The organism is Streptomyces venezuelae (assembly GCF_008642375.1).
Lineage (GTDB): Bacteria > Actinomycetota > Actinomycetes > Streptomycetales > Streptomycetaceae > Streptomyces > Streptomyces venezuelae_G.
This window is the reverse complement of sequence record NZ_CP029194.1, coordinates 5,440,344-5,494,911: the sequence shown is the minus strand read 5'-3', so window position 1 is coordinate 5,494,911 and position 54,568 is coordinate 5,440,344. Positions and strand designations below refer to the sequence as shown.

Below are 54,568 nucleotides of genomic sequence, written 5' to 3'. Positions count from 1 at the left end.
TCGGCGTGGGCGTCGGATCCGTCGGCGTCGGCGTCGGATCCGTCGGCGTGGGCGTGGGATCGGTCGGCGTGGGCGTCGGATCCGTCGGCGTCGGCGTGGGGTCCGTGCAGGACGGCAGGTCGCCGTTGAACGGGTAGGCGTGGATCTCCTGGCCACCGCCGCCCGTCGGCTCCGAGGCGTGCGTCAGGTTCCCGGTGGTGAAGAAGCGGCCGTTCATGCCCGGCATGGTGATCGTCGTCGTGCTGGCCTGGTTGCCGATGAGCACGCTGCCCGCGAACTGGGCCGTTCCCTCGAACTTGACCGTCGTCGCGTCCGGGAAGTTCCACAGGACGCGGTCGCGCAGGCCGTCCGGCAGTCCGTTGATGAAGGTGTCGACGGTACGGCTCGCGCCGAGGACGTTGACCAGGACGGTCGCGCCGGCCGGAATCTTCCGGAAGACGATGTTCTGCTGACCGTCGTTCGCCGACTCCAGGTCGAAGTCGATGGTGAAGACCTGGAGGGCCGAGGTGCCGTCACCGGTGAAGACGGTCTCGGCGCTGCTGTGGACGGCGGTCCCCGTGGGGGTGCGGGAAGCACCGTTCACGTAGGCGTAGCACTGGCTCGCGTCGGTGAGCTGTGCCCGGAGGGCGGTGTAAGGGTCGGCGGCCGCCGTGTCGTGGACCGGGGTGGGGCTCACCGTCCCGGAAAGCAGGCCCCCGTACTCGACGATCCCCTTGACCGTCCCTTCCTCGGCGAGCAGTCGCTGCCCGGAGGCCACCGTCAGGTCCTTGCCGACGGTGAGGAATTCGGTGTCGTCGACCGGCGGGACGCGCGAGCCGACGCCCACGATGCCGACGTTGTAGACGCTGGAGACGCCGGCGCGCTTGTTCTGGTCGAAGCCGCCGAGGACGACGACCTTGCCCTCGGCCTCGGCCGCGGCCTCGCGGACGAGGAAGTCGCCGCCGACGAAGATGTTGATGTTGTTGTCGCGGAATTCGACGGTGCCGTTGTTGATGCCGGGATAGCCGGACGGCGGGCACTTGCCCGGCTTGCAGGGGCCGAGGCCGCCCGGCAGGGGATCGGCGAAGCCGTTGACGGCCAGCGCGCCGACCAGAGCGGTGGCCCCGACGGTGGCCGCGGCGATGGCGGCGAGGCGGCCCCGCGCGGACCGCCCGTCCTTCATGTTTCGTTCCATAAGGGGCAATATGCAAAAAACACTATGAGAATGGCGACGCCCCACGCGGGGGCGCCGCCGATTTCACGTGAGCACCGCGCCCAGGGGATCAGGCGCCTTTGAGCTCCTGCCGCTGCCGGCCGAGCCCGTCGACCTCCAGCTCGACGACGTCACCGGGGCGCAGGTAGGGCTTGGGCTCCGGCTGCCCCATGGCGACACCGGCGGGCGTGCCGGTGTTGATGATGTCGCCCGGGTAGAGGGTCATGAACCGGCTGACGTACCGCACGACCTCCGCGACCGGGAAGATCTGGTCGGAGGTGTGACCGTCCTGCTTGAGCTCGCCGTTGACCCAGAGGCGGAGGCCGAGGGCCTGCGGGTCCGGCACCTCGTCGGCGGTGACGAGCCAGGGGCCGAGCGGGTTGAAGGTCTCGCAGTTCTTGCCCTTGTCCCAGGTGCCGCCGCGCTCGATCTGGAACTCGCGCTCGGAGACGTCGTGGGCGACCGCGTAGCCCGCGACGTGCGCGAGGGCCTGCTCGTCGGTCTCCAGGTAGCGGGCGGTGCGGCCGATGACGATGGCGAGCTCCACCTCCCAGTCCGTCTTGACCGAGCCGCGCGGTACGAGCACGGTGTCGTCCGGACCGACGACGGTGTCGGCGGCTTTGAGGAAGACGACGGGCTCGGCCGGGGTGGCCTGGCCGGTCTCGGCGGCGTGACCGTGGTAGTTCAGCCCGATGCACACGACCTTGCCGATGCGGGCGACCGGCGGGCCGATGCGCAGCCCGGTCGCGTCGAGCGCGGGCAGCACACCGGCCGCGGCCGCACCCCGGACGCGGTCGAGCGTGGCGGCGTCGGCGAGGAGGGCGCCGTCGATGTCGTCGACCAGGGCGGACAGGTCGCGGAGGGTGCCGTCCTGGTCGAGCAGGGCAGGACGCTCGGCTCCCGGCGGGCCTACACGCAGCAGCTTCATGGTCTTCTCCCGGTGGTCGAGGTGGGCCCGGGAAGGGCCCTGAGGGTGCCCCGGCCGATGGAGTGCGGCCATCGGAGGATTGGTCGATCCTCCAAGACATCGGGTCAGTCTGCAAGACCCCGTTCACGCACTGGACCCTTACGCGCGAGTAGCAACGGCGCCGGAGGCCTTCTTCCTGCCCGTCGGCTCCCCCTTCCCGCCGGCCGATTCCTTCTTCCCGCCCGTCGATTCCTTCTTCCCGTCGGCCGGTTCCTTCTTCCCGCCGGCCGATTCCTTCCCCTCCCGGAAGAGGAAGGCCCGCTCGGCAGCGCTCCAGGCGGTGCTGGTGACGACGTAGAGGGCGGCGGCGAGGGGGACGACGGCGACCGTGATCAGGGTGGCGAAGGAGAGCAGCGGCATCACCTTTCCGATCGCGCCCGCGCCGGGCGTGGGCTGCCCCAGGTCGAGGGGCTGAGCGGCGAGCTGCCGCTTCGTCCGGCGGTAGGTGAAGACGGCCACGGCGGTGACGATCGCGAACAGGACGAGGTAGACCCGTCCCGCCGGGCCGAACACGCCGCCGTGGGAGAGCGCGTCGGCCCAGTGGTCGCCGAGCGGGGCGGCGAACAGCGTGTGCCCGGCCATCCGGTCGCCGGAGAAGAGGTGGTACATCAGGAAGAACGCGGGCGCCTGGAGGAGGCTGGGCAGTATCCCGGCGAAGGGCGAGACCTTCTCCTTGGCGTGGAGCTCCAGCATCGCCTTCTTGAGGCGCTCGGGGTTCTTGGCGTACTTCTTGCGGAGGGCGGCGAGCTGCGGGGCGATCCGGGTGCGGGCCTTCTGCCCGCGGGCCGCGGCGCGGGAGAGCGGGTGGACCGCGAGGCGTACGAGCATCGTGAAGAGGACGATCGCGGCGGCCGTGGCGGTGGTGGCGAAGAGCGGCTGGAGCAGGTCGGCGAGCCGCTCGACCAGGGAAGCGAAAACGGACAAGGGAGCCCTCCGTGGGGTCTCGTCGTGCCGGGAGAGATGCGGGTCTCGGCATGACGGATCCGCGTGAGGACCGTCCGGTGTTCGTGTGCGGAGGCTCCTACGCGGCCGTCGGGAGGGGACGGCCGGGAGCTCGGGGTCTGCGGCGGCCTGCGGCGTCGGGATCGCGCTGGGGCAGGAAGGCGGTGCGCCGCTCACGGTCGCGTATCGCCGTGCGGACGCGGGTGGCCGGGACGGCGGGAGCCGCCGGGGCGCCGATCAGGGCACAGACGACGGTGGTCGCGGCGAGGACGACGCCGGCGAGGCCCGCGCCGTCGGAGAGGAGCAGGCCGGCGAGGGCGAGAAGGAGGAAGACGGGCGTGAGCACGCGCAGGAGCTGCCCCCTGACCGTCATCTCACCACCCCTTGCTCTCGCGGTTCCCTGACCTTTCCCACCCTGAAGACGCCCGGGCCGGATCAGGAGTTCCCACCCTCGGACACGTCTTCGCGCCCGACGGGGACGAGGAGCCGCCGGGGCGCGAGCAGGGCGCGCCCGACGGGATCGCCGGGGTCCGGGTCGAGGCCCGCGCCGGGCCGCATCTCGACGTCGGCGGGCGGCACGGGGACGCGGCAGGCGGGGCATTCGCCGTACGACCCGAGTTCGGTGCCGCAGTCGGCGTGGTGGAAGCGGCGCACCGGTACGGCTCCGGGGACTTCGGCCCGCCCCCAGGCGCCGAGCGCGCGCAGGACGGGCCAGAGGGCGAGGCCGCGCTCGGTGAGCACGTACTCGTCGCGCGGGGGCGACTCCCGGTAGCGCCGCCGTTCGAGGACGCCGGCCTCGACGAGGGCCTGGAGGCGGGCGGCGAGGACGGCGCGGGGGACGCCGAGGTGAACGAGGAAGTCGTTGTAGCGGCGGACGCCGTAGAAGGCGTCGCGGACGACGAGGAGGGTCCAGCGCTCGCCGACGACCTCGAGGGCGCGGGCGATGGAGCACTGCTGGTGGGCGTAGTCCTTGCCGAGAGCCATGACCCCATCGTACCCATCGAGGGTTCATTGAATGAACCGACCTGCTAGCTTGGGTTCATTCACCGAACCGACAGGTGGAGGTCCCTGCCATGCCCCAGCCCGCCACCGCCCTCCTCTCCCCGGCGCTGAAGCCGCCGGCCCGCCCCTCCGCGACGCTCGCCGTCACCGGCGCGGCCACGGCCGTGGCGCTGATGAACTACACGGCCCCGATGCTCACCCTCCCCGACACGGCCGCCGCCTTCGGGACGCCGGACTCGGCCCGGGCCTGGCTGCTCAACGGCACCCCGCTCGGTCTCGCCGTCCTCCTCCTGGTGGCCGGCAGCCTCGCAGACACGCACGGGCGGCGCCGGGTCTTCCTCCTCGGCACCCTCGCCCTGGGCGCCGCCACCGGCCTGGGCGCCTTCGCGGGCTCCACGCTCACCTTCACCCTCGCCCGGATCGCCCAGGGCGCGGCGAGCGCGGCGGTCCTCGCGGGCAGCCTGGGCCTGCTGGCCGACGCGTACCCCTCGGGCCGCGACCGGATCAGGGCGACCGGCATCTGGGGCGCGTCGGTCAGCGGCGGCATCGCGCTCGGCCCGCTGCTCGCGGGCGCGCTGAGCCTGGTGGACTGGCGCCTGGCGTACGGGGTGCTGGGCCTCGGCGCCCTGGTGATCGCGGCGGCGGGCACCCGCACCCTCGGCCCGGAGACGGCGAAGCCGGTGCAGCGGACGCGCCCCGACCTCCCGGGCGCCCTCACCCTCGGCCTGGCCCTGGCGGCCCTGCTCACAGCGCTCACGCTCGGCCGGGACGGCTGGCTGCGGGCGCCGGTGGCCCTCCTGCTCGTCACCTCCGCCGCCCTGACGGCGGCCTTCGTGACGATCGAGCACCGGAGCCGTACGCCCATGGTCGACCTGACGCTCCTGCGCCGCCCGGCCTTCCTGGCGTCGACGCTCGGGGCGCTGTTCACGGGCCTGGCGGTGATCGGCCTGTTCAGCGTGGTGCCCGCGCTGCTCCAGAGCGGGGCGGGGATGTCACCGCTGGGGGCGGCGTGGCTGTTCGTCCTCTGGTCGGGCACGGCGTTCGTGGTGGCGCTCCAGGCGCGCCACCTCGCGGGCCGGCTGTCCGCCGCGTACCAACTGACCGTGGGTTTCGCCTTGTCGGCGGCAGGAGTACTGGCTCTCCTCGGCGCTCTGGAAGGCCCCTGGCCACGCCTCCTCCCGGGCCTCCTCGTGGCGGGCGCGGGCAGCGGCCTCCTGAACGCGGCACTGCCCCGGCTCGCCGTGGACTCCGTACCGCCGGAGCGGGCGGCGATGGGCTCGGGCGCCAACAACACCGCCCGCTACATCGGTTCCGCGGCGGGCGTGGCCCTGACCCTGGCCCTGACACCGGCGGGCCCGGACACGGCGCTCCTGGTCTCGGCGGGACTGGCACTGACGGGCGCGGCGCTCACGCTCCTCCTGGGCCGACGAGCTTCGCCCACACCACGAGCCGATAGGCACTGCTGAACTCGGGCGTGCAGGTGGTGAGGGTGAGATAGGACCCGGCGGCCGAGTACCCGTAGGACGGCTTGACGAGGGACCGGGGGACGGCCCGGACGACCCCGACGTCACGGGGGGCGGTCTGCGGGAGGACCTGGTCGACGCGGTAGGTGTACGTCCGCGCACGGGTCCGCACGCTGATGACGTCCCCGGGTACGAGCCGGTTGATGTACCGGAAAGGCTCGCCATGGGTGTTCCGGTGCCCGGCGAGAGCGAAGTTCCCGGTCCGGCCGGGCCCGGAGGTGCCGGGGTAGTGCCCGACGTACCCCTTGTCGAGGACGGAACGCTTGGAGATGCCGCGGGCGACGGGGACGGTGAGGCCGAGCCGGGGGATACGGAGGATGGCGAAGGCGCGGGAGTCGGGGGCGGCCTGCCGGGTCCGGTCGCGGCCGGACGATGGAGCCGGACGAACGGAGGCGACCTCGGGGAGATCCCCCGCCGCGGGCGTCTCGGCCTCACCGGGCAGCTCGGACTCCACGCTCCGGACCGGGGGGTCCCCGTCCCCGCCCCCCTCCCCTTCCCCCTCCACGGGAGGAGAGATCGCCCACTCCCGCTCCAGGACGCTCACCTGCTCGCGGGCCTCGGCACGGGCCTGCTGGTTGGTCCACCAGAGCTGATGGACGACAAGAAGAAGGACGACAACCCCGCAGGTGACGACGGCCTCGGCCGCCGCCCACAGCACGCGGGCACCGGTACGGCGCCGCCCCCGCCCCTGGACGACGACCGGCACTCGCTCCCGCCGCTCCCGCACCCTGTCCCGCACGCGGGGCACGATAAGCGCTGAGGCGCCAACTCTCCAGGCCCGTACAGCAGTACGGTGGAAGGCATGCGCCCCGACACTCCTGCCGCTCACACCACCGAAGCCGAGCGCCTGCTGCGCACGGCAGCGCAGTACCCGGGAGACCGGGAACCCCTACTGCTCCAGGCCGCGGCCCACCGCGAACTGGCGGGCGACCGCCCAGGAGCGACGGCCCTCTACGACGCCCTCCTCTCCGGTGAGCCGGCGAACCCGCACCTGATCAGGGCGCTGAAGGCGGCGAACCTCTGGGAGTACGGCCACGAGGCCGAGGCGCGGGCGATCATCGAGGGAGTCCGGGCCGCCAAGCCCGCGGACGCGGCGCCCTGGGAGATCACGGCGGAGACCCTGGAGGCCCACGACGAACTGGAAGCGGCGGAGTCGACCCTCACCGAAGCCGCCGCACTCCTGGCCACGCCCGCGGAACTCCCCCACGCCACGGTGTCCCTGATCACGACACGCCACCGGATCCGCCGCATGCTGGCACGGGAACACGACGACTGGGACGACCGAGCGGACCGGCTCCACACGGCACCGGTCCCGCTGGACGAACTCCACGACCCGAAGCGCCTCTGGTCCCTGGGCTCCTCGGACCCGGCAGAACTCCAAGCGGAAATCACGAGGCTCCGCTCGGAACTGGGCACGTACCGCACGGCCCTCTCCCGCCCGTTCCCGGTGGCGGTCCTGCACTGGCCGGAGCCGGAACTCGACGAACTCCTGGCGGCCTACCCGGAACTGGAAGCCGAATACCCCACGTACCGCGCGCACCTCACGGACATCGAGGCGTCCCTCCGCGAACTGGCCCAGGCGGGCACCCCGAACCTGGGCATCGTCCGCGCCACGGTCCCCTCCTACGAAGCCTTCGCCGCCTCAGAATCCACCCACCCGTCGAACGCAGCCCTGCTCCCCCAGTACGCCACCACCCTGGCGGCCCGGGGCCGCGCGACGCCTTGGCCGCCGGCACAGGGCGAGGAGTGCTGGTGCGGCGTGGAAAGGACGTATGCGGAGTGCCACGGGGGCGCCCCAGAGTGAAATCCTGTCTGCGACAGGTCTGAGCCGTCAGTTTTCCACATCCTTGAAGAACGGAACCATTGAGTGGCACGCCTTTCCCTCCTTCAGCCTGGCGGCATCTGCGGAAACACCGGGATTGAGAGTCATGCGCTAGAAGCCCCTGAATCGGACTCACAGATGCAGCTGGTCAAGGATTGGATCCACGAACGCCCAGTAGCCGACCTGTATACGGACTCCATCCGCAATGCCATCGACTATGTACTCGATGGCGCCAGAACCGGCCGTTTCGATCTCCTTTCCCCAGAAGTCCATCCCGGTGAGCGCGCATCCGTGGGCGCAAAGCTCGAATATGAGGTCCTACGGAATTTTGAACTACCGAAGACCAAACCCCTTGACACCCACATCGCTGACGTTCCGGTCGACATCAAGGCAACTGTCGGCAGCAACTGGTCGATACCAACGGAAGCTCATTGCCAACTCTGCCTCTGCACGCAAATTCAACTGAAGAACAATCGCCATCGAACATGGCTCGTCCGGGCACACACTTCTTGGCTTTACCGCGGAAAGGGAAACAAGGACGGGAAGCGAGGGCTTGCCGTCGACGCTCGGGATAACTGGAGCATCCCGCTCTACGACTGGACTCCCCTGCCAGTCAACCCACTCCGATACTTGTCCGAAGAAGCAGCCAGTAGAATCTTTGCAAAGAAGCCCGGACAGACCAAGCGTCTCCTCATGATGTTCCACGAACTCGAAGGGCACATTATTCCCCGAAATGCAATTCTTACCGTGGGGGCAGGAAACGACGATCCCATGCGGCGCGCCAGGCAAGCAAGAGACCTGGCCGAGAAGGAAGGCCTACTGGTGCTGTGCGGTGACTGGCTCGAATCCCGCGACATAGCTGCAGCGCGAGGCATCCATCTGCGTTCAGGAGAATGGATCGCCCTGAAAGGCGAGGGAGAAGCAGGACCGCCCCAACAACTCACCCTCGCAGAGAATCATTAAAGGAGTTGCATTCCGTGTCGGAATACGACGACTGGAGCCCCCCAGAAGGGTCATGGGCATCATCCGCCGAACGCCGCCGCAACATGCAAGCGATCCGCAGTCGGGATACGAAGCCAGAGCAGCTGGTCAGGCGGCTACTGCACGCTCAAGGATTGCGCTACCGAGTGGCGGCCAGACCCTTGGCCGACCTCCGCCGGACGGCAGACATTGTTTTCCGGCCGGTGAAGGTTGCGGTATTTATCGATGGCTGCTACTGGCACGGGTGTCCCGAGCACTACGTACCACCGAAGACGAATCCCGGATATTGGTCGGACAAAGTCGCCCGCAACATGGCTCGCGACCGTGACACGGACCAGCGGCTCCAGGAAGCAGGGTGGACCGTGCTGCGCTTCTGGGAGCACGAGCCGTCGGCAGAGTGTGCCGTTCGAATCGCAGCCGAAGTAGAGGAGCGTCGTGCCCGTGCGCGGAGCACAGGCACGGGCACGACGTAATCAGGACTTCTTCGCGTCACGCTCGCGGGCGGCCTTCAGGACGTCCATGATCGACCGGCCGACGGCTTCGGCAACCGGCGGCGGGAAGGCATTGCCCACCTGCCGGTACTGAGCCGTCTTACCGCCGTCGAAGATCCAGTCCCCCGGGAAGCCCTGGATGATCGCCGCCTGCTCCACGGTCAGCATCGGCCCGCCGACACCGAACAGGTCGCGGTCCTCAGACCCCTTCTTCTTGCAGGTCTCGGCGTCATTGGCCACACCTAGGCCGGAGACACCGAGCTGCTTCCAGGCCGCCTTGGCTCGGCTGGGGCCGAGGTCGGCCCCACCGTGCTTCTTCGACCCCCCAACCAACGTGGGCGCGATTCCGGCGCCGCCCTTGGCCTCTAGCTCTTCATGCCGCTCCGTCGCCATGGTGTGCCATCGCGCATAAGCAGCACGCGCCTCCTGGTCGCGCGGGCCGTCGTAGTACGCCTCGTAGCGCGTCGCCATCGACGCCTCGAGCTTCTCGACAACGCTCACCGGGCGCTCGTGTGTGGGGGTCGGCCACTCGTACTTCACGTCCTTGAGAACGTCTTTGCGGATGGCGACGAGAATCGCGCGGGGCCGGAGCTGCGGCACACCGAAGTCGCTGGCCTCCAGGATCCCCCAGTGACACACCTCGTACCCAAGCCCGTCATCAGTCACGAGGGAGCCGTCGTCGGCACGATAGGTGCCGCTCTGCAGCCTGGCCGTGATGTAGTCCCGGTAGTCCGAGAACTTCGGGTCCAGGATGCCTCGCACGTTTTCGATCATTACAGCTCGCGGCCTCAGCTGCTCGACGAGGTAGAGCATCCGCGGAAAGAGATCCCGCTCGTCATCCTTCCCGAGCTGCTTTCCCGCGTGAGAGAAAGGCGGGCACGGTACGCCGCCAGCAAGGAGGTCCAGCTCCTCGGGCCCGAGCAGCTTCCCGTCCCTCTTCACGCCCTCCAGCGGCTCGAATGTCCCGACATCCGCATGGCTGAGGTCACAGTGCTGCTCTTCCCAGGCCCAGTCTGAGCGCGCTTCGATGTTCCGGCGCAGCGTTTCCCTCGCATGCTTGTCGATCTCTACGAGAGCAAGGTGCCTGAACCCGGCAGCGTGCAGCCCAATGGCTTGCCCACCGGCTCCAGCACAGATCTCGATTGAAGTGAACTCCGCCTCAGTGCCGGTCATGCACCCTCCTTCGACCACATACCTCGCTGGCGCCTTGTCCGCCAGACATCACAGAGAGTGACAGACCCCACTGACAACGCCCTCCAACCGACAAACGCCTTCCCAGTGTGCGCCATCCCGCAGCCTCCTCCGACACCCCACAGACGGGTGGAACACTTGTACGATCACCGCATGGCTCAAATCTCTTGGGTGCGAGACGAACTGCTGCTCGCGTGCGCACTTGTCGTCGAGAACGGCTGGCAAGAGCTTCGTCAGACCGATCAGCGCGTGCACGAGCTGTCCGGCCTGCTGCGTTCGCTCCCCCTCCACGGGGACGCCGTGGCTGACCCACGGTTCCGGTCGGCCAACAGTGTGAGCCGCAAGACAACGGACATTGCCACTGCCCACCCGGCCCACACGGGTGGCTCGACCAAGGGTGGCAAGCCCACTCAGGAGATCGTGGCCGACTTCGTCGAGCACGAAGCGGACATGATGGCGACCGCCAAGGCCCTTCGGGTCGGCATCGAGAACGGCGAGCTGTGCCGTAGCCCGCACTCGGCCAACGAGACCACCCCAGACGGGGACACCAGCGCGCTGGAGGGCCGCCTGCTGGTCCGCTGGGCGCTCTACCGCGAGCGCGACCGCGGCCTGCGCCGACGCAAGATCAAGCACGCCCAGAGGCTGAGGCAGTCGCTCCAGTGCGAAGTCTGTTCCTTCGACTTCGGCCAGACATACGGCCCTCTCGGCGTCGGCTACGTCGAGGTCCATCACCGGCTACCCCTCCACATCTCCGGGCCTCGTGAAACCAAGCTCGAAGACCTCGCATTCCTCTGCGCGAACTGCCATCGCATGTGCCACAGAAACCACGAAGGGGAGTCGTGGCGCACACCTGACGCCCTGCGCGCGGAACTGCACGGGGACGCCGGTCACGCGGCGGCCTCTCCAGCCTCATAGAGCTGCTGCGCACAAGCCAGGGCGTCATCCGGGTCGCTCCCGTGCGACGCGAGCCAAGCCATCAAGTCGGTAATGAGTGCGGTCGCAGCCTCCCGATCCACCCTAGACCGCACACGACAGGTTGAGCCCCGAATCCCCGCGAGCTCGCGGTACCCGTCCAGAACGGCGGATGCCCTGCTCGCGCGAGCGCGCAAGGCGTCAGTCACCAGCGGAAGCTCGCACCAGACCACCTTGCCGGGACCGGTCACGAACGCGCCCCAGTCGGCCGACATCGATACCAGGAGGCGGAGGCCGCGACCACACTCCGCGTCGCATGCTCTCGGTCGGCCGACCTCACTCACGGGCACCACGGGACTTTTGTCGTGCAGCTCCACACGGAGTCGGCTGCCACTCCATTCCAAGACAAGCGTGGCAGGCGCTCCCTCACCCACATGCTTGATGACATTCGTCGCAAGCTCGGTCACGACGAGCTCCGCCTCGTCCACAGCCTGCAGCGCACCCCACTGCCCCAGCTTGCTACGAACGGCCTCTCGCAGCAGCCGCACCTCCCCCGGCACCGCCTCGAAGGGCAGAACAGACCGGAGCCCAGACTCACTGCGTTCGCTGAAAGTCACAACGCCACTCCCTCCCTGACCAACGCAGTGCTGCACCCACCGCATCCGTACGGCGACGCTGCGCGATCCCGGTGAGTCGAGTATGGCAGCGAGAATTCTCACCATGTAACTTCTCACCAGACTCGATCGGGTGAATCGACCCACTCCAACTGCGGTGCTGCATAGCCTGATCGGGCCGGTGGACGGCCCACGCAGCGACATGAAGGACTGCCCCTTGCAATCAAGAACCACCACCCGGCGTCGTCATCTGGGCGCGACGCTGCGGAAGCTTCGGGAGAAGTCGGGTCTCACCCTGGAAGAAGCCGGGGGCCGCGTCGGAGTGTCCAAGGCGACCGTGAGTCGCTATGAGACTCAAGCCGGCCCAGTGAAGTGGCCCATCGTGGATGCCTTGTGCCGGGAGTACGGCGCAACCGCCGCCGAGCGGAATGCGGTCGTCAGCCTCGCCAAGGATGCCAAACAGCAAGGTTGGTGGAGCTCGTTCGCCGACAGCATCCCGGAGGGCATGAATCTGCTGCTCACTCTGGAGCACGAAGCTGCACGCGAGGACCACTTCTCCTGCGTCTACGTCCCCGGGCTCCTCCAGACGCGTGACTACAGCAACGCAGTCCAGCAGGCCAACGAGCTGCGTCTCGGGCAGCAGGAGATCGACCGGCTCGTCGACATCCGCATGAAGAGGCAGGAGATCCTCACCCGCGCCCAGCCTCCACACTTGTGGGCGATCCTCGACGAGTCGGTTCTCCGCCGGGTCGTCGGATCTCCCGAGGTCATGAGGGCTCAGCTGGAACGACTTCTCGTCGAGAACGAGTCACCTCACGTCACCCTGCAAGTGCTGCCCTTCTCCAAGGGAGCACACGCCGCAGCGCTGGGAAGCTTCGTCATCCTGGGCGGCACAGAGCCTTCGCTCGACGTCGTGTACGTCGACCTGCACACCGGTTCACTGTTCATGGAGACGGAAGCGGAACTCGACAGATACAGACTTGCGTTCGAGTATCTGCGGGCGCAAGCGTTGGACATCGAGGCTTCGTCGTCCCTGATCCGCCGCATCAGCAAGGAGCTGTAGTGCCCTCGCCCCGTTCGTTCATCGCCGTCAACACATGGTTCAAGTCGTCCTACAGCGGCGGCAATACGACTGAGTGCGTGGAATGTTCACGCACTGAAACTGGCGCACTCGTGCGGGATTCGAAGCGACCAAAAGGGCCTGTACTCACCGTACAGGCAGATGCCTGGAGCGTCTTCATCGAAGGAATCTCTTCGACTCAGGCCTGTTCACCCAGCGCTATGAGGTGCTGATCAAAGCTCTGCTGCAGACTCTCCAGGACGGCTTTCCCCTTGACTGCGGTTGCATAGGAGGGGAATCCGATCACACCCGTCTGCGTGTATGGCGCCATGCCATGGACGAGAAGATGCGACCTGCTGCCACCCTCGTGGTCGGCGTTGGCGTACCCCTCACCAACCAGCTCAGGAGCGGCATGGAGCAGGATCGAGGTCTCGATCTCGCCGGCGTGCATGTCCGCGTGCCGGTCGGAGACCAGACCACCGCGCTCGCGGGCACGGTCCCAGTCGGGGCCAAGAGGGAAGAGGGAGACCGCCGGGCCGTCGACGTTGGCTTCCTGGACCACGTTCGACAGGACGTAGTTTCCGCCGTGGCCATTGACGATCACCAGCTTGTGGATGCCCGAGCGGGCGAGTGAGGCGCGGATGTCGTCGATCACGGCGTACAGGGTCCTGGCGCTGATGCTGACGGTGCCTGGGAAGGCCGCGTGCTCGTGGCTGCACGAGACGGTGATGGGCGGGAGGAGATGGACGGGGTAGGCGTCGGCGATCTCCTGGGCGATGACGCACGCGATCGCTGTATCGGTGATCAATGGGAGGTACTTGCCGTGCTGCTCGAAGGAGCCGACTGGGAGCACGGCGACGCGGGGCTGCAGCTCCTGGACATCAGTGCTCGTGGCGGTCGGCAGCAAGTTCACGGCTCTCCCTCGGTCGGCTAGGGGGTGACCTGCTTGGTCAGGTCTAACTCCCTGTTGAGTTCTGAAACTTCCACCAGTTTGCGCCAGCGCGCAAGACGCGGTTGAAGCCGGTACAACTCGCCGAGGATCCGTGTGGAGCCCGTCCGGTGCGCGATACCGAAGGCTTGTTCTGCGGCCTGGTGCGCGCCTTCCACGTCCTCCAGGATCGCGTTGGCCGTAGCGAGCCGGGCGAGACACAGCCCTCGATCCCGCTCCTGCACGGCAGGCCAGTGCCGCAGACTCTTCTCGTACGTCACGACGGCTTGCTCGGGGCGCTCCAGGCGTACCTGGCAGTTGGCCGCCTCCATCTCGATGTACGAGACCGTGCAGTAGAAGGCCAGGTCGTCATCGTCGCCTCTGTCCGCCGCCACGAGGGCCTGTTCGATGGCCCGCTCGGTCTCGGAAGCCTCTCCGAGGCTCGCCTTGCTGTTCGCGAGCTGGCGGAGAACGACGGCGTGGACGCGAGGTGAGAGCTCGGAGGCGTACCGGAGGGCAGCGAGAGCGAGGCCCGCGCCGTGGCCGGCGTGGCCCGCTTCCGTGGCGATGTTGCTGCGGCGCTGGAGCATGTACGCGATCACCATCGGATCGCCCAGCTCTTGGGCGTACTCCATCGCCAGCCTGGTCCAGCGCATGGCCTCGTCCGTGCGGCCGGTGTCCTGGTGAAGCCAGCCGAGGAACTCCGCGTACCGTGCCCCCACGCGCAGGACCTCCTGCCGCAGCGGGCCGTACGCCTCGCGACACATCTGCTCGATGAGAGGCATCTGGCTGCCCACCGGGGCCAGGAGGAACTGCGGGCCGACGAAGGGTTCGGCCTGTGCGTGCTGTTGGAGTACTGAGGTGAGGTAGCCCAGCATCTCCGGGTTCACCGGCATCGGCGTGCGGCTCATCGCTGCCGTCGGTGTTGGCAGCAGCATGCTCTGTGCGGTGGCGACGCTCGTGGTGGTGGATGCGAAGCCGAGCTCCTCGTCCGTCGCCTCGTACACCTCCCGGAAGAGGGGGCGATGGTCCGGACTCATGGGGCGCCGGCCGTTCTCGTACATCGAGATGAGCGTCTTCCAGCTCGTCGACGCCGGTGACTGCGCTCCAAGACGCTGGGCCGCGGCCATCAACGCGTCGATCAGCTCGCCCTGCGTCCAGCCCCTGTCCAGCCTGGCCTGCTGGAGTCTGCTCTTCGCCCCCATCGTTCCCCCGATGTCCATCGCAGTGCCCGGCCCAATGATGGGCCAAGAGCCCGCACCACGTGGGGAGTTAACAGTTAACGGCGCAATCCGTTAACCCTGTCCACTGACCGACGGTCGCTACTCCGGCTTACTTGCCTCAGCGCCGCGGTGGTGGGCCACCTCCTCCGGCAGCGCTTCCCCTGCGGAATCGACGGCTGGAGGTGACGAGGTGCTGAGCTCCCCTGCGGTAGTGCGAGCGATCGAGTCTCGACACGGTCCCTTCCGTCGGACTTCGGTCAAGCCGTACTCCCGGGTTTTCCAGGCACTGGACGGCCGGTCACTGCTCAAGGTCTACGTCGGTATCGACCCGGCTGGGCGGCGCCGTCGCGAGGTGGAAGCGATCCGGGGTGCTGGTCGCCAGAGGCTGTCAGCGCCGACGGTCCTGGGCACAGGAGCCGAGGGTGATTCCGCCTGGACCGTGTTCCAGATGCTGCCCGGACGCCCATGCACGATCGAGACCGTCCCGGCAGTCCGGGACTATCTCGACCGGGTCCTGGTCCTGTCCGACCAGCTGCACCGGCCGGCTCCCGGTCTCGTTCCCGGTTCGGGTTGGGTGCCTCACCACAGGGATCCGTTCACGCACCGAGGGTTCCTGCTCCGACAGCTGTCTCCCCGATGCCGGCTGCTGCCGTGGTGGGCGGATCTGACGGAGCTCCTCGCTCCGATCGACGCCCACCCTGTCGTCCTCCTGCATGGGGACCTCAAGCCCGAGCACCTTCTGGTCGACGGAGACCGGATCCACGTCGTCGACTGGGAGGCAAGCGGGCGCGGCCCTGCTGTCGCCGATCACGCCGATGTCGCGTTCCACCTGGCCCGCGACCTGATCTATGGGGATCTGCCTTACCGGCGGCTGCCGGAGGACGTCGTTCGCCGACTCGTTCTGAGCGGTTCGGTCCTGGCGTGGCGCCTTCTCCTCTGGCTCGACCGGCGCCGTCCGGAGGACATCACGCTGGTCCCTCCTGGCCTCATCCGTCGGCTCGCGGCGCCGAACCGTCCCATCGCCACCTGGGCGCTTCTCGCCCAGACCATCTCGGCTCTCCGCGCCTGCGGCGTGCCTCGCTGACACGCCTTCGCAGTGCTCCGTCATCTTCCGACCCGAAACGAGGGATCCTGATGTCCCGAACGAGCACGATCCTCGGCAACACCCACCTCGTGATCGACACCGGAGTGGCCCACCCGCCGGCCACGACCATCGTCGAGCGCAAGGGCCTCGGCCACCCCGACACCCTCGCCGACCACCTCGCCGAGCGGCTGTCCCGCGCGTACAGCCGCTACACCGTCGAGCGCTTCGGCGCGGTGCTTCACCACAACTTCGACAAGCTCGCCCTTCTCGGCGGCGCGAGCGAAGTCCGCTACGGCGCCGGCCGGATGACCGCCCCCGTCAGGGTCCTCGTCAACGGGCGTGCCGCGCCCATGTGCGGCGGCGAGCGGATCCCTGTCGAGGAGATCGTGGAGGCCGAGGTGCGGGCGTTCTTCGCCCGTCGGCTTCCCGAGGTCTCGGACCACCTGGACATCACCTTCAACATCACCAGTAACTCCAGCCCCGGCGCCGTCCTCACGGGCGACGAGCTGCCCGACCGGACGCGGTGGTTCAACCCGCGGTCGATCGAGGACCTGCGGGAGCGGCGGGTGCGACTGTCCAACGACACGTCCCTGGGAACGGGCTGGGCGCCGGAGAACGCCTTCGAGTCGTTCGTGCGCGAGCTGGTCGATCACTTCTCCGGCGAGAGCGACTTCACCCTCTCGCACGCGTGGTGCGGATCGGACGTGAAGCTCATGGGCTACTGGGACGGCGAGCAGGCGGACGTCGTCCTCTGCGTCCCGCAGAAGTCGCGGCTCGTCGCCAGCCGCGCGGAGTACGTGCGCAACACCGAGAGCGTCCTCGCCGAGTGCCACCGGCTGGCCGGCCTCCGGCTGCCCGGCGCCGAGACGCGCTTCCGCCTCAACGCTCGCGATGTGCCGGAGAAGGACGAGCTGTACCTCACGTACACCGGCAGCTCGATCGAGTCCGGTGACGAGGGCGTCGTCGGCCGCGGCAACCGCGTCAACGGCCTCATCACGCCCCTGCGGCCGATGAACCTGGAGGGTGCCAACGGCAAGAACCCCGTCTACCACGTGGGCAAGCTCTACAACATCGCCGCCCGCCGGCTCGCCGAGCGGCTTCACGAGGCGACGGACGGCCACGCCGAGGTCCACCTGGTGAGCACGACCGGGCAGCGCCTCGACCAGCCGTGGCGCGTCCTCGTGCGTCTGTCGTCCCCGGACGCCGAGGTGGACAAGGTCCAGGCCCTGGTGGCGCAGGCCATGGACGAGTTCCCGGCGCTGACAGACGAGCTGGTCTCCGACGGGATCGTGCTGAGCTGATGGAGAGGCGGACGCTCGGCGAGGTCTCCGAGGAATGCCGACGGCGGCTGGTCACGCACTACGGCCCGGGAGTCTCCGGCTGGCTCGACGCCGCGCCCAGGCTGATGGAGCGCGCGGCGGAGCGCTGGAAGCTCACACTCGGGACGTACCACGACGCCGGACACGCCTCGGTGGTCGTCACGGCCGGAACCCTCGACGGACGTCCGCTGCTTCTCAAGGCGTGGGCCGATCCCGCCCGGTTCCGCAACGAGGTCACCGCCTTACGCCTGTGGGCGGGCGGGCCGACGGCAGGCGTCGTCGAGGCGGCGGACGACCTGGCCGTGGCGGCCTTGGAGATGGTCGGAGGCCGCCCCGGTGGTGGTGACCGACCGCCTCGCGAGCTTCCGACCGTGGCCGCCGCCCTCCAGGGACTCCACACCTTCGGCCGCCGTCGGAGCCGGCTGCGTGAGCTTCCTTCCCTGACCGCGTACCTCCACCAGGAGGTACGCCCCCGGGTGCGGCGCCGACTGGCATCGGTCGACGTCGGCCCGTGGCAGGAGCACGTCGACGCGGCCCTCCCGGCCCTCGTGACCCTGGAGGAGGACTCCGCTCGGTCCACCGTCCTGCACGCGGATCTCTACCGCGAGAACGTGCTCTTCGACTGGCTGGGCCACCCCCGCCTCATCGATCCCCTTCCGATGGTGGGCGACGCGGCCTTCGACTGGGCCTTCTGGACCGTGTACTACGACCTCGGACACGGCACAGACGCTCGCCTGGCCGCAGCGGCCCGGGTCTCCCGTATCCCCGTGCCCGTCCTGGCGCCATGGTGCAGGGCCCTGGCCCTGGACGGCCTGCTCTTCTACCTCGACACCGGTGATCCGCGCGCGCCGAGGATGGCCGACGTCCTCCCATGGCTGTCGGCGCCGACCCCAAGGAACCGATCATGACGACGTACGTCCTCCGCCACGGACAGACGAACTACAGCCGGCGCTATCTCGTCAACGGCGATCCGACCAAGCCCATCCGCCTGAGCGATGAAGGCCGCCGGTCGCTGAACAAGGGATGGAGCAGCGTGCCCCTCCACAGCGTGAAAACGTGGCTGGCCAGCGAATTCCCCCGCGCCCAGCAGACTGCCAACCTGCTGATGGGTGTCCCCGGGCCGGAACTGGTCATCGATCCTCGGCTGAACGAACTCGACTACGGGGAATTCGAGGGAAAACCGTTCCTGGAGTACGCCGTCTGGCTCGACGGCGACGGCACCCACAAGCGCCCGCCCGGCGGGAGCGAGTCGCAGCGTGAGGGCATCCGCAGGATGCTCACCGGGGTGCTCGCGGCCCTGGAGCATCCCGGTCCACGCGTCCTGGTGGCCCACGGGCTGCTGGTCTCGGTGCTCCTGTGGCACCGTGACCGGGCTCCCGACGAGGCCATGCCCCTGTTCTTTCCGGAGGCGCCGTACGTCGAGCCCTTCACGATCCCGGACATGGAGCTGCCGGAATTCATCGCAACGCTGATGAACGATCTTGAAACTGGCGTTCAGGGCCGTACCGGCGGCATCGGTGACTGGGGGATATTCCGGAACGGGGACGGCTCGGCGGTTGCTACCGTCGATTCCGTATCCCCATCCCACTCGCAGGATCAGAAGGATCTTCCTCATGCATGATGCCCGCGCCCTGATCGACATGGGTGCCGACGCGGTTCGTCGGCTCGCTCGTCGCGGTTACTCCCTGGACCTGTCCGAGCTGGAGTCCCTCCAGTCTCGTCGGAACCAGAACATCCGCTCGGCCGACGAGCTGCGGGCAGAGTCCAAGCGAGTGGCGAGCGAGGTCCAGCAGACGGCCAAGCAGGGCGGCGACATCAGCAAGCTCAAGGAGCGCGCCCGCGAGCTGAAGGACCAGATCCGCGAGATCGAGGCCGGCCAGGAAGGGATCGAGAGCCAGCTGCGCGACCTGCTCCTGAGCATCCCGAACCTGCCGGACGACTCGGCCCCCGACGGTGACTCCGAGGAGTTCGCTGTGGAGATCCGGCGCGTCGGCACTCCTCCCGCCTTCGCGTTCGAGCCGAAGGACCATGTCGATCTCGGTGAGGCCACCGGCCTCCTCGACTTCGGCAGGGCGACCAAGCTGTCCGGGCCGCGCTTCGCGGTCTCGCGCGGCGCCGGCGCCGCTCTGGAGCGGGCGCTGGCCACGCTCTTCCTCGACATCCACACCCGCCGCCACGGGTACACCGAGTACGCGGTTCCCTACCTGGTCACCCGCAAGACCATGACCGGTACCGGCCAGCTGCCGAAGTTCGAGGAGGATCTGTTCAAGACCGGCGTCGCCGACCGCGAGCTCTTCCTCATCCCGACGGCCGAGGTCCCGCTGACCAACCTCTACGCCGACGAGATCATCCCGCCGGCCGAGCTGCCTCTGGCCATGACCGCCCACACTCCGTGCTTCCGCTCCGAGGCCGGCTCGTACGGCCGGGACACCCGCGGTCTGATCCGCCAGCACCAGTTCGCCAAGGTCGAGATGGTCAAGATCGTCGACCCGGAGACGGCGGACGCCGAGCTGGAGGCGATGGTCGGCCACGCCGAGGCGTGCCTCAAGGAGCTCGGCCTCGCCTACCGGGTCATCAAGCTGCCTGCCGGCGACACGGGCTTCTCTGCCCAGCTCACGTACGACATCGAGGTCTGGATCCCGAGCCAGAACACGTACCGGGAGATCTCCTCGGTCTCCAACTTCGGCACCTTCCAGGCCCGCCGGGCGAACATCCGGACCCGAGGCGAGGACGGCAAGCCCAAGCTCGTCGCCACCCTCAACGGCTCCGGTCTGCCCGTCGGCCGCACGCTGGCCGCGCTCCTCGAACAGTGTCAGCAGGAGGACGGCTCGCTCGTCCTTCCCGAATCCCTCTTCCCGTACCTCGGCTTCCGCCGGATCAAGGCGGACGGAACACCGGAGGCATAACGTGCTCGTCGGCGTCTGCGATTTCCCTGGTAGCTACGCCTTTCCGCCCGCCGGCTACGGCGGGATCGAACGATGGCTGTGGGCGGTCGCCGTAGGCGCCCGGGCCGCAGGCGCCGACGTACACCTCCTCGGGCCGGGCTGGCTTGCGGACCTGGAGAACGACTGGGTCCGCAAGCCGGTCCGCCTGGAGGACCTCAACCCCGGAACGCTCGCCGAACGCGAGCTGCGCGACAGCGGGTACGACCTCCTGGTAGTCGGCCACGAATACCCTTCGCTTCCCGGCTGGACGCGCACCTGGAGTGAGCTGGACTGCGACGTCGCGACTTTCCAGCACTCGCCGGTCTTCGAGCACAACCCCACCGCCTTCGACGGCCGACGGTCGCGGCTCTACTGCTACTCGCCCGAAATGATGGAGCGGTACGCGAAGCATCGACCGATCCCCGAACTCGCCGTCCACCTCGGCCTCAACGAGGAGGAGCCACCGGCCGTTGCCGGCGCCGACCTCGTCTGGCTCGGCCGGATCGACGAGGACAAGGCGCCACACATTGCCGCCCGAGCCGCGCAGATCCTCGGCCGTCGAATCCGGATCGTCGGCCCCGTCTTCGACGAGACGTACGTCCGTCGGTATGAGCGCCTCCTCACCGCCGACCACGTGAAGTGGATCGGCGAACTCGGCGGCCCGGCCAAGACCGCCGCCATCGCCGAGGCGTCCGTCTTCGTCTACACCTACGCCCGGCCCTACGTGGAAGCCGGCGCCGCCATCTTCGGAGAATCCCTCCGCGCTGGCACGCCCATGGCCGCCCTGACCTGGCGGGACGGAACATGCGCCCAGGCCGCCTTGTGCAATGAGACCGGCGTGGTCGCCACCGTCGACCCGGAAGAGGACGACGAGACCGCGGCGCAGAGACTCGCCGACGCCATCGAACAGGCGGAAAGCCTCGACCACCGCCGCGTCCAGGCCGTGGGGATGCAGCGCTTCGACCCGGTGCGCCACTTCCGGGCGATGGCGACCCTGCCGTGCTGACCCGCGCGACCGGCTCCGTCGGAGACGAGCTGGCCCAGCGGATACCTGACGTACTGCGCGCCGCGTTAGGTCCTCACTGGGAGTTCACCGTCGATGGCCCTCACATCGAGATCGCTCACCCGCATCGCGGAACGCCCTACCGACCGCCGCGCAGACCGCCCACGTGGCGGGAGCTGCTCAACTCCCTGGAGCTCGGCTTCGCGCGGGACGGCGCCCCTCGTGACGTCTGCCTCCCTCTGCGTTGGGGGCGTGAGACCGAGCTGACCATCTCCGCCGTCCAGGCGCTCGACCCGCTCCTCAAAGACGGCCAACTCCGAACCTACCGGCGCGGATTCATTCCTCAGCCGGTCGTCCGCTTCACGGGCCACCGGGACGCCGCAGGTGAGTTGAAGGACGGCTTCCTGACCTCCTTCGTCAACATCTCCCGGGTCCAGCCCATACAGAGCATGGACGAGTACGGCGCCATCCTCGACGGCTGGCTCACCGTCCTGTCCCAGATCGGCTTCCACGCCCGCCACCTGAGCATCTACGGCACGCTCGCCCCATGGCGCCGACGGCAGGTCGAAGGCATCACATTGCGATTCCGGCACCTCGACCTCACGCTCGGCGACATAGTCCTGCTGTGGAACACCGCCCACCCCCACCGCCTGGCCGTCGACCTCGGCACCGGACTGGAGCGCCTTGCGTGGGCTCGCACACGCGCCGACTGGAGCCCGCTCGTCTACGGCCCGTTCAGTGAAGGAGTACCCGCTAGAACATTGGACGCGGTCCGCACGGCCACCCTCCTCGTCGGGAACGGAATTCTCCCGGCCTCGCGCGGAGCTGGACAGGCAACCCGAAGGGCGATCAGCGCGATCGATGCCCGGGCGGCACGTCTGGGCGTCAGCGCCCTGGCACGATTCGCGTATCCGTTCTGGGACCTCTTCAGCCCATTGAGTCTGCCGTGGCCGCAAGTCGTACTAGCTATCGACGGTGAGATTGCCAGACTGAAGGCGCTGCAACTCCGTCGAGAACTCCCCACTCATCAGCCCGAACTCCACGCCGGCATTGCCCGCTGAGGACCGGGGCAGCGCCTCCAGCACGACATCTGGCTTCGGGTTGGGGCAGGCCCCTTCGAGTGAGCCTGCTTCATGGGCTTCTGGTGGGACCGCCCTCTTTCCGAGAGTCGCACCTTCCACCACCGCATCAAGGGCAAGTCGGCTCCGCCGATGGCCTGCGGCCACCCTTGACCCGGTGCCTCCAGGTGCGAAAGACCTCTCGGAGGGCGGTCCGGGGCCGGGGTCGCAGGGGGCCCGGGCAGTATCCGGGGCCGGAGAGCGTCATGCAGGCTGGTGGGGGGAGCGTGGTGCTCTTCGGTGGGTTCGGGGTGCGCGGTTGTCGAATGGGGTAGCCGGGCGGCGATTAGCGGCGGCCAGTCGATGGTTCGTTGGGATTCAGGCCCCACCGGGAGTGACCAGCGGGGCCTGAATCCCAACCCGCCGACGGCCGTTCGCCGCTGAGCCGGGACCGGCTGCCCCATTCAACAACCGCGCACCCCGGACCGCAGGAAGGTGCCCGCCCTCCCCGGCTACGAGCCAAGCCCCCACCCACTGGCCTGCCAGGCGCCGTCCGACCCCCGACCGATGCCCGGGCCCCCGCGTGGCCACGCCCCCGGCCGCCCTCCGAGTGTGAAATGGCGGCCTCCGCCGCCGGGTCAAGGGTGGCCGCAGGCCATCGGCTTCGCCGACGCGACCAACGGGAGCGCCCTTGATGCGGTGGTGGAGGCCGCCACACTCGGAAAGAGGGCGGCCGCACCCGAGGCAGAACTGCTGCCCAGACCTGTCGAGCCTCTCCTTCACCCACACGAGCGCTCTCCACTCAACACAACCATCCGGACACACTCCGTGCGGTACGTTCGCGCAAAACGGCCCTCGCGACGGTTGGCGCCATCACGAGGGCCTGAACCACTAGTGGAATAGGCGTCCACCGTGATCTACCGGCACTTTAACGCGCCTTCGCGTGCCTTCAGTCAGTTCTCGCACGAGATCATTCGGCATCCTCGGCTCAGTTCTGACGCCGTTCGACTCCTGACCTGGCAGCTCTCCCTCCCCCAGGACGCACGCGAGTCGTTTTCCGCGACCGCCAAACGTGCCCGGATCGGGGGATGCGCCTTCACCCGCGCCAAGCGGCAGCTCAAGGAGGAGGGATTCGTCCACGAACGGCGAGTTCAGGGACCCGGTGGGCGCTGGGTTACCCAACAGCTCGTCTCCAGTACCCCGTTGACCTCGGACGAGGCCGCCAAGCTCCTCGCCCGGACACCCGTCCTCGCCTGCACTGACCGCGTCATCCCGCAGGTCGTACCGAGTCCCCGGAAACCGGCCGCCGGTCGGCCGACCACCCCGTCGGCCGACGGTCATCCAGATAAACACCTGAGGAATGACACCTCCAACCTTCCGGCCGAGCCGGCCGAGGCCGTCCATGAGCCTGCGCCTGCCCCCGTACCTGCCGACGGAACGCCTACCAGCCCCCATCTCGAAGAGGGCCGCGCTCTTATCGGTGTCCTTCCCCTCCTCTCCCCCGCCCTCCGCCACATTCCGCCCGGCATGCGCGACGAACTCGCCCGCCTCGCAGCCCGCTGGCTCGACTCCGGACACTCGTCCGCTGACGTCCACGAACACGTCCTCCGCGGCCTGCCCGGCACCGGGACACCCGTACACCGACCCGGCGGACTCGTCCGCTACCTCCTCCGCGACGTCCCACCCCGCACCCTGCCGACCCCACCCACGCCTACCCCCACCCCGATCCGGCTCTCCGTCCGCCTCGAAGGCACACGCGAGTGCACCGGCCAGCACACGCAACCCATGCTGTTCCGGCCGCTCGCCGATGAGACCCTGTGCGCCGAATGCGCCACGCCCACCCGTAACGAGCCGAAGTCACTGCCCGGCGGGGAGCACGTACGCACGCCCTCGTAGGCTCGAAGGACGACCCCGTCGATCCGAAAGGCCCCACCATGCCCCGCATCCCCTCCCCCGCCATAGCCGCCGCCGGACTCGTGGGCGGTTACGCCGTTGCTCGGTGGACCAAGAAGCGGCCGCTCGGTGGGGTCGTGCTGGCCGTGGCCGGTGGGGTGGCTGCTCGGGAGTGGCAGCAGGTGGTGGGTGGGAAGGCGGCTGCCGGGCTGACGGCCGCGTACGTCGCCGCGTTCGCCGGGTCGCATCCGCTTGCGAAGAAGATCGGGGCCTGGCCCGCGGTGTTCTCCGTGGCCGGGGGTGTCGCCGCCGCCTCCTGGGCCGTCACCCGCGGGAAGTAGGAGTCACCCCGTTCAGCCCCCCAGCGCGTGGCTGAACGTGTAGATCAGGAGGCCCGCCAGGGCGCCCACCACCGTGCCGTTGATGCGGATGAACTGGAGGTCGCGGCCGATGTTGGCCTCGATCTTCTTCGAGGTCTGGGTGGCGTCCCAGCCGGCGACCGTGTCCGTGATCAGGGATGTGATCTCGTGGCGGTAGGTGGTGACGACGTACGTCGCCGCGTCCTCCGCCCAGCCCTCGACCTTCGCCTGGAGGCGGGTGTCCGTCGCCAGGCGGTTGCCCAGGGACATCAGCGAGGCGCGGGCGCGCAGGCGGAGCTGGCTGCGGTCGTCCTCGGCCGCCGCGATGATCAGGTTGCGGATCGAGGACCAGGCAGAGGCGATGATGTCCTGGATCTCCGGACGGGCCAGCAGGTCCGACTTCAGGCGCTCGACACGGACCCTCGTGTCCGTGTCCGCCTGGAGGTCGGCCGCGAAGTCCGTCAGGAAGCGGTCGATCGCGCCGCGCGCCGGGTGCGTCGGCATGTCCCGCATCTCCGTCACGAAGCGGAGGAGTTCCTTGTAGACGCGCTCGCCGATGCGCTTGTCGACGAAGCGCGGCGTCCAGCCCGGCGCGCCGCCCTGCACCGCGTCCATCACCGACTCGCCGTGGGTCACCAGCCAGTCGTGCGCCCGGGTGCAGACCAGGTCCACCGCCCGGCGGTGCGCCCCGTCCGCGACGATCTTCTCCAGGGTCTTGCCCAGGCCCGGGGCGATCTCCGCCGACTCGGCCCGGCGCGTGATCGCCTCGCCCACGACCGCCTGCACGTCCGAGTCCCGCAGGACCGTCAGCGCGCCGCGCAGCGCCGTCGACGCCTCCGCCGTCACCCGGTCCGCATGGGCCGGGTCCGCCAGCCATGAACCGAGGCGCCGCCCGATTCCGAACGCCGCCAGCCGGCCCCGTACGACATCCGCCGAGAGGAAGTTCTCGCCGACGAACGAGCCCAGCGAGGCTCCCAGCTGGTCCTTCTTCGTCGGGATGATCGCCGTGTGCGGGATCGGCAGGCCGAGTGGGTGCCGGAAGAGGGCCGTCACCGCGAACCAGTCCGCCAGTGCGCCGACCATGCCCGCCTCCGCGGCGGCGGCGACATAGCCCGTCCAGGCGCCCCAGCCCGCGTTCTCCGCCCAGGTCGCGAGGGCGTAGATCACGGCCACCCCGACGAGCAGCGACGTCGCCAGCGTCTTCATCCGCCGGACGCCTCTGCTCTTCTCCTCGTCCGCCGCCGTGTACGAAAAACTCACCATGGGCCTGACCTCCTACATCAGGGACTCCCGGCGCTCCTCGCGAGTTCCCCCGTACATCTTCGCGATCACGGCCTCGATGTCGGGCTCCCGCACCGAGAGGTCGACAAGGGGATACGCGGCGGCGACCGCGGCGACCAGGGGAGCCGCCGAGGACGAGGCCGGGAAGGCCAGGTACTGGCGGGGTCCCTCCGACCGTACGAAGCGGGCGCCCGGCACGTCCTCGATCGGGGGCAGCTCCCGCTCCAGGTCCACCACCAGGAGCCGTTCGCTCTCGCCCACCGCGTGCAGGCCGGTCAGCTTCCCGTCGTACATCAGCTTCCCGTGGTCGATGACCATCACCCGCGAGCACAGCTGCTCGATGTCCGTGAGGTCGTGGGTGGTCAGCAGGACCGTCGTGCCCTGGGAGGCGTTCAGCTCCCGCAGAAACTCCCGCACCCTCGCCTTCGACACGACGTCCAGGCCGATCGTCGGCTCGTCCAGGTACAGCACCTCCGGGTCGTGCAGCAGCGCCGCCGCGATGTCGCCGCGCATCCGCTGGCCGAGGGAGAGCTGGCGGACCGGGACGTCGAGCAGCTCGCCCAGGTCGAGGAGCTCGACACACCGGTCGAGGTTCTCGCGGTAGCGGGCGTCGGGGATCCGGTACATCCGGTGCATCAGGCCGTACGAGTCCCTCAGCGGCAGGTCCCACCAGAGCGTCGTCCGCTGGCCGAACACCACCCCTATGCGCTGGGCCAGCCGGGTGCGCTCCCGCGCCGGGTCGATGCCCGCGACCCGCAGCCGGCCCCCGCTGGGAGTGAGGATGCCGGTCAGCATCTTGATCGTGGTCGACTTCCCGGCCCCGTTCGGACCGATGTAGCCGACCATCTCCCCGCGCTCGACGCCGAAGCTGATGCCGTCGACCGCCCGGACCTCGCGTTTCGACCGCTTCAGCAGGCCCGCCTTGCTGCGGACCGTGAAGATCTTCTCCAGTGAGTCGAGTTCGATGAAGGGCACAGAGGTCTGCACGGGACTCAGCTTCCTGTCGATCGGTACGAACGGATTCCGGCCCGCCACGCGGTCCCCGCCACCGCGCAGCAGACCACCGCCACGAGCGGCGACGCGAAGGCCGCCCAGCCCGGCACGCCCGCCGGGGCCGGCCGGCCGAGGACGTACAGCGCGGGCAGCCAGTTCACGAACGCCAGCGGCACGACGTACACAACCCCCCGCACCAGCTCCTGCGCGAAGATCGTCGGCGGGTACCCGAGGAGGGTGTTCCCGCCGTACGTGAACGAGCTCGTGACCTCGGCCGCGTCCTGCACCCAGAACAGGGCCGACGCCCCCAGCACCATCACCGCCCCGAAGATCACCGCCCCGCAGACCAGCATCATCGGCAGCAGCAGCACCTTCACCGGCGTCCACGCCACGTCCAGCAGGACCAGCGCCCACACCAGGACGAACAGCCCCTGCGCCACCCGCCCGAACCGGCGCAGCGCGAACTTGTCCGCCGCGACCTGCGCGAGCAGCGGCGCCGGGCGCATCAGGAACGTGTCGAGCGAGCCGTCCCTGACCCGCTTCCCCATCCGCTGGAGCGACCCCATCGTCAGGTCCGCGAGACCGAACGACGTGCCCGTCGTCCCGTACAGGAACGCGACCTCCGCGAAGGAGAAGCCGCCAAGACCCTTCACCTGACCGAACATCAGCAGGATGACGACGAAGTCGAAGAAGGTGACGCAGAAGCTGGTGACCAGGGTCAGCGCGAAGGAGGAGCGGTACGCCATCGTCGACCGGATCCACATCCCCGCGACCATCCGGTACGTGCGCCAGGAGTCCGACGCCAGTGGGTGAGTACGCCGGGAAGCCCCGCTCGTACGAAGTACGTCAGCGTCAGCGTCAGCCACCCTGCACCACCACCTTCCGCGTCGCCGCCGCCTGCGCCGCCCGCCCCGCCCCGAACAGCACCAGCGCCCAGCACCCCTGGAACGCGTACGCCCCCGCCAGCTCCCACCCGCCCGCGTACTTCCCCAGGTACACATCGGCCGGCACCTGGAGCATCGACGCCCACGGCAGCATCCGCGCCAGCTCGCCCAGCGCGCCCGGGAAGACGTTCAGCGGGAGCAGCATCCCCGAGAAGAACAGCCCGCCCAGCCAGGCCACCTGCAGCACGCCCTGGCCGTCGAGCAGCCAGAACGCGCTCATCGCGACGAGGTACCAGATCGCGAAACTGACGATCGAGCCGAGTGCCACCGCCACCAGGAACGCGAGCCATCTCCCGGGGCCCGAGGGCAGCGTGAAGTCGAAGACGAGCGCGCCCACCGCCATCGGGACGACCCCGCGGCCGAGCAACTGGTAGGCCGAACGGCCGAGGTTGGCCGAGAACCACCAGGTCTGGAGGTCCACGGGGCGGTAGAGGTCGACCGCGATGTCCCCGGTCCTGATCCGCTCGATCAGCTCCTCCTCGAAGCCGCCGCCCATCAGGCCGCACACGGTGATGAGCGCCTGGCCGATCCACACATAGGCGAGCGCGTCGTCCATGGAGTAGCCGCCGAGCTGCGGGCGTTCGTCCCACAGGGCGATGTACGTGTACGACAGGATGAGGCCGAAGACGGTGTTGGTGAACACCCCCGCCGCCGTCGCCACCCGGTAGGTGGCATGGCGCCGGAAGCCACCCGCGGCCACCGTCGCGTACAGCCGCAGCATGCGAACCCTTCCCCCCTCCTGGATCACCTCCGGAAGGTCATCCGGAAAGCGCCGAAAAACGGCGAAGCGCACGACCCTAGCGGCGAGCCCCCACACACCGCGAGCGATTTTCCCCTCACTTCACGTGATTCGGCGCTGCCGATTCGGGTCGTATTCCGGAGTTTCGTCACTTTCCGGGCAATATGAGGTGCCATGCCCCCTTCCTCCGGTACGAGTGACACCCCCCGGCCATCCGGCCCGGGCTGGGAGCCGAGGGACCCCACCCTCTCCGCTCCGCCACCTCCCGCACGGAAGCGTCCCCCGCGCGCCCGGCGCCTCCGGCGCGTCCTGCGGACCCTGTTCGGCCTCGCCCTCCTCGGCGCGCTGCTCCTCGGCGGGGCCTTCGTCGCCGGCTACCTCCTGGTGAAGATCCCCCCGGCCAACGCCGCCGCCCTCGCCCAGTCCAACGTCTACCTCTACCGCGACGGCAGCCCCATCGCCCGCGACGGCGAGGTCAACCGCGAGAACGTCCGGCTCGAACAGGTCCCCCTGGGCGTCCGCCAGGCCGTCCTCGCCGCCGAGGACCGCGACTTCCACACCTCGCGCGCCGTCGACCCCAAGGCCATGGTCCGCGCCGCCTGGAACACCGTCACCGGCAAGGGCCGCCAGTCCGGCTCCACCATCACCCAGCAGTACGTCAAGAACTACTACCTCGGCCAGGAACAGACCCTCAGCCGCAAGGCCAAGGAGTTCTTCATCGCGATCAAACTGGGCCGCGAGAAGACCGAGGAGGAGATCCTCCAGGGCTACCTGAACACCAGCTACTTCGGCCGGAACGCCTACGGGATCCAGGCCGCCGCCCGCGCCTACTACGGCAAGGACGTCGAACGCCTCGACACCGCCGAAGGCGCGTACCTCGCCTCCCTCCTCAAGGCCCCCAGCGCCTACGACGTCACCACCCACCCCGAGAACCGGGCCAAGGCCGTCGCCCGCTGGAACTACGTCCTCGACGGCATGGTCACCGAGGGCTGGCTCGGCCGCGCCGAACGCGCCGCCGCCCGCTTCCCCCTCCCCCAGACCGCCCGCCCCGCCACCGGCCTCTCCGGACAGCGCGGCTATCTCGTCCAGGCCGTCGAGGAGTACCTGACCGACCAGGGCGTCATCGACGAGAAGACCCTCGCCGGCGGCGGCTTCCGGATCACCACCACCCTGGACCGCGCCAAACAGGAGACACTCGCCCAGGCCGTCGAGGACCGCGTCATCTCCCGCCTCGACCCCGACCGCAACCCCGCCGACCGCTACGTACGGGTCGGAGCGGCGGCCGTCGACCCGGGAACCGGCAAGGTCCTCGCGATGTACGGCGGCATCGACTACACCCAGCAGTACGTCAACAACGCCACCCGCCGCGACTACCAGGTCGGCTCCACCTTCAAGCCCTTCGTCTTCACCGCCGCCGTACAGAGCGGGGCGCAGACCCAGCACGGCCTGCCGATCACCCCGTACACCCTCTACGACGGGACCAACCGGCGCCCGGTCGAGGGCTGGAGCGGCAGCCCGTACGACCCCGCCAACGAGGACGACGCCAGTTACGGCGAGATCGCCGTCGGGGAGGCCACCGACCTGTCGGTGAACGCCGTGTACGCCCAGATGGCCGTGGACGTCGGCCCCGCACACGTCCGGCGGACCGCCGTCGCCCTCGGTGTGCCCGGCTCCACCCCCGACCTCACCGCCTCCCCCTCCATCGCCCTCGGCCCGGCCACCGCCAGCGTCCTCGACATGGCCTCGGCCTACGCGACGCTCGCCGCGCACGGCCGGCACGGCAGCCACACCCTCGTCGAGGCCGTCACGAAGGGCGGCAGGACGATCGACCTGCCGTCCCGGCAGGCCCGGCAGGCGGTCAGCCGCGAGGCCGCCGACACGACCACGTCGATCCTGCGGAGCGTCGTCGAGGCGGGTACGGGCACGGCGGCGCAGGCCGCCGGGCGGCCGGCGGCGGGCAAGACGGGCACGGCGGAGGACGACAAGGCCGCCTGGTTCGCGGGATTCACACCGGAGCTGGCGACGGTCGTCGCACTGATGGGCCAGGACCCCGAGTCGGGACGGCAGGAACCGCTGTACGGGGCGCTCGGACTGCCCCGGATCAACGGCGGCGGGGCGCCGGCCGAGATCTGGGCCCAGTTCACCCGGGACGCGCTCGCGGGGACCACCCCGCGCGACTTCGACCTCCGGCTGATGCCGGGGGCGGAGGAGATGCCGCCGGTGCCGCCGATGCCGGACGGACCGGAGAGCCAGGACAACCAGGAGGGTCAGGAGAACCAGCAGGGGGACCCGTACCTCACGGGCGAGGCGGGGCCGGGGGCCGAGGCCGAGGTGTCCCGCAGCCCCCTGCCCTCACGTCCACCCGTACGGGGCCGATGAACCAGGGCCGGTGACCGGGGCCGGTGACCGGGGTCAGTGGCCGGGGTCAGTGGCCGGAGGTCGCCTTCAGCCCCACCACGGCGACCAGCAGCAGACAGACGAAGAAGATCCGGGCGGCGGTCGCCGGCTCACCGAGCACGACCATGCCGAGCACCGCCGCACCGGCCGCGCCGATACCCACCCACACGCCGTACGCGGTACCGATCGGCAGCGTCTTGGCGGCATGCGACAGCAGCAGCATGGAGGCGACGATCCCGGCGCCGGTGAACACGCTGGGCCAGAGCCGCGTGAAGCCGTCGGTGTACTTCATACCGATCGACCAGCCGACTTCGAGCAGACCCGCGACCACGAGAAGAACCCAGGCCATGACGACGACACCTCCGCGAGACGGAACTACAGGAGTGCGTCGTCTTGTCGTCATCCCGGTACGGCGCGTCTCGTCGGGTGTCCCCAGGCTAGCAAAGAACGAGCAAAGGCCCTGGTGACGATGGTCACCAGGGCCTCGGGAAGCCTTCGGCTACAGATACAGCCCGGTCGAGTCCGTCGCGCCCTGGAACCGGTCCGCGGCCACCGCGTGCAGGTCCCGCTCCCGCATCAGTACGTACGCGACACCCCGCACCTCGACCTCGGCACGGTCCTCCGGGTCGTACAGCACCCGGTCACCGATCTCGACGGTACGGACGTTCTGGCCGACCGCGACCACCTCGGCCCAGGACAGGCGACGGCCGACGGCGGCGGTCGCCGGGATCAGGATGCCGCCGCCGGAGCGCCGCTCCCCCTCGGGGGAGTCGGTGCGGACCAGGACCCGGTCGTGGAGCATCCGGATGGGCAGCTTGTCGTGCGTGTTCTCGCTCACGGTCCGAACCTACCTGCCCGGGCGTGTCGCCCGTGGCGGGGAGGGGTCATCCCTTGCGCTTACGGGACGAGGAAACGATCAGTCCGATCACCGCGACGGCGACGACCGCCACCGGCACGACCCGCTCCAGACGGGGCGCGCCGTCCTCGTGCGTGAAGCGGGCCTTCACGTCGGAGACGACGCGGTTGACGGCGACGAAGGCGCGCCCGGCGGTCTGGTCGACCGTCGAGGCGACCTTGGCCTTGGCGTCCCCGATGATCGTCTTCGGGTGTACCCGAATGCCGATCTCGTCGAGTGTGACGGCGAGCTGCTCGCGCCGGCGGACGATGTCCGCCTCGATCTGCGCAGGGGTCCTGGCGTCCGACACCGCGCTGCCTCCGTAGTCGTGTATCCGGTCGTTGACGGACAGTGTGTCAGCTCCACCCCCGCTGAGCCGCGTCCGCCCCCCATTGGGCGTCCGCCATTAGGCTCTGGACGCGTACGCGAACACTCCCGAGGAAGAGCGAGCCATGAGCGAGCGACTGCAGCCCGGCGACACCGCCCCCGCCTTCACCCTGCCCGACGCGGACGGCAACGAGGTCTCCCTCGCGGACCACAAGGGCCGCAAGGTCATCGTCTACTTCTACCCGGCGGCCCTCACCCCCGGCTGCACGAAGCAGGCCTGCGACTTCACCGACAACCTGGACCTGCTGGCAGGCGCGGGCTACGACGTCATCGGCGTGTCCCCCGACAAGCCGGAGAAGCTGGCGAAGTTCCGCGAGAAGGAGAACCTGAAGGTCACGCTGGTCGGCGACCCGGACAAGACGACCCTGGAGGCGTACGGCGCCTTCGGCGAGAAGAAGCTGTACGGGAAGGTCGTGACGGGCGTGATCCGCTCGACGGTCGTGGTCGACGAGGACGGCAAGGTCGAGCACGCCTTCTACAACGTGAAGGCGACGGGCCACGTGGCCAAGATCATCAGGGACCTGGGCGTCGGGGCCTGACGCCTCCCCTGGAACGGCCCGCACCCCCGAAAGGGCGGTGCGGGCCGTTTCGTATACCGGACGCGATATTCGTACGCGTCATGACGTGACCGTCCGATATTCGGCTCGTTACTCCGTACGAGGCCACGAACGGGTGGCCGGATCCGAGGGGGTCCGATGGGGACGAGCGCGTTCACACAGGAGCGGCTCGAAGTGGCGGCGCGGGGAGCGCGGACGCTGACGGAGGCGCTGGAATGGCTGGGGGTGGGCCCGAAGAGCTCGACGCGAAGGTACGTGCGGGAGCGCATGCAGAAGCCGGGCGTGGACACCTCGCACTTCCGCGCGCCGTCCCAGCGGGGAAAGCCCCGGCGCCCCCGGACACCCGAGGCCCTGCTCGTCGAGCAGACCGGCCCACAGACCCGGCGCATCCCGAGCGACCGCCTCACATGGGCGATGAAGGACTCGGGAGTACGGAAACCAGTGCGCAACGTGCGGTACGGACGCCCAGTGGCGCGGCCGACCACTCCCGCTGGAGGTCGACCACATCGACGGAGACTGGCGCAACAACCGGATCGAGAACCTGCGGTTCCTCTGCCCCAACTGCCACTCGACGACCGACACCTACCGAGGCCGCGGCAGGAGACGAGCCTCGTGACCAACGCCGCTCGATGCACCCGCGAGCGGTTGGCCGAAGCCGCCGCGCAGTGCTCGACCATCGACGAGATCTTCGCCTTCTTCGACTCGCAGCCCTGCGACAAGCTCCGCCGCTACCTGCTGAAGCGCTTCGCCCACTACGAAATCGACCGGCGCTCTCCGCATCTTGGGCAAGCCCTGCACAGGGCAGATGCGCGCGCTATTCCGCCGATGGACCGCGGAGGATGGCCTCAGCACGTCCCACTTCCTGGGGCAGGCGCACGCGCGAGGACAACAGGGGCCCACCCCGGTGAAACGACCTGAGGACATTCTCGTCCGCCACGGCCGGGGGCTCCGGACCAGAACTCACCTGCTGCGTCGAGCACTCCGTGAGTCCGGCGTCCCCGAGGAGTGTGCCGACTGCGGCATCGGCACCGAGTGGCTCGGCAGACCCATGACCCTGGAGATCGACCACATCAATGGGGACTGGCGCGATGACCGCGCCGAGAACCTTCGGCTACTTTGCCCCAACTGCCATGCGGTCACCGACACCTGGTGCCGGGGAGGGCGCCGACGCACCTCTCCGACAGGCTCGCGGTGACCGCTACCATGGCTGTGCAAGCGGCCGTGGCGAAATAGGCAGCACGCGCGGGCCTTAGGAGCCCGTGGGAGAAATCCCGTGAGGGTTCGAATCCCTCCGGCCGCACGATAAACGGCCTGCGAATCGAAGGACCGATTCGCGGGCCGTTCGTATGCAAGCCCTCAGCCCAGCAGCTCCTTCACCACCGGCACCAGGGCGCGGAAGGCCTTGCCGCGGTGGCTGATCGCGTTCTTCTCCGACGGGGAGAGTTCGGCGCAGGTCACGTCGTGGCCCGTCGGCTGGAGGATCGGGTCGTAGCCGAAGCCGTTCGTGCCCGTCGGGGCATGGCGGAGGGTGCCCTCCATGCGACCCTCGACCACCCGTTCCGTGCCGTCCGGGAGCGCCAGGGCCGCCGCGCAGGCGAAGTGGGCGCCTCTGTGGGCGTCGTCGATGTCCGCGAGCTGGGCCAGGAGCAGGTCCAGGTTCGCGCGGTCGTTGCCGTGGGTGCCGGCCCAGCGGGCCGAGAAGATGCCGGGGGCGCCGTTCAGGACGTCGACGCAGAGGCCGGAGTCGTCGGCGACGGCCGGGAGGCCGGTGGCCTGGGCGAGGGCGTGCGCCTTGAGGAGCGCGTTCTCGGCGAAGGTGACACCGGTTTCCTTGACGTCGGGCACGTCGGGGTACGCGTCCGCGCCGACGAGTTCGAGGTCGAGGCCCGCGTCGGCGAGGATCGCGTGGAGTTCGGTGATCTTGCCCGCGTTGCGGGTGGCGAGGATCAGGCGCTGTCGGGTCATGCCCCCGATTATCCCGGGGTGCAGACCTTCGCGATCTCGCTCGCGCCGTCCGTGATCGGCTGGATGTCCGGGGTGGTGTCGCCGTTCTTGACCGCCGTACGGACGGACTCGACGCCCTTCGTGAGGTCGTCGACCGCCTTCGCGAGGTCGGCGTTGTCGGTGGTGTCCTTGAGGTTGCCGAGCTCGGTGCTGATCGAGTTCAGGGACTCCTCGATCTGCGTCGGGTCGTTGGAGGCGTTGGAGACGGCCTGTTCGAGCTTGGTCACGGACGTGGCTATCGCGTCGGCGGTCTTGACGCAGTCCATGGCGGTGTCGAGGGCTCCGCAGCCGCTCAGGACGGTGGTGAGTGCGGCGGCCGTGGCCACGGCGAGTGCGAGTCGGCGCTTCAAGGCATCCCCTAAATACGAACAGACGGACAGACGGACAGGCGGACGGACAGACAGACGGGCGGGCGCACGGAGCTTATCCGTGTGCCCGCCCGTCATGACGCAGCCAGGTGTCAGAGGGTTCCTTCGAGGGCCTTGCGCTGGATCTCCGCCAGTTCGGCGCAGCCGCCGGAGGCCAGGTCGAGGAGGGCGTTGAGCTCCTTGCGGTCGAAGGGCTCGGCCTCGGCGGTGCCCTGGACCTCGACGAAGCGGCCGTCGCCGGTGCAGACGACGTTCATGTCGGTCTCGGCGCGGACGTCCTCCTCGTAACAGAGGTCGAGGAGGGGGACGCCGTCGACGATGCCGACGGAGACGGCGCCGACGGTGCCGGTGAGGGGCTTGCGGCCGGCCTTCACGAGCTTCTTGCCCTGGGCCCAGGCGACGGCGTCGGCGAGGGCGACGTACGCGCCGGTGATGGCGGCGGTGCGGGTGCCGCCGTCGGCCTGGAGGACGTCGCAGTCGAGGACGATCGTGTTCTCGCCGAGGGCCTTGTAGTCGATGACGGCGCGCAGCGAGCGGCCGATGAGGCGGGAGATCTCGTGCGTACGGCCGCCGATCTTGCCGCGGACGGACTCGCGGTCGCCGCGGGTGTTGGTGGCCCGGGGCAGCATGGAGTACTCGCCGGTGACCCAGCCTTCGCCGCTGCCCTTGCGCCAGCGCGGGACGCCTTCGGTGACGGAGGCGGTGCAGAAGACCTTGGTGTCACCGAAGGAGATGAGGACGGAGCCCTCTGCGTGCTTGCTCCAGCCGCGTTCGATGGTGACGGGGCGGAGCTGTTCGGGGGTACGGCCGTCGATGCGAGACATGGGACGAGCCTAGCCGTAGCCGTGGGGGCGGAGGGCCCGGCCGTGTGGTGGCGGAGGGCCCGGGTCTTCATGACGAAGGGCCCGTTCCCCTGCCGGAACGGGCCCTTGTCGACGTGAGCCGTTCGCTCACGTCAGGTCTCACATCAGGTCTTCGATCTCCGCGGCGATCGGGTCCGCGTCGGTGCCGATGACGACCTGGATGGCGGTGCCCATCTTCACGACGCCGTGGGCGCCGGCGGCCTTGAGGGCGGCCTCGTCGACGAGCGCGGGGTCGACAACCTCGGTGCGGAGCCGGGTGATGCAGCCCTCGACCTCTTCGATGTTGTCGATGCCGCCCAGCCCGGCGACGATCTTCTCAGCCTTGGTGGCCATGTGTTTCTCCCTGTCCGTTCTGTTCGCGCGAGCGCGAATCTCGGCGCACCTGCGGTCCGCTTTGTCACGGTAACCCACGGTTGGCCCAACTTCGCGAGCGTGTGCCGCCGTTCTGCCGAATGATGACGATCACCGGCGGCCTGTCCTCAGCAGGCTCCCGGAGCCTACCGCAAGTGGTCTACACCAGTGTGCAACGAGACGCGGACCCGGCTTGTTCCGGGCAGGGAGGACGCCGATGAGTACCGACAGCGCCGCGGCAGCGCCCAAGAAGTCCGTGTGGGGCGGACTCTTCCAGGGCCTGCAGAAGATGGGGCGCAGTCTCCAGCTCCCCATCGCCGTCCTGCCGGCCGCGGGCATCATCAACCGGCTCGGCCAGCCGGACGTCTTCGGCGCAGAGGGTCTCGGCTGGGACAACGTCGCGAAGGTGATGGCGGGCGCGGGCGGTGCTCTCCTCGACGGCAGCCTCGGCCTGCCACTGCTGTTCTGCATCGGTGTGGCGATCGGCATGGCCAAGAAGGCGGACGGCTCGACGGCGCTCGCGTCCGTCGTCGGCTTCCTCGTCTATTACACGGTGCTGCGCCAGTTCCCGAAGGACTGCCCCGCCGGTACGCAGGACATCGGCGGCGGCTGCCTCGGCACCGACGACTCCTTCGCCGGCTACACCTACCAGAATCCCGGTGTCTTCGGCGGCATCGTCATGGGTCTGCTCACCGCATACCTCTGGCAGCGGTACCACCGGACGAAGCTGGTCGACTGGCTGGGCTTCTTCAACGGCCGCCGGCTCGTCCCGATCATCATGACGTTCGTGGCGATCGCGTTCGCGGCGCTCTGCCTGTGGGTCTGGCCGCCGATCGGTGACGGCCTGGAGAGCTTCAGCGACTGGCTGGTCGGGCTCGGCGCGTGGGGTTCGGGCATCTTCGGCCTGGCGAACCGGGCGCTGCTCGTCATCGGCCTGCACCAGTTCCTGAACGTGCCGATCTGGTTCCAGTTCGGCACGTACGAGAAGCCGGACGGTACGACGGTCCACGGTGACATCCCCATGTTCCTGGCGGGTGACCCGAACGCCGGCCAGTTCCTGACGGGCTTCTTCCCGATCATGATGTTCGCACTGCCGGCGGCGGCGCTGGCGATCACGCACTGCGCCAAGCCGCACCGGCGCAAGGAGGTCGGCGGCATGATGCTGTCGGTCGCGCTGACCTCGTTCGTCACGGGCATCACCGAGCCGATCGAGTACTCGTTCCTCTTCATCGCCCCGCTGCTCTACGCGATCCATGCCGTGCTGACGGGTGTGTCGATGGCCGTGACCTGGGCGTTCGGCGTGAAGGACGGCTTCAGCTTCTCGGCGGGTCTGATCGACTACGTGATCAACTGGAACCTCGCGACGAAGCCGTGGCTGATCATCCCGATCGGTCTCGCCTTCGCCGTCGTGTACTACGCGATCTTCAGGTTCGCGATCACCAGGTTCAACCTCCCGACCCCCGGCCGCGAGCCGGACGAGGTGGGGGACGAGATGGAGCGGGAGAACGTCAAGTGACCCCGCGATCACCCTTCGGAGGATGATCGATTCGGGGCTTTCGTCCCCTTCGTAAGCCCCGCGCAAGGCCCCTGGACCTGACGGTCCGGGGGCCTTATGTCGTGCATTTCGCCCCATGGCCGAGCACACAAAATTCGCAGGTTCCTTATCTAAGTCTCACGTGCTAAAACTGGTCTACACCATTCACTGGTGTAGACCACGCGGTCCAGACCACCGCGTTCCACGAGACGTCGCCTCCCCCCGTGTCCACAGCCCTGGCGGCGCCTTGCCTTACTGGAGGAAGTTGATGAGTACGGCCACCGCCCAGGCCGCCGCTCCCGCGAAGAAGCGCGGATCCGGCCTGTTCCAGGGCCTGCAGAAGGTCGGTCGCAGCCTGCAGCTGCCGATCGCCGTTCTGCCGGCCGCGGGTATCTTGCTCCGTCTCGGCCAGCCCGACGTCTTCGGCGCCGAAGGCCTCGGCTGGGACAAGGTCGCCGCCGTCTTCGCCACGGCGGGCGACGCGGTCTTCGCCAACATGCCGCTGCTGTTCTGCGTCGGTATCGCGATCGGCTTCGCGAAGAAGGCCGACGGATCGACCGCGCTCGCCGCGCTGGTCGGCTTCCTGGTCTACAAGAACGTGCTCACCGCGTTCCCGACCTCCGAGGCCGTCGTCAACACGACCGCGAACAAGGGTGTCGACGTCGCCGCGACGTACAACGACCCCAAGGTCTTCGGCGGCATCATCATGGGCCTGCTCGCCGCGGTCATATGGCAGCGGTACCACCGCACGAAGCTGGTCGACTGGCTCGGCTTCTTCAACGGCCGCCGGCTCGTCCCGATCATCATGGCCTTCGTCGGCACCATCATGGGTGTCGTCTTCGGTCTCCTCTGGGAGCCCATCGGTGGCGTGATCACCGACTTCGGCAACTGGATGACCGGCCTCGGCGCTCTCGGCTCCGGCATCTTCGGCGCCATCAACCGCGGACTGCTCCCGGTCGGCATGCACCAGTTCGTGAACACCGTCGCCTGGCAGGAGATCGGTTCCTTCACCGACTCCACCGGTGCCGTCTGGCACGGCGACCTGCCGCGCTTCTTCCACGGCGACCCGACCGCCGGTCAGTTCATGTCCGGATTCTTCCCGATCATGATGTTCGCGCTGCCGGCCGTCGCACTGGCCATCACCCACTGCGCCCGTCCCGAGCGCCGCAAGGTCGTCGGCGGCATGATGTTCTCGCTCGCCCTGACCTCGTTCGTCACGGGCATCACCGAGCCCATCGAGTTCGCGTTCATGTTCCTGGCTCCGCTGCTGTACGTGATCCACGCGGTGCTCACCGCCGCCTCGATGGTCATCACGTCGGCCCTCGGCGTGCACCACGGCTTCACCTTCTCCGCCGGTGCGCTGGACTACTTCCTCAACTGGACGTACGCCTCCAAGCCGTGGCTGATCATCCCGATCGGCCTCGCGTTCGCGGCGATCTACTACGTGGTCTTCCGCTTCGCGATCACCAAGTTCAACATCATGACCCCGGGCCGCGAGCCCGAGGAGGAGATCGAGGACCTCACCAAGGCGTGAGCCCTCCCGCCTGACGAAACGTCGGCCTTCAGGACCTGATCGTGGTCCTGGAGGCCGACTTTCTTTTTCGGGGCGCATGCCGGAGTCACAGCCCGGGAATTGCCGCCGGAGCGACCTGACAAACTCACGGACAAGATCACGTACATTCCTTCCCCCCTCCATAGGATTAGACCAATCGAGCCGGGGGAACCGCTCGGCGCACCATCCCGACGGGCATGACCGGCCCGTCACGACCAGGAAAGAGAAGCACATGAGCCTCTCCACGCTGCGCGAGATGAACTTCACGACCATGTCCGACAGCGAGACCGACGCCGTTTCCGGCGGCCGCCTCTCCAAGGCCCAGTGCGCCGCGATCTGGGCCAACGCCCAGGCCAACATGCTGGGTTACGGCTGTGGCGGCAGCTACACGGACTACATGGCCATCTACAACCGTGAGTGCCGGTAGCAGATAACGCTGCCAGGAATCACCTGACAGCAGTCTATGAACGGCGGCGCCTCCACTCCGGAAAGGAACCCGGAAGCCGAGGCGCCGCCGATCCGCATCCCAGGGGGCGCAAGATGAAATGGCAGGCCTATCACACGCATCAGGAAGGTGATACGGACTGCGGCCCGGCCTGCGTGCGCACTGTCCTGCGGAGACACGGAGTGCACGTGGACTCCGCGATTCTTCGGGAATCCGTGGGGCTCGGCGAAGGCGGTGCGAGCCTTTTCCGGCTCCAGCAGGTGCTCGACGACTACGGCGTCACCTCCCAGGCCTTCCGCCTGACCGTGAACGAGCTGCACCAGGCTGTCACGCTGGCAGGACCTGCCATCGCCCTGACGGCGGACGAGGGGCTCTCTCACTTCGTCGTCGTCCAAGAAGCCCTGCCCAACGGCGACTTCGTCATCAGCGACCCATGGTTCTACCGGCCGAGGACCGTGACCGCCGACGAGCTGTCGCAGACCTTCTCCGGTGAGACCCTCGTCTCCGAGACCCCCTCGACCGACGTCGGCCGATGGGGGCGCTTCAGGCATTCCTGGAAGCAGAGCGTCTTCGTGAACGAGGTCCGCGAGAACCGGCGGACAATCACCGGGGTCATCGCTCTGACGCTCCTCGTGGCCGCGCTTTCGATCTCCAGCAGCATATATCTCCAGGTGTCCGTCGACAGATTCCTGCAGTCGGACAGCATCAGCGCCCTCACGCTGACCTCCCTGGCCTTCGTGGGAATGGTACTGGCCGCCGGAGCTCTCCAGTACATACGCGGGCTCATCATCGTCAGATTCGGTCAGCGCGTACAGAGGAACCTGTCCGAGCGCTACGTCGATAAACTCCTCCGTCTACCGGTCCGCTTCTACTCGGGCCGCAGAACCGGAGACCTGGCAAGCCGGCTCGATGACGTCCAGGGAATACAGACGCTCCTGACTTCCACCACGATCGGCGTATCGGTGGACATGGCCATCGTGCTCATCGTCGGCAGCTACCTCGCTTGGTCGAGCCTGCCTCTCTTCGGCATCCTCATGAGTTCCGCATTCATCACGGTGGTCGCCTCGTGGAGTCTCTATCGCGGCATTCGGGAGACATCCGAGGAAGCATTGCAGCGTGACGCCACGCTCAAATCCGAACTGATCAACGTCCTCAACCACCACGAGGTCGTGATCTCCCACGGAAAGCGTGCTTTCGCGGCCCGGCGGATCTCCGACGCTTTGTCACGGCGTATCGAATCCGAGACGAGACTCGGGCGCCTCGACAACCTCTCCGCCACGATCCGGCTGGTGACCCACGGCTGCTTCGCCGTCACCGTGACCTGGATCGGCCTCCTCCAGGCCCAGAGCGGCCGGATCTCGCTGGGGCAGGTCCTCAGCTTCATCTCGCTGTCCGGGTACTTCCTCACCTCGCTGGTGAACATCTCCACCCTGCAGACCACGCTCCAGCGGAGCTCCGCCGCGATCGGCCGCTATCGGGACATCATGACCCAGCGTGAGCCCGTCGTCCTCCCGTCTCCCACGGACGTCCACGCACGTCCGGGCGGCGCGCCCGCACAGCCGGACCTCCCGCACGGAACGCCCTCCGCCCTCTCGGCACGAGGCCTGACGTTCTCGTACCCGGGCACCGCGCGCCGCGTCGTCGAAGACGTCTCCGTGACCGTCCCCGCCGGGCGCTCGGTGCATCTGGCAGGGGACAACGCCTCGGGAAAGAGCACCCTCCTGAAGCTCCTGGCAGGCCTGCACACGGCGGACGCCGGGACGGTCTTCCTCGGTGGTGTGCCGCTCGAAAGCCTCGATCCCGACACCGTCCATCGCAAGGTCCTCTATCTGCCCGAGATCCCGATGATCGTCAACGCGACCGTCCGGGAGAACCTGACGCTGGGAGCACACCACTCCCAGGACGAAGTCGATCAGGCTTGCGCCTTGGCCCATGCGACATCCGTCGTCGACTCCCTCGACAAGGGCTACGACGAGGTCCTGCGGGAGGACGGGACCCGCCTGTCCCGAGGCCAGCTGCAGAAGCTCGCCCTGGCACGCGCGGTGTTGATCCGCCCCGACGTCTTCCTGTTCGACGAGAGCTTCAGCGGCATCGACCAGGACGCCTTCGTCCAGATCTGGGACTCCCTGGCCACGACGGGAGCCACTCGCGTCCTGGTGGCTCATCGAGAGGTCGACGACCTGCGGTGCGACCTGACCATGCGCCTGGACAGCGCCCCCGACCGTGCCGCCCTGACGAAGGAACCCGCATGAAGTTCGCCGATGTCCTCGATCAGGCCTGGGCCGAGGATTCCGGCCCGCCGACCGCGCTGGGCCGGGATCTGCGGCTCGTCCGCGCGGCCGCCCCGGAACTGCTCGCGCTGGACGTCCCGGCCGGCTCGTACGGCGAGCTCACCGGCGCCTATCGGCCGGACCGGGCAGGCGCCGTCACCGCCGTCGTACTGACACACGACGAGGAGCAGGTGATCGGTGCGTGTCTGCGCGCCCTGACCGACGACTGCGACCGCATGCTCCTCGTCGACGCCGAGTCCGAGGACTCGACCTTGGGCACCGCGAGGTCCGCCGTCGCCCATGTGGAACACGTGACCCGCGCGTGGACCGACGACTTCGCCGCTCAGCGCAACGCGGCGTTCGAGCAGGCCGGCCCGGGCGGGTGGCTCGCCCATGTGGACGCGGACGAAACCCTGTCGGCGGAGAGCAGGGGGCGGCTGCGGGCCGTCCTGTCGGCTCTGGACCACGTCCTACCCGGTGCCGACCTGGTGGTGTCCCCTCGCATTCTCGACACGAGTCAGGAATGCCATACGGACACCCGGCGGGTCGTCCGCTCCGGCTCGGCCCTGCGGTTCAAGGGGCGTCTCCACGAGCGGCTGTACGACGCGCACGGCGCCCAGCCTCCGTCCGTCGAGGTGGACGTGGTCTTCCACCACACCGGCTACGAGCCGGAGGTGATCACGCGCAAGGGGAAACGGGAGAAGTACGCACGGCTCGTGGAAGTGTGTCTGACGGAGGAGCCGTCGAATCCGAAGTGGCACTTCTACGCGGTGCGCGACGGCCTCGTGGGTCGTCAGCCCGGTCCCGACGAAGCCCTCGCACTGTTCCGGAGGCTCCGGGAAGCACACGCCCTGTACGACCGGGTTCCTCTGTCCGACTACGAGGCGGAGCGCTGGACCGACAGCCTGGTCCTCCAGTGCGAGCTGGCCCTGGGGTTCGGCGGCGGTCGTGAGATCGGGGAGCTCGCGCCTCTCCTGCACGCGCGGGGGCGCGTCCTCGAAGCCTCGTACTACCGGACGTTCGCCGAGTTCAGTGCCCTGCTCAACCGCTCCTCGCGGCTGCTGGACGAGCTCTCCGAGGGAAGCCGGCACCAGCTGCCGGACCATCGGCAGCTGGTGGGCCGCAGCTACGACCTCCAGGCCCTGCTGGCACTGACATGCGGCCGCTACGACGAGGTGCCCGTGCTGCTGGGCGAAGCCCGGTCCCGCCGGGCCGGATCGCTCACGACGGCCACCGTGGAGTCTCTCGCGGACCGGCTGCCGAGCTGGCGGGACCTTCCTCAGACCTCGTAGACCGCGCCCGGTCGCGCCAGTTCCGACGGGCCCGTGTAGACCGCGCGGGCGTCCGCCAGGTTCTGCTCGCCGTCGGTCCACGGGGGGATGTGGGTGAGGACCAGGCGGCCCACCTGGGCCCGGTTCGCCTGGGCGCCGGCCTCGCGGCCGTTGAGGTGGAGGGCCGGGATGTCCTCCTTGCCGTGGGTGAAGGAGGCCTCGCAGAGGAAGAGGTCGGTGCCGTCGGCGAGCTCGTGGAGTGCCTCGCAGACGCCGGTGTCACCGGAGTAGGTGAGCGAGCGGCCGCCGTGCTCGACGCGGATGCCGTACGCCTCGACCGGGTGGCACACCTTCTCCGTGCGGACCGTGAACGGGCCCAGCTCGAAGGTGGACGACTTCAGCGTGTGGAAGTCGAAGACCTCGCTCATCGAGGTCGGCGACGGGGTGTCCGCGTACGCCGTGGTCAGGCGCTGCTCGGCACCCTCCGGCGCGTAGACGGGGATCGCGTCGCAGCGCCCGCCCTCGTGCCGGTAGTAGCGGGCGACGAAGTACCCGCACATGTCGATGCAGTGGTCCGCGTGCAGATGGCTGAGGAAGATCGCGTCGAGGTCGTACAGACCGATGTGTCGTTGCAGCTCGCCGAGGGCGCCGTTGCCCATGTCGAGGAGCAACCGGAAGCCGTCGGCCTCGACGAGGTAGCTCGAACAGGCCGAATCCGCGGACGGGAACGACCCGGAGCAACCGACGACGGTGAGCTTCATGGAGCGTGAACCTCCGTGGACGGGTGCGGAAAGCGCGCTGAGGGAGGGGGAGGCTGTGCGGTCTGTCGAGCGTAAGGCGCACCTGGGCCTGTCGCTCCTTCGTGGCGGCCCGTTGTGGGCGAACTCACGGGCTCTGTCACCGGTTCGGATGGATGGCGGGGCGTCACGGCGGAGTGGGGCGCGCGCCGGTACCGTCTTGAGGTATGGACACGTCATGGTGGCCCGCGCTGGCCGCGGTCGTGGTGATCGCGCTGGTCGTGGTGGTCGCCGGCGGACAGAAACGTTCGAACCGCAGGCCCGCGGGGCGGGGTCGGGGCCGTGCGCCGGAGCGGACCCGGCCGCCGGGGCGGCCCGCCGGGCCGCGGCCGGCTCCGTCGCGGCCGGCTCCGTCGCGGCTGCCGCGGGCGGGTGAGATCTGGTGGGCGGACGTGCCCTTCGAGGACGGGCCCGGGTCGAAGGACCGGCCCTGTCTGGTGCTCACGGTACGGGGGGACAATGCGCTCGTCGCCAAGATCACCAGCAAGTACCACGACGAGCGGCCGGGGGTGATCGCGCTGCCGCCGGGGGCGGTGGGCGACGCGCAGGGGCGGCCGAGCTTCCTGGAGACGGACGAGCTGCGGGACGTGCCGGTGCGGGACTTCCGCCGGAGAGCGGGAACGGCGGACCCGGTCGTGTGGGACCAGGTCCGCCATCTGGCGCGTTAGACCGAGAGGGTCACGCCCAGAGCTGGCCCTGGACCGTTTCGATCGCTTCCTCTGTCGTCTTGGCCGTGTAGAGGCCGGTCGACAGGTACTTCCAGCCGCCGTCGGCGACGACGAAGGCGATGTCGGCGCTCTCGCCGGCCTTGACGGCCTTGTTGCCGACGCCGATGGCCGCGTGCAGTGCGGCGCCCGTGGAGACGCCCGCGAAGATGCCCTCCTGCTGGAGGAGTTCGCGGGTGCGGGTGACCGCGTCGGCGGAGCCGACGGAGAAGCGGGTGGTGAGGACGGAGGCGTCGTACAGCTCGGGGACGAAGCCCTCGTCGAGGTTGCGCAGGCCGTAGACGAGGTCGTCGTAGCGCGGCTCGGCGGCGACGATCTTGACGTCGGGCTTGTGCTCGCGGAGGTAGCGGCCGACGCCCATGAGCGTCCCCGTCGTGCCGAGGCCGGCGACGAAGTGGGTGATCGTGGGGAGGTCGGCGAGGATCTCGGGGCCCGTGGTGGCGTAGTGGGCGCCCGCGTTGTCCGGGTTGCCGTACTGGTAGAGCATCACCCAGGACGGGTTCTCGGCGGCGATCTCCTTGGCGACGCGTACCGCCGTGTTGGATCCGCCCGCCGCGGGGGACGAGACGATCTCCGCGCCCCACATGGCGAGCAGCTGGCGGCGCTCCTCGCTGGTGTTCTCGGGCATGACGCAGACGATGCGGTAGCCCTTGAGCTTGGCGGCCATGGCGAGGGAGATGCCGGTGTTGCCGCTGGTCGGCTCCAGGATGGTGCAGCCGGGCGTGAGCCGGCCGTCCTTCTCCGCCTGCTCGATCATGTGGAGCGCGGGGCGGTCCTTGACCGAGCCGGTCGGGTTGCGGTCCTCCAGCTTCGCCCAGATCCGGACGTCGTCCGAGGGCGAGAGCCGGGGGAGGCGGACGAGCGGCGTGTTGCCGACCGCCGCCAGCGAGGAGTCGTAGCGCATGTGGATCAGACCATGCCGCCGGCGACGGCCGGCAGGATCGTGACGCTGTCGCCGTCGGTGAGCTTGGTGTCGATGCCGTCGAGGAAGCGGACGTCCTCGTCGTTCAGGTAGACGTTGACGAAGCGGCGGAGCTTGCCGCCGTCGACGATGCGGGCCTCGATGCCGGAGTGGCGGGTCTCCAGGTCGGCGAAGAGCGCGGCGAGGGTGTCACCGCTGCCCTCGACGGCCTTCTCGCCGTCGGTGTAGGTGCGGAGGATGGTCGGGATGCGGACCTCGATGGCCATGGCGTGGGCTCCTGTCGGAAGTGGCGTGGTGGGCGCGCGTGGCGTGGCGTACGCGCTTCTTGGGGCCCCGCGCGGAGGGGGTCGTACGGGAGAGTGCGCTCGGCCGGTCGCTCAGAGCGCAGCGCGGGACGTACACATCGCGCTGGCGAGGCGGCACAGGTCGACGTGCAGACGTGCCACGAGCAGGGGTGTGCCCGGAGTCTCTTCGCTCACGTCGTGGGAAACCATGGGCTCATCGTATCGATTCCCGGTCCGGGTTTCGGAATGTGATCTCACATGGCGGATAGTTTGTGACCGCCCACCGGACCGTGCAGGTAGACGACGGTCGGGCTGCCGGTCCTCGGGTGCGGGATGACCTCGGCGTCCACGCCGTAGACGGCGTTCAGGAGCTCGGGGGTGAGGACCTCGGCGGGGGTGCCTCCGGTGACGACCCGGCCTTCCACCATGACGTAGAGGCGGTCGCAGTACGCCCCCGCGAGGTTGAGGTCGTGCAGGGCGAGCAGGTTGGTGGTGCCCAGGGTGCGGACGAGGCCGAGGACGTCGAGCTGGTGGCGGATGTCCAGGTGGTTGGTGGGCTCGTCGAGGACGAGGAGGGCGGGGTCCTGGACGAGGGCGCGGGCGACCAGGGCGCGCTGGCGCTCGCCGCCGGAGAGGGTGGGGAACGGGCGGTCGGCGAGGCCGGCGAGGCCGACGCGGGCGAGGGCGGCCTCGGCGCGCTCCCGGTCGGCGCCGGTGTCGCCCTCCCAGAAGCGTTTGTGCGGGGAGCGGCCGAGGGCGACCAGTTCGCGGACGGTGAGCTCGAACTCGGTGCCGCTGTCCTGCGGGACGGTGGCGACGCGGCGGGCGCGGGCCTTGGGGCCGAGGGCGTGGAGGTCGTCGCCGTCGAGGGTGGCGCGTCCGGCGGTCGCGGTGAGGGTCCCGTAGACGCAGCGCAGGAGGGTGGTCTTGCCGCTGCCGTTGGGGCCGATGAGACCGACGGTCTCGCCGTTGCGGACGGTGAGGTCGGCGGAGCGGAGGCGTCTGCCGTACGAGAGTCCGTGGAGCCGTAGTTCGGTCACAGGGGTGCTCCTTCGGGGCGGCGGCGCATCAGCCAGAGGAAGAACGGGCCGCCGATGAGCGCGGTGAGGACGCCGACGGGGATGTCCTGGGGTGCGGCGACGGTCCGGGCGGCGAGGTCGGCGAGGACGAGGCCGAGTGCCCCGCCGAGGGCGGCGACCGGGAGGAGGCGGCGGTGCGGGGCGCCGACGGCGAGCCGGGCGGCGTGCGGGGCCATGAGTCCGACGAAGCCGACGGCTCCGCTGGCCGCGACCATGACGGCGGTGACGAGGGAGGCGAGGACGAAGACGGCGGCGCGGAAGCGGGCGGTGTCCAGGCCGAGCACGGTGGCGCCCTCCTCGCCGACGAGGAGCAGGTCGAGCGGGCGGGCGAGGCTCAGGAGGGCGCCGACGCCGAGGACGAGGACGGCGGCGGGCAGGACGAGGGTGTCCCAGCGGGCGCTGCCGAGGCCGCCGAGGGACCAGTACAGCGCCTCCTGGAAGTGCTCGGGCCTGCCGGCGACGACGAGGAGCAGGGTGGCGAGGGCGGAGAGGACGTACGAGACGGCGACCCCGGCGAGGACGAGCCGGGCGCCGGTCATGGCCCCGCCGCGGCGCGCGAGCCCGTAGACGAGGACGAGGGCGAGGAGCGCGCCGGCGAAGGCCCCGCCGGGCAGGGCGATGGTGGTGGTGACCCCTCCCCCGACGCCCAGGACCAGCACGAGGACGGCTCCGGCGGAGGCGCCGGAGGAGATCCCGAGGAGGAAGGGGTCGGCGAGGCGGTTGTTGACGAGGGCCTGGAGGACGGCGCCGACGACGGCGAGCCCGGCGCCGACGACCACCCCGAGCAGGACCCGGGGCAGCCGGACGTCGAGCACGATCGTGCGGTACGGGGAGGGGGCCGCCCGCCCGGTCAGGGCGTCGAGCACCTGGCCGGGCGGGATGCGGACGGAGCCGAGGGCGAGCGAGGCGATGCCGGCCAGGGCCAGGGCCAGGACGAGGCCGGCGACGACGAGGACGTACCGCGCCGTCCCGGAGGCCGGTGCGCTCTGCTCGGTCGGCGTCCCGGCCCTGTCGAGGACCGCGCTCACCGGGCCGGGTGGAGCTGGGCGGCGAGCTTGTCGACGGCGGCGGGGACCCGGACGCCGAGGACGGTGTCGGAGAGCGGCATGACGGCGAACCGGCGGTTCTTGATCGCGGGGACGTCCTTGAGGGCGGGGTCGTCGAGGAGCCGCTTCTTCTTCTGTTCGACGGTGGTGGAGCCGTAGTCGTAGATGACGATGATCTCGGGCCTCCGGTCGACGACCTGCTCCCAGGTGGCGTCGCCGAAGGCCTTGTCGAGGTCGGCGAAGACGTTCCGGCCGCCGGCCCGGGTGATGAGCTCGTTGCCGATGCCCTTGCCGCCCGCCGTGAAGGCGGTCTTGTCGCCGCTGTCGTAGACGAAGACGGAGACCGGCGGGGTGCCCTTGAGGCGCTTCTCGGTGGCGGTGACGGTCGCGCGTGCCTCGCGGGTCCAGGTCTCGGCCCGGTCGGGGACGCCGAAGGTCCGGCCGATCTCGCGGACTTCGCGGTAGAGGTCGTCGATCGAGGCCGAACCGGACGGGCAGTACTCGATGTTGAGGCGGGTTCCGATGCCGGACTTCTTGAGGTCGTCGCGGCCGCGGCCGTCCTTGGCGTCGAAGGCGGAGGCGTATCCGCCGTACACGAAGTCGGGGTTCGCGGCGAGCAGGGCCTCCTTGGAGGGGTACTCCTTCGCGAGGACGGGGACGGTGTCGTAGGCCTTCTTGTAGGCGGGGAGGACCGTGTCGTCGAGGTAGGCGGTGCCGACGAGCGACTTCTCCAGGCCGAGGGCCAGCATCACCTCGGTGACGTGCTGGTTCATGGTGACCACGCGCTTCGGCGGGGCCTGGTAGGTAGTCTTCACGCCGCAGTTGTCGACGGTGTACGGGAATCCCTGCGCGGTCTCTCCGGGCTTCGCGGAGGAGGTCTGCTCGGAGGGGGCCGAGCAGGCGGCGAGCAGCGGGACGAGAGCGAGCGCGGGCAGCAGCGGGCGGCGCCAGGACATGACGGTCGTGCCTCCTCCGGGGATTTCCACGTCCCCGATCGGTGGTGAGAGGCGGCAGGTCAGTTCCTGGCTCCCGCCTCCCGAGGAGGCGGTCACAGTGGCGGGACCGCACCGGATTCGCACCGGCTTCCTGGTTCCTGCCGCCCGTTGGTCCCGGACAGTCTCTCCTACTCGGCCCGGGACGGGGAGCCCGGCCTGATCGGCAGGACACCCCCTACGCGTAGGCCTCGACGATCTCGACGTCCTCTTCGGTCACGACGCCCTCGACGATGGTGAAGGAGCGGAACTGGAAGGGGCCCGCGTCGTCGGTGTCGGCGGTGGAGACGAGGACGTAGTGGGCCTGGGGCTCGTTCGCGTACGAGATGTCCGTGCGGGACGGGTAGGCCTCGGTCGCGGTGTGCGAGTGGTAGACGATGACGGGCTCCTCGTCCCGGTCGTCCATGTCGCGGTAGAGCTTGAGCAGGTCCGCGGAGTCGAACTCGTAGAAGGTGGGCGAGCGGGCGGCGTTCAGCATGGGGATGAAGCGCTCGGGGCGGCCGCTGCCGGCCGGGCCCGCGACCACGCCGCAGGCCTCGTCGGGGTGGTCCGCTCGGGAGTGCTCCACGATCTGGTCGTACAGGGCCCGGGTGATGGTCAGCATGCCGACAGGATAAGCAGACGGGCCGTTCCGTACCGAGGAGTGGTACGGAACGGCCCGGATGCTGAGACCTGGCAGTTCAGGAGCGCTTGGCGAAGGCGGCACCCTCGGGGTTGCGGGCCTTCAGGACCAGGTAGGCGACGGCGAGGAGCAGGCCCCAGGCCGGCGCTCCGTACAGCGCGACGCGGTTGCCCGCGTCCATGGCCATGGTCACGATGACCAGCGCGAGGAAGGCCAGGGCGAAGGCGCTGAGCCAGATGCCGCCGGGCGCCTTGAAGGACGACTCGGGCAGCTCGCCGCGGTCGGCCCTGGTGCGGTAGCGGATGTGGCAGATCAGGATGGCGATCCAGGCCCACATGCCGGAGATGGTCGCGAAGGAGACGACGTAGTTGAACGCCTCACCGGGCCACTGGTAGTTGATCCAGACGCCGACCATCATCAGCGCGGCCGAGAACGTGGTGCCGATCAGCGGGGTGCCGGAGCGGGTCAGCTTCGTGAAGACCTTCGGGCCCTGGCCGTTGAGCGCGAGGTCGCGCAGCATGCGGCCGGTGGAGTACATGCCCGAGTTACAGGAGGAGAGCGCGGCCGTCAGGACGACGAAGTTGACGATGGCGGCACCGACGCCGAGGCCCATCTTCTCGAAGGCCGCGACGAACGGGGAGACCCCCGGCTTGAACTCGGTCCACGGGACGACCGACAGGATCATGATGAGCGCGCCGACGTAGAAGACGGCGATGCGCCACGGCACGGTGTTGATGGCCTTGGGCAGGACGGTCTTCGGGTCCTTCGACTCGCCGGCGGTGACACCGACGAGCTCGACGGCGAGGAAGGCGAACATGACCATCTGGAGGGTCATCAGGGTGGAGTAGATGCCGTCCTTGCCGGCGAAGAAGCCGCCGAGGTCCCACAGGTGGGTGACGGAGGCGGTGTCGCCCGCGTCGGAGAAGCCGATGGTGAGGATGCCGGCGCAGATGAGGATCATGCCGATGATCGCGGTGACCTTGACCATGGAGAACCAGAACTCGAGCTCACCGAAGAGCTTCACCGAGATCAGGTTGGCGCCGTAGAGGATGACCGTGAAGACCAGGGCCGAGAGCCACTGCGGGATGTCCCACCAGTAGGTCATGTAGGTGGCCGCGGCGGTGACCTCGGTGATGCCGGTGACGACCCAGAAGAGCCAGTACGTCCAGCCGGTCACGAAGCCCGCGAAGGGGCCCATGAACTCGCGGGCGTACTCCGAGAAGGAGCCCGAGACCGGGCGGTACATGAGGAGCTCGCCGAGCGCCCGCATGATGAAGAAGATGACGAGTCCCGCGGCGGCGTACGCGAGGATCAGGCTCGGCCCCGCGATGGAGATGCCCTTGCCCGCGCCGAGGAACAGGCCGGTGCCGATGGCACCACCGATCGCGATCATCTGGATCTGGCGTGCACCGAGTGCCCGGTGATAACCCTCGCCCGAAACGGTGTCCGCGGCCTCGTCGCCGTCGTGCTGCTTGTCGACCTGCACTGAGGTCATGGTGGTGCGCCTTTCTCCATGCTGATCCGCGCGACTGCGAGTGAGTCTGCTGCGGATCAGGTCCTGATCCCCCCGGATGTGGAATGGAGTGCCACCGGCGGTCAGCCGGCCGAAGCGCCCTCGGGGACATGGGTGGCGTCCCCGAGCGGTCGTGAAGATTTATCACGCTGCGGGGGCTGATCGACGGGGGCGTGTGTGGCCCACGCCACACGAAAAGGCGAACAAAAGGGGCTCGGCAGAGTAAAGGCGGACGCTCTGATAACGCATTCGTTATCCGGATTTGAGCGTCCGCTGAGCGAACACCGTGCGCCCGAGGGTGCTACGGCATCAGGGTCTCGACGAGGGACTCCTGGAGCGCCCCCAGCCAGAGGTACGCCATCACCATCGGCTTGCGCGGGTCGGAGTCCGGCAGCCGGTACAGCTGCTCGCTCTCCTCGTCCTTGACCTCCAGACGGGTCCCGATCGTCAGCCGGAGGTCGTTGAGCGCCCCGAGCCAGGCCCGGGACTCGTCGGCGGTCAGCTTCAGGACGGCGCCGGCCTCGCCCGCCGACTCGCCGGCGAGCGCGTCCAGGCCACGGACGACCACGAGGGCGTCCTCGCGCTTGCGGGCCCGCAGGTCGTTCTCGGTGTAGCGGCGGAAGTCCGCGGCCGAGGCCCGCAGCTCCTCGCTCTCGTCCCCGTACGCGTCGGGGAAGAGCCGCCGGAGGGCGGGGTCGGAGGGGGGCTCGCTCGGGCCCTCGGCGAAGAGGGCGGCCAGCGGGTCGGCATCGGGCGCGGGCTCGTCGCCGGGGCCGATCAGCTCCATCAGCTGGACGGCCAGGGAGCGGAGGATGGAGATCTCGACCTCGTCGAGCGCGATGGCCGCGCCGCCGCCGGGCAGGTTGTCGAAACGGCCGGCCATCAGAAGCGGTCCTGGGAGAGGGTCGCCCAGAGGCCGTAGCCGTGCATCGCCTGCACGTCCCGTTCCATCTCCTCGCGGGTGCCGGCGGAGACGACGGCCTTCCCCTTCTCGTGCACGTCGAGCATCAGCTTGTGCGCCTTGTCCTTGGAGTAACCGAAGTACGACTGGAAGACGTAGGTCACATAGCTCATCAGGTTGACCGGATCGTTGTGCACGAGGGTCACCCAGGGCACGTCGGGTTCGACGACCGCGGAGACCTCCTCGGCCGATTCCGTACGTTCGATCTCAATAGGCGCGACGCTCACTCACCCCATGCTGCCACCCCGGAGGGCCCATCGCACAAACAGGTCACCCATACCGACCCCCTATTCGTCACTCTGACGATTTCTGCGCTAGCATCGCTGACATGAACGCTGCGGACCTTGGGCTGCCGGTGGACGTGCCGTCGACCGCGCTCTTCACCGATCAGTACGAGCTGACCATGCTCCAGGCGGCCCTCCGGGCCGGCACCGCCGACCGCCACTCGGTCTTCGAGGTCTTCACCCGGCGGCTGCCCGAGGGGCGCCGCTACGGCGTCCTCGCGGGCGTCGGCCGGGTCCTGGACGCCGTCGAGAACTTCCGCTTCGACCCCGCCGTCCTCGGCTTCCTGCGCGAGCGCGGCATCGTCGACGAGCCGACCCTCGCATGGCTGGCCGGATACCGCTTCTCCGGCGACATCTGGGGATACCCCGAGGGCGAGGTGTACTTCCCCGGATCGCCCGTCCTGCGGGTGGAGGGCTCCTTCGCGGAGTGCGTGCTCCTGGAGACCGTGATCCTCTCGATCCTCAACCACGACTCGGCCATCGCCGCCGCCGCCTCCCGCATGTCGGCCGCGGCCGGCGGGCGCCGCCTGATCGAGATGGGCGCCCGGCGCACCCACGAGCTGGCGGCCGTCGCCGCCTCCCGCGCCGCGTACGTCGGCGGCTTCGAGGCCACCTCGGACCTCGCGGCCGGCTTCCGCTACGGCATCCCGACCGTCGGGACCTCCGCCCACGCCTTCACCCTGCTCCACGACAGCGAGCGGGACGCCTTCCGGGCGCAGGTCGAGAGCCTGGGCCGGGGCACGACCCTGCTCGTCGACACGTACGACGTGGCCGAGGCCGTCCGCACCGCCGTGGAGGTGGCGGGGCCCGAGCTCGGAGCGGTCCGCATCGACTCGGGCGACCTGCTGCTCGTCGCCCACCGCGTACGGCAGCAGCTCGACGAGCTGGGTGCGCGGGACACGAAGATCGTCGTCACCTCGGACCTCGACGAGTACGCCATCGCCTCGCTCGCGGCGGCCCCGGTCGACGCGTACGGAGTGGGGACGCAACTGGTCACCGGCAGCGGCCACCCGACCTGCTCCATGGTCTACAAGCTGGTCGCCCGGGCCCGCTCGGCCGACCCCAAGGCACCCCTGGTGCCGGTCGCGAAGAAGTCCGTGGGCGGCAAGGCCTCGGTCGGCGGCCGCAAGTGGGCGGCGCGGCGGCCCGACGCTCACGGGGTCGCCGAGACCGAGGTCGTGGGCACGGGCCCCGTCCCGCCGGAGCTCGTCGACCACCAGCTCCTGGTCGAGCTGGTCAAGGGCGGCGAGGTCGTGGCCCGGGAGCCGCTGGAGGCCGCCAGGGCCCGGCACATCGCGGCCCGCGCCGGGCTGCCGATGTCGGCGATCCAGCTCTCGCGCGGCGAGCCGGTGCTGCCGACGGAGTACGCGTAGGCACAACGCGGGGACGCCCTCTCCCCTAGGGAGGGGGAAGTCTCTAGGCTCGAACCCACCCCCATCCGACGCGCTAAGGACACCCGCCATGCACCGCGCATTGATCGTTGTGGACGTTCAGAACGACTTCTGCGAGGGCGGCAGCCTCGCGGTGACGGGCGGCGCGGACGTCGCCGCCGCCATCACCGACCTGGTCGGCCAGACGGCGGGCACCTCCTACCGGTACGTGGTGGCCACCCGCGACCACCACGTCGATCCGGGCGCGCACTTCGCCCCGGAGGGCGAGGATCCGGACTACGTCACCTCCTGGCCGGTGCACTGCGTGGCCGGTACGGAGGGCGTCGGCTTCCACCCGAACTTCGCGCCCGCCGTCGCCAGCGGGGCGATCGACTCCGTCTTCGACAAGGGCGCCTACGACGCGGCGTACAGCGGCTTCGAGGGGCTCGACGAGAACGGGCGGACGCTCGCGGAGTGGCTGCGGGAGCGGGACGTCACCGAGGTCGACGTGGTGGGCATCGCCACCGACCACTGCGTCCGGGCGACGGCCCTGGACGCGGCGCGGGAGGGCTTCCGGACCCATGTGCTGCTCGACCTGACGGCCGGGGTCGCGAAGGCGACGACGGCGAAGGCC

General features: G+C 69.3%; 58 protein-coding genes, 1 tRNA gene, 2 pseudogenes and 2 riboswitches (2 of these 63 only partly in view). Of the genes and pseudogenes, 29 read left to right on the top strand and 32 right to left on the bottom strand.

The annotated features are described in order from the left end of the window. From DEJ46_RS25300 to DEJ46_RS25280, 5 genes are all read right to left on the bottom strand, one after another. On the bottom strand, positions 1-1,174 hold the 5' portion of the coding sequence (locus tag DEJ46_RS25300) for a choice-of-anchor A family protein (RefSeq protein WP_150269911.1). 344 nt of this gene lie to the left of the window's left edge; 1,174 of the gene's 1,518 nt are visible here — the first part of the coding sequence; it begins with the start codon at positions 1,172-1,174; its stop codon lies beyond the left edge, outside the window. Positions 1,175-1,262: 88 nt separating this feature from the next. Next, positions 1,263-2,120, bottom strand: a complete 858-nt coding sequence (locus tag DEJ46_RS25295) for a fumarylacetoacetate hydrolase family protein (RefSeq protein WP_150269910.1) — start codon at positions 2,118-2,120, stop codon at positions 1,263-1,265. Positions 2,121-2,258: 138 nt separating this feature from the next. Beyond that, complete coding sequence (locus tag DEJ46_RS25290) at positions 2,259-3,083, bottom strand: YidC/Oxa1 family membrane protein insertase (RefSeq protein WP_223835076.1); 825 nt, start codon at positions 3,081-3,083, stop codon at positions 2,259-2,261. A 97-nt stretch (positions 3,084-3,180) separates the two neighbouring features. Further along, positions 3,181-3,474 (bottom strand): DUF6412 domain-containing protein, encoded by a 294-nt coding sequence (locus DEJ46_RS25285; protein ID WP_150269908.1) that lies wholly within the window; start codon positions 3,472-3,474, stop codon positions 3,181-3,183. Positions 3,475-3,536: 62 nt separating this feature from the next. Further along, positions 3,537-4,085, bottom strand: coding sequence for a winged helix-turn-helix transcriptional regulator (locus DEJ46_RS25280; RefSeq protein ID WP_150269906.1), 549 nt, complete (start codon positions 4,083-4,085; stop codon positions 3,537-3,539). Positions 4,086-4,174: 89 nt separating this feature from the next. Here DEJ46_RS25280 and DEJ46_RS25275 point away from each other — a divergent pair, with 89 nt between their 5' ends. Beyond that, the gene (locus DEJ46_RS25275) at positions 4,175-5,569 is read left to right on the top strand and encodes an MFS transporter (protein WP_150269905.1); all 1,395 of its coding nucleotides are present in this window, start codon (positions 4,175-4,177) and stop codon (positions 5,567-5,569) included. Here DEJ46_RS25275 and DEJ46_RS25270 read toward each other — a convergent pair. After that, positions 5,511-6,365, bottom strand: coding sequence for a class E sortase (locus tag DEJ46_RS25270; RefSeq protein ID WP_150269903.1), 855 nt, complete (start codon positions 6,363-6,365; stop codon positions 5,511-5,513). The two genes, DEJ46_RS25275 and DEJ46_RS25270, sit on opposite strands and share 59 nt — an antisense overlap. A 63-nt stretch (positions 6,366-6,428) precedes the next feature. Between DEJ46_RS25270 and DEJ46_RS25265 the strand changes: the two genes are divergently transcribed. The 3 genes from DEJ46_RS25265 (at position 6,429) to DEJ46_RS25255 (ending at position 8,902) form a co-directional block, all read left to right on the top strand. After that, positions 6,429-7,430 (top strand): hypothetical protein, encoded by a 1,002-nt coding sequence (locus DEJ46_RS25265; RefSeq protein ID WP_150269901.1) that lies wholly within the window; start codon positions 6,429-6,431, stop codon positions 7,428-7,430. 156 nt (positions 7,431-7,586) lie between these two features. After that, positions 7,587-8,411 carry a NaeI family type II restriction endonuclease gene (locus DEJ46_RS25260; RefSeq protein WP_150269899.1) on the top strand — a complete coding sequence of 275 codons (825 nt, stop codon included), beginning with the start codon at positions 7,587-7,589 and terminating at the stop codon, positions 8,409-8,411. Positions 8,412-8,425: 14 nt separating this feature from the next. Next, the gene (locus DEJ46_RS25255; protein ID WP_223835074.1) at positions 8,426-8,902 is read left to right on the top strand and encodes a very short patch repair endonuclease; all 477 of its coding nucleotides are present in this window, start codon (positions 8,426-8,428) and stop codon (positions 8,900-8,902) included. Here DEJ46_RS25255 and DEJ46_RS25250 read toward each other — a convergent pair whose 3' ends face one another. Beyond that, entirely contained in the window at positions 8,903-10,093 is a 1,191-nt protein-coding gene (locus DEJ46_RS25250; RefSeq protein WP_150269894.1) for a DNA cytosine methyltransferase, read from the bottom strand. Between the two features lie 171 nt (positions 10,094-10,264). Between DEJ46_RS25250 and DEJ46_RS25245 the strand changes: the two genes are divergently transcribed. Next, a complete protein-coding gene (locus DEJ46_RS25245) occupies positions 10,265-11,026 on the top strand; it encodes an HNH endonuclease (protein WP_150269893.1) in 762 nt (253 codons plus the stop codon). On the opposite strand, the gene DEJ46_RS25240 is transcribed toward DEJ46_RS25245, so the two are convergent. Continuing rightward, complete coding sequence (locus DEJ46_RS25240) at positions 10,999-11,745, bottom strand: ATP-binding protein (RefSeq protein WP_223835072.1); 747 nt, start codon at positions 11,743-11,745, stop codon at positions 10,999-11,001. The genes DEJ46_RS25245 and DEJ46_RS25240 overlap by 28 nt on opposite strands. Before the next feature lie 94 nt (positions 11,746-11,839). On the opposite strand from DEJ46_RS25240, the gene DEJ46_RS25235 reads away from it, so the two are divergent. Continuing rightward, on the top strand, positions 11,840-12,700 hold the full coding sequence (locus DEJ46_RS25235; protein ID WP_411757835.1) for a helix-turn-helix domain-containing protein: 861 nt from the start codon (positions 11,840-11,842) through the stop codon (positions 12,698-12,700). Continuing rightward, a complete protein-coding gene (locus DEJ46_RS25230) occupies positions 12,700-12,930 on the top strand; it encodes a DUF397 domain-containing protein (RefSeq protein WP_150269891.1) in 231 nt (76 codons plus the stop codon). Before DEJ46_RS25235 ends, DEJ46_RS25230 begins: the two co-directional genes overlap by 1 nt. Here DEJ46_RS25230 and DEJ46_RS25225 read toward each other — a convergent pair. Together DEJ46_RS25225 and DEJ46_RS25220 are read right to left on the bottom strand one after the other, a co-directional pair. Further along, positions 12,897-13,604: a creatininase family protein gene (locus tag DEJ46_RS25225; RefSeq protein ID WP_411757781.1), complete on the bottom strand. Its 708-nt coding sequence runs from the start codon at positions 13,602-13,604 to the stop codon at positions 12,897-12,899. The genes DEJ46_RS25230 and DEJ46_RS25225 overlap by 34 nt on opposite strands. A 23-nt stretch (positions 13,605-13,627) precedes the next feature. Continuing rightward, entirely contained in the window at positions 13,628-14,830 is a 1,203-nt protein-coding gene (locus DEJ46_RS25220) for a helix-turn-helix domain-containing protein (protein WP_150269887.1), read from the bottom strand. Positions 14,831-15,059: 229 nt separating this feature from the next. Here DEJ46_RS25220 and DEJ46_RS25215 point away from each other — a divergent pair, with 229 nt between their 5' ends. The 9 genes from DEJ46_RS25215 to DEJ46_RS25175 all read left to right on the top strand — a co-directional run bounded on the left by DEJ46_RS25215 (position 15,060) and on the right by DEJ46_RS25175 (position 24,470). Continuing rightward, positions 15,060-15,932 carry a phosphotransferase family protein gene (locus DEJ46_RS25215; RefSeq protein ID WP_190622877.1) on the top strand — a complete coding sequence of 291 codons (873 nt, stop codon included), beginning with the start codon at positions 15,060-15,062 and terminating at the stop codon, positions 15,930-15,932. A 50-nt stretch (positions 15,933-15,982) separates the two neighbouring features. Next, positions 15,983-17,233, top strand: coding sequence for a methionine adenosyltransferase (locus DEJ46_RS25210; RefSeq protein WP_150269884.1), 1,251 nt, complete (start codon positions 15,983-15,985; stop codon positions 17,231-17,233). Next, a complete protein-coding gene (locus DEJ46_RS25205; protein WP_150269883.1) occupies positions 17,233-18,159 on the top strand; it encodes an aminoglycoside phosphotransferase family protein in 927 nt (308 codons plus the stop codon). The genes DEJ46_RS25210 and DEJ46_RS25205 overlap by 1 nt, the downstream gene beginning before the upstream one ends. Then, entirely contained in the window at positions 18,156-18,872 is a 717-nt protein-coding gene (locus DEJ46_RS25200) for a histidine phosphatase family protein (protein ID WP_150269881.1), read from the top strand. The genes DEJ46_RS25205 and DEJ46_RS25200 overlap by 4 nt, the downstream gene beginning before the upstream one ends. After that, on the top strand, positions 18,865-20,157 hold the full coding sequence (gene serS, locus DEJ46_RS25195) for a serine--tRNA ligase (RefSeq protein WP_150269880.1): 1,293 nt from the start codon (positions 18,865-18,867) through the stop codon (positions 20,155-20,157). The genes DEJ46_RS25200 and serS overlap by 8 nt, the downstream gene beginning before the upstream one ends. A gap of 1 nt (position 20,158) precedes the next feature. Beyond that, complete coding sequence (locus DEJ46_RS25190) at positions 20,159-21,181, top strand: glycosyltransferase (protein WP_150269878.1); 1,023 nt, start codon at positions 20,159-20,161, stop codon at positions 21,179-21,181. Then, the gene (locus DEJ46_RS25185; protein WP_223835070.1) at positions 21,175-22,239 is read left to right on the top strand and encodes a hypothetical protein; all 1,065 of its coding nucleotides are present in this window, start codon (positions 21,175-21,177) and stop codon (positions 22,237-22,239) included. The genes DEJ46_RS25190 and DEJ46_RS25185 overlap by 7 nt, the downstream gene beginning before the upstream one ends. A gap of 1,524 nt (positions 22,240-23,763) precedes the next feature. Continuing rightward, complete coding sequence (locus DEJ46_RS39280; RefSeq protein ID WP_190622875.1) at positions 23,764-24,132, top strand: hypothetical protein; 369 nt, start codon at positions 23,764-23,766, stop codon at positions 24,130-24,132. A gap of 38 nt (positions 24,133-24,170) precedes the next feature. Beyond that, positions 24,171-24,470, top strand: a complete 300-nt coding sequence (locus DEJ46_RS25175) for a hypothetical protein (RefSeq protein ID WP_150269876.1) — start codon at positions 24,171-24,173, stop codon at positions 24,468-24,470. 12 nt (positions 24,471-24,482) lie between these two features. Here the strand turns inward: DEJ46_RS25175 and DEJ46_RS25170 are convergent, their stop codons facing one another. From DEJ46_RS25170 to DEJ46_RS25155, 4 genes are all read right to left on the bottom strand, one after another. Further along, complete coding sequence (locus tag DEJ46_RS25170; RefSeq protein WP_150269874.1) at positions 24,483-25,751, bottom strand: DUF445 domain-containing protein; 1,269 nt, start codon at positions 25,749-25,751, stop codon at positions 24,483-24,485. Positions 25,752-25,763: 12 nt separating this feature from the next. Beyond that, the gene (locus tag DEJ46_RS25165) at positions 25,764-26,744 is read right to left on the bottom strand and encodes an ATP-binding cassette domain-containing protein (RefSeq protein ID WP_150274748.1); all 981 of its coding nucleotides are present in this window, start codon (positions 26,742-26,744) and stop codon (positions 25,764-25,766) included. A 17-nt stretch (positions 26,745-26,761) separates the two neighbouring features. Next, entirely contained in the window at positions 26,762-27,538 is a 777-nt protein-coding gene (locus DEJ46_RS25160; protein ID WP_150274747.1) for an ABC transporter permease, read from the bottom strand. Between the two features lie 82 nt (positions 27,539-27,620). Beyond that, positions 27,621-28,424: an ABC transporter permease gene (locus DEJ46_RS25155; protein ID WP_190623260.1), complete on the bottom strand. Its 804-nt coding sequence runs from the start codon at positions 28,422-28,424 to the stop codon at positions 27,621-27,623. A 195-nt stretch (positions 28,425-28,619) separates the two neighbouring features. Here DEJ46_RS25155 and DEJ46_RS25150 point away from each other — a divergent pair, with 195 nt between their 5' ends. After that, positions 28,620-30,824: a transglycosylase domain-containing protein gene (locus DEJ46_RS25150; protein ID WP_150269870.1), complete on the top strand. Its 2,205-nt coding sequence runs from the start codon at positions 28,620-28,622 to the stop codon at positions 30,822-30,824. A 46-nt stretch (positions 30,825-30,870) separates the two neighbouring features. Here the strand turns inward: DEJ46_RS25150 and DEJ46_RS25145 are convergent, their stop codons facing one another. From DEJ46_RS25145 to DEJ46_RS25135, 3 genes are all read right to left on the bottom strand, one after another. Next, complete coding sequence (locus DEJ46_RS25145; RefSeq protein ID WP_028811654.1) at positions 30,871-31,191, bottom strand: DMT family transporter; 321 nt, start codon at positions 31,189-31,191, stop codon at positions 30,871-30,873. A 33-nt stretch (positions 31,192-31,224) separates the two neighbouring features. Then, a riboswitch (guanidine-III (ykkC-III) riboswitch) is annotated at positions 31,225-31,293 on the bottom strand. A gap of 48 nt (positions 31,294-31,341) precedes the next feature. Beyond that, positions 31,342-31,680: a GroES family chaperonin gene (locus tag DEJ46_RS25140; protein WP_017237090.1), complete on the bottom strand. Its 339-nt coding sequence runs from the start codon at positions 31,678-31,680 to the stop codon at positions 31,342-31,344. 46 nt (positions 31,681-31,726) lie between these two features. After that, complete coding sequence (locus DEJ46_RS25135; protein ID WP_150269868.1) at positions 31,727-32,047, bottom strand: DUF3618 domain-containing protein; 321 nt, start codon at positions 32,045-32,047, stop codon at positions 31,727-31,729. A 142-nt stretch (positions 32,048-32,189) separates the two neighbouring features. Between DEJ46_RS25135 and bcp the strand changes: the two genes are divergently transcribed. The 4 genes and pseudogenes from bcp (at position 32,190) to DEJ46_RS25115 (ending at position 33,981) form a co-directional block, all read left to right on the top strand. Beyond that, positions 32,190-32,663 (top strand): thioredoxin-dependent thiol peroxidase, encoded by a 474-nt coding sequence (gene bcp / locus DEJ46_RS25130; RefSeq protein ID WP_150269866.1) that lies wholly within the window; start codon positions 32,190-32,192, stop codon positions 32,661-32,663. 156 nt (positions 32,664-32,819) lie between these two features. Continuing rightward, positions 32,820-33,297 (top strand): annotated as a pseudogene (locus DEJ46_RS25125) (HNH endonuclease). After that, positions 33,294-33,876: pseudogene (locus DEJ46_RS25120) on the top strand (HNH endonuclease signature motif containing protein). Before DEJ46_RS25125 ends, DEJ46_RS25120 begins: the two co-directional pseudogenes overlap by 4 nt. A 20-nt stretch (positions 33,877-33,896) precedes the next feature. Further along, positions 33,897-33,981, top strand: a tRNA-Leu gene (locus DEJ46_RS25115). Between the two features lie 56 nt (positions 33,982-34,037). On the opposite strand, the gene rdgB is transcribed toward DEJ46_RS25115, so the two are convergent. From rdgB to DEJ46_RS25095, 4 genes are all read right to left on the bottom strand, one after another. Continuing rightward, entirely contained in the window at positions 34,038-34,646 is a 609-nt protein-coding gene (gene rdgB / locus DEJ46_RS25110; protein ID WP_150269864.1) for an RdgB/HAM1 family non-canonical purine NTP pyrophosphatase, read from the bottom strand. An 8-nt stretch (positions 34,647-34,654) separates the two neighbouring features. Continuing rightward, the gene (locus DEJ46_RS25105) at positions 34,655-35,035 is read right to left on the bottom strand and encodes a hypothetical protein (protein WP_150269862.1); all 381 of its coding nucleotides are present in this window, start codon (positions 35,033-35,035) and stop codon (positions 34,655-34,657) included. A gap of 110 nt (positions 35,036-35,145) precedes the next feature. Continuing rightward, positions 35,146-35,877: a ribonuclease PH gene (gene rph, locus DEJ46_RS25100; protein WP_150269861.1), complete on the bottom strand. Its 732-nt coding sequence runs from the start codon at positions 35,875-35,877 to the stop codon at positions 35,146-35,148. A gap of 138 nt (positions 35,878-36,015) precedes the next feature. Further along, on the bottom strand, positions 36,016-36,288 hold the full coding sequence (locus tag DEJ46_RS25095) for a PTS glucose/sucrose transporter subunit IIB (protein ID WP_263411786.1): 273 nt from the start codon (positions 36,286-36,288) through the stop codon (positions 36,016-36,018). A gap of 196 nt (positions 36,289-36,484) precedes the next feature. Between DEJ46_RS25095 and DEJ46_RS25090 the strand changes: the two genes are divergently transcribed. The 5 genes from DEJ46_RS25090 (at position 36,485) to DEJ46_RS25070 (ending at position 43,360) form a co-directional block, all read left to right on the top strand. Beyond that, the gene (locus DEJ46_RS25090) at positions 36,485-37,783 is read left to right on the top strand and encodes a PTS transporter subunit EIIC (protein ID WP_150269857.1); all 1,299 of its coding nucleotides are present in this window, start codon (positions 36,485-36,487) and stop codon (positions 37,781-37,783) included. 286 nt (positions 37,784-38,069) lie between these two features. Next, entirely contained in the window at positions 38,070-39,335 is a 1,266-nt protein-coding gene (locus DEJ46_RS25085) for a PTS transporter subunit EIIC (RefSeq protein ID WP_150269855.1), read from the top strand. A gap of 250 nt (positions 39,336-39,585) precedes the next feature. Beyond that, positions 39,586-39,780 carry a hypothetical protein gene (locus tag DEJ46_RS25080; protein WP_150269853.1) on the top strand — a complete coding sequence of 65 codons (195 nt, stop codon included), beginning with the start codon at positions 39,586-39,588 and terminating at the stop codon, positions 39,778-39,780. 113 nt (positions 39,781-39,893) lie between these two features. Then, positions 39,894-42,050 (top strand): peptidase domain-containing ABC transporter, encoded by a 2,157-nt coding sequence (locus DEJ46_RS25075; protein ID WP_150269851.1) that lies wholly within the window; start codon positions 39,894-39,896, stop codon positions 42,048-42,050. Next, on the top strand, positions 42,047-43,360 hold the full coding sequence (locus DEJ46_RS25070; protein WP_150269849.1) for a glycosyltransferase: 1,314 nt from the start codon (positions 42,047-42,049) through the stop codon (positions 43,358-43,360). Before DEJ46_RS25075 ends, DEJ46_RS25070 begins: the two co-directional genes overlap by 4 nt. On the opposite strand, the gene DEJ46_RS25065 is transcribed toward DEJ46_RS25070, so the two are convergent. Then, the gene (locus DEJ46_RS25065) at positions 43,348-44,100 is read right to left on the bottom strand and encodes an MBL fold metallo-hydrolase (protein WP_150269847.1); all 753 of its coding nucleotides are present in this window, start codon (positions 44,098-44,100) and stop codon (positions 43,348-43,350) included. The genes DEJ46_RS25070 and DEJ46_RS25065 overlap by 13 nt on opposite strands. Before the next feature lie 203 nt (positions 44,101-44,303). On the opposite strand from DEJ46_RS25065, the gene DEJ46_RS25060 reads away from it, so the two are divergent. Continuing rightward, positions 44,304-44,804 (top strand): type II toxin-antitoxin system PemK/MazF family toxin, encoded by a 501-nt coding sequence (locus DEJ46_RS25060; RefSeq protein ID WP_150269845.1) that lies wholly within the window; start codon positions 44,304-44,306, stop codon positions 44,802-44,804. A gap of 10 nt (positions 44,805-44,814) precedes the next feature. On the opposite strand, the gene DEJ46_RS25055 is transcribed toward DEJ46_RS25060, so the two are convergent. The 10 genes from DEJ46_RS25055 to clpS all read right to left on the bottom strand — a co-directional run bounded on the left by DEJ46_RS25055 (position 44,815) and on the right by clpS (position 52,507). Continuing rightward, positions 44,815-45,765 (bottom strand): PLP-dependent cysteine synthase family protein, encoded by a 951-nt coding sequence (locus DEJ46_RS25055; protein ID WP_150269843.1) that lies wholly within the window; start codon positions 45,763-45,765, stop codon positions 44,815-44,817. A gap of 5 nt (positions 45,766-45,770) precedes the next feature. Continuing rightward, positions 45,771-46,049 carry a MoaD/ThiS family protein gene (locus DEJ46_RS25050; RefSeq protein ID WP_150269841.1) on the bottom strand — a complete coding sequence of 93 codons (279 nt, stop codon included), beginning with the start codon at positions 46,047-46,049 and terminating at the stop codon, positions 45,771-45,773. Positions 46,050-46,160: 111 nt separating this feature from the next. Then, entirely contained in the window at positions 46,161-46,277 is a 117-nt protein-coding gene (locus tag DEJ46_RS40780; RefSeq protein WP_317852193.1) for a putative leader peptide, read from the bottom strand. Between the two features lie 44 nt (positions 46,278-46,321). Further along, positions 46,322-47,107: an ABC transporter ATP-binding protein gene (locus tag DEJ46_RS25040; RefSeq protein ID WP_150269839.1), complete on the bottom strand. Its 786-nt coding sequence runs from the start codon at positions 47,105-47,107 to the stop codon at positions 46,322-46,324. Further along, positions 47,104-48,078 (bottom strand): FecCD family ABC transporter permease, encoded by a 975-nt coding sequence (locus DEJ46_RS25035; RefSeq protein WP_223835495.1) that lies wholly within the window; start codon positions 48,076-48,078, stop codon positions 47,104-47,106. Before DEJ46_RS25035 ends, DEJ46_RS25040 begins: the two co-directional genes overlap by 4 nt. Before the next feature lie 92 nt (positions 48,079-48,170). Continuing rightward, positions 48,171-49,148 (bottom strand): ABC transporter substrate-binding protein, encoded by a 978-nt coding sequence (locus DEJ46_RS25030; RefSeq protein ID WP_150269836.1) that lies wholly within the window; start codon positions 49,146-49,148, stop codon positions 48,171-48,173. A 39-nt stretch (positions 49,149-49,187) separates the two neighbouring features. Continuing rightward, positions 49,188-49,320, bottom strand: a riboswitch (cobalamin riboswitch). A 42-nt stretch (positions 49,321-49,362) separates the two neighbouring features. Further along, positions 49,363-49,788 carry a Mov34/MPN/PAD-1 family protein gene (locus DEJ46_RS25025; protein WP_150269833.1) on the bottom strand — a complete coding sequence of 142 codons (426 nt, stop codon included), beginning with the start codon at positions 49,786-49,788 and terminating at the stop codon, positions 49,363-49,365. A 76-nt stretch (positions 49,789-49,864) separates the two neighbouring features. Continuing rightward, positions 49,865-51,301, bottom strand: a complete 1,437-nt coding sequence (locus DEJ46_RS25020; protein WP_150269831.1) for an amino acid permease — start codon at positions 51,299-51,301, stop codon at positions 49,865-49,867. Positions 51,302-51,620: 319 nt separating this feature from the next. Then, a complete protein-coding gene (locus DEJ46_RS25015) occupies positions 51,621-52,202 on the bottom strand; it encodes a DUF2017 domain-containing protein (RefSeq protein ID WP_150269829.1) in 582 nt (193 codons plus the stop codon). Next, complete coding sequence (gene clpS / locus DEJ46_RS25010; RefSeq protein ID WP_055643244.1) at positions 52,202-52,507, bottom strand: ATP-dependent Clp protease adapter ClpS; 306 nt, start codon at positions 52,505-52,507, stop codon at positions 52,202-52,204. Before clpS ends, DEJ46_RS25015 begins: the two co-directional genes overlap by 1 nt. A gap of 101 nt (positions 52,508-52,608) precedes the next feature. Here clpS and DEJ46_RS25005 point away from each other — a divergent pair, with 101 nt between their 5' ends. Beyond that, a complete protein-coding gene (locus DEJ46_RS25005; protein WP_150269827.1) occupies positions 52,609-53,937 on the top strand; it encodes a nicotinate phosphoribosyltransferase in 1,329 nt (442 codons plus the stop codon). Between the two features lie 88 nt (positions 53,938-54,025). Then, positions 54,026-54,568, top strand: partial view of an isochorismatase family protein gene (locus tag DEJ46_RS25000; RefSeq protein WP_150269826.1) — the 5' portion only. It continues 54 nt past the right edge of the window; the window shows 543 of its 597 coding nt (coding positions 1-543); the start codon lies at positions 54,026-54,028; its stop codon lies off the right edge, out of view.

Bases quoted from the DNA above. Each gene is read 5' to 3' on its own strand.
- DEJ46_RS25060 (WP_150269845.1), top strand. From the start codon at position 44,304: ATGGACACGTCATGGTGGCCCGCGCTGGCCGCGGTCGTGGTGATCGCG.
- DEJ46_RS25285 (WP_150269908.1), bottom strand. From the start codon at position 3,474: ATGACGGTCAGGGGGCAGCTCCTGCGCGTGCTCACGCCCGTCTTCCTC.
- DEJ46_RS25235 (WP_411757835.1), top strand. From the start codon at position 11,840: ATGAAGGACTGCCCCTTGCAATCAAGAACCACCACCCGGCGTCGTCAT.
- DEJ46_RS25205 (WP_150269883.1), top strand. From the start codon at position 17,233: ATGGAGAGGCGGACGCTCGGCGAGGTCTCCGAGGAATGCCGACGGCGG.
- DEJ46_RS25080 (WP_150269853.1), top strand. From the start codon at position 39,586: ATGAGCCTCTCCACGCTGCGCGAGATGAACTTCACGACCATGTCCGAC.
- DEJ46_RS40780 (WP_317852193.1), bottom strand. From the start codon at position 46,277: ATGGTTTCCCACGACGTGAGCGAAGAGACTCCGGGCACACCCCTGCTC.
- rdgB (WP_150269864.1), bottom strand. From the start codon at position 34,646: ATGACCCGACAGCGCCTGATCCTCGCCACCCGCAACGCGGGCAAGATC.
- DEJ46_RS25025 (WP_150269833.1), bottom strand. From the start codon at position 49,788: ATGCTGACCATCACCCGGGCCCTGTACGACCAGATCGTGGAGCACTCC.
- DEJ46_RS25015 (WP_150269829.1), bottom strand. From the start codon at position 52,202: ATGGCCGGCCGTTTCGACAACCTGCCCGGCGGCGGCGCGGCCATCGCG.
- DEJ46_RS25075 (WP_150269851.1), top strand. From the start codon at position 39,894: ATGAAATGGCAGGCCTATCACACGCATCAGGAAGGTGATACGGACTGC.
- DEJ46_RS25005 (WP_150269827.1), top strand. From the start codon at position 52,609: ATGAACGCTGCGGACCTTGGGCTGCCGGTGGACGTGCCGTCGACCGCG.
- DEJ46_RS25210 (WP_150269884.1), top strand. From the start codon at position 15,983: ATGTCCCGAACGAGCACGATCCTCGGCAACACCCACCTCGTGATCGAC.
- DEJ46_RS25050 (WP_150269841.1), bottom strand. From the start codon at position 46,049: ATGGCCATCGAGGTCCGCATCCCGACCATCCTCCGCACCTACACCGAC.
- DEJ46_RS25265 (WP_150269901.1), top strand. From the start codon at position 6,429: ATGCGCCCCGACACTCCTGCCGCTCACACCACCGAAGCCGAGCGCCTG.
- DEJ46_RS25245 (WP_150269893.1), top strand. From the start codon at position 10,265: ATGGCTCAAATCTCTTGGGTGCGAGACGAACTGCTGCTCGCGTGCGCA.
- DEJ46_RS25065 (WP_150269847.1), bottom strand. From the start codon at position 44,100: ATGAAGCTCACCGTCGTCGGTTGCTCCGGGTCGTTCCCGTCCGCGGAT.
- DEJ46_RS25170 (WP_150269874.1), bottom strand. From the start codon at position 25,751: ATGGTGAGTTTTTCGTACACGGCGGCGGACGAGGAGAAGAGCAGAGGC.
- DEJ46_RS25240 (WP_223835072.1), bottom strand. From the start codon at position 11,745: ATGGTGAGAATTCTCGCTGCCATACTCGACTCACCGGGATCGCGCAGC.
- DEJ46_RS25070 (WP_150269849.1), top strand. From the start codon at position 42,047: ATGAAGTTCGCCGATGTCCTCGATCAGGCCTGGGCCGAGGATTCCGGC.
- DEJ46_RS25020 (WP_150269831.1), bottom strand. From the start codon at position 51,301: ATGACCTCAGTGCAGGTCGACAAGCAGCACGACGGCGACGAGGCCGCG.
- DEJ46_RS25295 (WP_150269910.1), bottom strand. From the start codon at position 2,120: ATGAAGCTGCTGCGTGTAGGCCCGCCGGGAGCCGAGCGTCCTGCCCTG.
- DEJ46_RS25150 (WP_150269870.1), top strand. From the start codon at position 28,620: ATGCCCCCTTCCTCCGGTACGAGTGACACCCCCCGGCCATCCGGCCCG.
- DEJ46_RS25260 (WP_150269899.1), top strand. From the start codon at position 7,587: ATGCAGCTGGTCAAGGATTGGATCCACGAACGCCCAGTAGCCGACCTG.
- DEJ46_RS25200 (WP_150269881.1), top strand. From the start codon at position 18,156: ATGACGACGTACGTCCTCCGCCACGGACAGACGAACTACAGCCGGCGC.
- DEJ46_RS25275 (WP_150269905.1), top strand. From the start codon at position 4,175: ATGCCCCAGCCCGCCACCGCCCTCCTCTCCCCGGCGCTGAAGCCGCCG.
- DEJ46_RS25085 (WP_150269855.1), top strand. From the start codon at position 38,070: ATGAGTACGGCCACCGCCCAGGCCGCCGCTCCCGCGAAGAAGCGCGGA.
- bcp (WP_150269866.1), top strand. From the start codon at position 32,190: ATGAGCGAGCGACTGCAGCCCGGCGACACCGCCCCCGCCTTCACCCTG.
- DEJ46_RS25250 (WP_150269894.1), bottom strand. From the start codon at position 10,093: ATGACCGGCACTGAGGCGGAGTTCACTTCAATCGAGATCTGTGCTGGA.
- DEJ46_RS25090 (WP_150269857.1), top strand. From the start codon at position 36,485: ATGAGTACCGACAGCGCCGCGGCAGCGCCCAAGAAGTCCGTGTGGGGC.
- DEJ46_RS25175 (WP_150269876.1), top strand. From the start codon at position 24,171: ATGCCCCGCATCCCCTCCCCCGCCATAGCCGCCGCCGGACTCGTGGGC.
- DEJ46_RS25055 (WP_150269843.1), bottom strand. From the start codon at position 45,765: ATGCGCTACGACTCCTCGCTGGCGGCGGTCGGCAACACGCCGCTCGTC.
- DEJ46_RS39280 (WP_190622875.1), top strand. From the start codon at position 23,764: ATGCGCGACGAACTCGCCCGCCTCGCAGCCCGCTGGCTCGACTCCGGA.
- DEJ46_RS25280 (WP_150269906.1), bottom strand. From the start codon at position 4,085: ATGGCTCTCGGCAAGGACTACGCCCACCAGCAGTGCTCCATCGCCCGC.
- serS (WP_150269880.1), top strand. From the start codon at position 18,865: ATGCATGATGCCCGCGCCCTGATCGACATGGGTGCCGACGCGGTTCGT.
- DEJ46_RS25030 (WP_150269836.1), bottom strand. From the start codon at position 49,148: ATGTCCTGGCGCCGCCCGCTGCTGCCCGCGCTCGCTCTCGTCCCGCTG.
- DEJ46_RS25145 (WP_028811654.1), bottom strand. From the start codon at position 31,191: ATGGCCTGGGTTCTTCTCGTGGTCGCGGGTCTGCTCGAAGTCGGCTGG.
- DEJ46_RS25220 (WP_150269887.1), bottom strand. From the start codon at position 14,830: ATGGGGGCGAAGAGCAGACTCCAGCAGGCCAGGCTGGACAGGGGCTGG.
- DEJ46_RS25160 (WP_150274747.1), bottom strand. From the start codon at position 27,538: ATGGTCGCGGGGATGTGGATCCGGTCGACGATGGCGTACCGCTCCTCC.
- rph (WP_150269861.1), bottom strand. From the start codon at position 35,877: ATGTCTCGCATCGACGGCCGTACCCCCGAACAGCTCCGCCCCGTCACC.